42 protein-coding genes and 3 pseudogenes are annotated in these 50,569 nt (G+C 70.4%); 23 read left to right on the top strand and 22 right to left on the bottom strand.

Annotation, left to right across the window (positions count from 1 at the left end):
• Window positions 1-366 (bottom strand): enoyl-CoA hydratase-related protein (locus C3488_RS24320; protein ID WP_181139174.1); only part of this gene is annotated, 366 nt, incomplete at its 3' end.
• Window positions 363-1,604, bottom strand: coding sequence for a CaiB/BaiF CoA-transferase family protein (locus C3488_RS24315; protein ID WP_103842758.1), 1,242 nt, complete (start codon window positions 1,602-1,604; stop codon window positions 363-365). The genes C3488_RS24315 and C3488_RS24320, both read right to left, overlap by 4 nt.
• A 171-nt stretch (window positions 1,605-1,775) precedes the next feature.
• Between C3488_RS24315 and C3488_RS24310 the strand changes: the two genes are divergently transcribed.
• The 6 genes from C3488_RS24310 (at window position 1,776) to C3488_RS24285 (ending at window position 8,452) form a co-directional block, all read left to right on the top strand.
• The gene (locus C3488_RS24310) at window positions 1,776-2,483 is read left to right on the top strand and encodes a FadR/GntR family transcriptional regulator (protein ID WP_103842756.1); all 708 of its coding nucleotides are present in this window, start codon (window positions 1,776-1,778) and stop codon (window positions 2,481-2,483) included.
• A gap of 488 nt (window positions 2,484-2,971) precedes the next feature.
• Window positions 2,972-3,169, top strand: a complete 198-nt coding sequence (locus C3488_RS24305; RefSeq protein ID WP_258053624.1) for a hypothetical protein — start codon at window positions 2,972-2,974, stop codon at window positions 3,167-3,169.
• A 218-nt stretch (window positions 3,170-3,387) separates the two neighbouring features.
• A complete protein-coding gene (locus tag C3488_RS24300; protein WP_258053623.1) occupies window positions 3,388-4,497 on the top strand; it encodes a PP2C family protein-serine/threonine phosphatase in 1,110 nt (369 codons plus the stop codon).
• A gap of 286 nt (window positions 4,498-4,783) precedes the next feature.
• Window positions 4,784-7,075 (top strand): helix-turn-helix domain-containing protein, encoded by a 2,292-nt coding sequence (locus C3488_RS24295; RefSeq protein WP_103842753.1) that lies wholly within the window; start codon window positions 4,784-4,786, stop codon window positions 7,073-7,075.
• Window positions 7,076-7,090: 15 nt separating this feature from the next.
• Window positions 7,091-7,645, top strand: coding sequence for a DNA-binding protein (locus tag C3488_RS24290; protein WP_103842751.1), 555 nt, complete (start codon window positions 7,091-7,093; stop codon window positions 7,643-7,645).
• A gap of 66 nt (window positions 7,646-7,711) precedes the next feature.
• On the top strand, window positions 7,712-8,452 hold the full coding sequence (locus C3488_RS24285; RefSeq protein ID WP_103842749.1) for a VOC family protein: 741 nt from the start codon (window positions 7,712-7,714) through the stop codon (window positions 8,450-8,452).
• Between the two features lie 248 nt (window positions 8,453-8,700).
• Here the strand turns inward: C3488_RS24285 and C3488_RS24280 are convergent, their stop codons facing one another.
• Window positions 8,701-9,489 carry a TetR/AcrR family transcriptional regulator gene (locus tag C3488_RS24280; protein WP_103842747.1) on the bottom strand — a complete coding sequence of 263 codons (789 nt, stop codon included), beginning with the start codon at window positions 9,487-9,489 and terminating at the stop codon, window positions 8,701-8,703.
• Window positions 9,490-9,568: 79 nt separating this feature from the next.
• Here C3488_RS24280 and C3488_RS24275 point away from each other — a divergent pair, with 79 nt between their 5' ends.
• Together C3488_RS24275 and C3488_RS24270 are read left to right on the top strand one after the other, a co-directional pair.
• The gene (locus C3488_RS24275) at window positions 9,569-9,958 is read left to right on the top strand and encodes a VOC family protein (RefSeq protein WP_103842745.1); all 390 of its coding nucleotides are present in this window, start codon (window positions 9,569-9,571) and stop codon (window positions 9,956-9,958) included.
• Window positions 9,959-10,862: 904 nt separating this feature from the next.
• Window positions 10,863-11,411 carry a carbonic anhydrase gene (locus C3488_RS24270; RefSeq protein ID WP_258053622.1) on the top strand — a complete coding sequence of 183 codons (549 nt, stop codon included), beginning with the start codon at window positions 10,863-10,865 and terminating at the stop codon, window positions 11,409-11,411.
• A 155-nt stretch (window positions 11,412-11,566) separates the two neighbouring features.
• On the opposite strand, the pseudogene C3488_RS41770 reads toward C3488_RS24270, so the two are convergent.
• Window positions 11,567-11,803 (bottom strand): annotated as a pseudogene (locus C3488_RS41770) (sigma-70 family RNA polymerase sigma factor); the annotation flags it as partial.
• A 372-nt stretch (window positions 11,804-12,175) separates the two neighbouring features.
• On the opposite strand from C3488_RS41770, the gene C3488_RS24260 reads away from it, so the two are divergent.
• A complete protein-coding gene (locus C3488_RS24260) occupies window positions 12,176-12,982 on the top strand; it encodes an alpha/beta hydrolase (protein ID WP_103842741.1) in 807 nt (268 codons plus the stop codon).
• A gap of 82 nt (window positions 12,983-13,064) precedes the next feature.
• On the opposite strand, the gene C3488_RS24255 is transcribed toward C3488_RS24260, so the two are convergent.
• Together C3488_RS24255 and C3488_RS24250 are read right to left on the bottom strand one after the other, a co-directional pair.
• On the bottom strand, window positions 13,065-15,809 hold the full coding sequence (locus C3488_RS24255; protein ID WP_103842766.1) for a LuxR family transcriptional regulator: 2,745 nt from the start codon (window positions 15,807-15,809) through the stop codon (window positions 13,065-13,067).
• A gap of 437 nt (window positions 15,810-16,246) precedes the next feature.
• Window positions 16,247-16,735 (bottom strand): TetR/AcrR family transcriptional regulator, encoded by a 489-nt coding sequence (locus C3488_RS24250; protein ID WP_103842739.1) that lies wholly within the window; start codon window positions 16,733-16,735, stop codon window positions 16,247-16,249.
• A 238-nt stretch (window positions 16,736-16,973) separates the two neighbouring features.
• Between C3488_RS24250 and C3488_RS24245 the strand changes: the two genes are divergently transcribed.
• Window positions 16,974-18,509, top strand: a complete 1,536-nt coding sequence (locus C3488_RS24245) for an MDR family MFS transporter (RefSeq protein WP_103842737.1) — start codon at window positions 16,974-16,976, stop codon at window positions 18,507-18,509.
• A gap of 285 nt (window positions 18,510-18,794) precedes the next feature.
• On the opposite strand, the gene C3488_RS24240 is transcribed toward C3488_RS24245, so the two are convergent.
• The 3 genes from C3488_RS24240 to C3488_RS24235 form a co-directional block, all read right to left on the bottom strand.
• The gene (locus C3488_RS24240) at window positions 18,795-19,613 is read right to left on the bottom strand and encodes an alpha/beta fold hydrolase (RefSeq protein WP_103842735.1); all 819 of its coding nucleotides are present in this window, start codon (window positions 19,611-19,613) and stop codon (window positions 18,795-18,797) included.
• A 459-nt stretch (window positions 19,614-20,072) separates the two neighbouring features.
• Window positions 20,073-20,225, bottom strand: a complete 153-nt coding sequence (locus C3488_RS40720) for a hypothetical protein (RefSeq protein WP_181139172.1) — start codon at window positions 20,223-20,225, stop codon at window positions 20,073-20,075.
• A gap of 91 nt (window positions 20,226-20,316) precedes the next feature.
• On the bottom strand, window positions 20,317-21,393 hold the full coding sequence (locus tag C3488_RS24235) for an alpha/beta fold hydrolase (protein WP_103842733.1): 1,077 nt from the start codon (window positions 21,391-21,393) through the stop codon (window positions 20,317-20,319).
• Between the two features lie 703 nt (window positions 21,394-22,096).
• Here C3488_RS24235 and C3488_RS24230 point away from each other — a divergent pair.
• The 5 genes from C3488_RS24230 (at window position 22,097) to C3488_RS24205 (ending at window position 27,644) form a co-directional block, all read left to right on the top strand.
• Window positions 22,097-23,539, top strand: a complete 1,443-nt coding sequence (locus C3488_RS24230; protein ID WP_103842731.1) for an aldehyde dehydrogenase — start codon at window positions 22,097-22,099, stop codon at window positions 23,537-23,539.
• Window positions 23,540-23,877: 338 nt separating this feature from the next.
• Window positions 23,878-24,306 (top strand): organic hydroperoxide resistance protein, encoded by a 429-nt coding sequence (locus C3488_RS24225; protein WP_103842729.1) that lies wholly within the window; start codon window positions 23,878-23,880, stop codon window positions 24,304-24,306.
• Window positions 24,307-25,052: 746 nt separating this feature from the next.
• Complete coding sequence (locus C3488_RS24215) at window positions 25,053-25,499, top strand: VOC family protein (protein ID WP_103842725.1); 447 nt, start codon at window positions 25,053-25,055, stop codon at window positions 25,497-25,499.
• A 106-nt stretch (window positions 25,500-25,605) separates the two neighbouring features.
• The gene (locus C3488_RS24210; protein WP_103842724.1) at window positions 25,606-27,045 is read left to right on the top strand and encodes an NAD(P)/FAD-dependent oxidoreductase; all 1,440 of its coding nucleotides are present in this window, start codon (window positions 25,606-25,608) and stop codon (window positions 27,043-27,045) included.
• Window positions 27,042-27,644 carry a GPP34 family phosphoprotein gene (locus tag C3488_RS24205; protein WP_103842722.1) on the top strand — a complete coding sequence of 201 codons (603 nt, stop codon included), beginning with the start codon at window positions 27,042-27,044 and terminating at the stop codon, window positions 27,642-27,644. The genes C3488_RS24210 and C3488_RS24205 overlap by 4 nt, the downstream gene beginning before the upstream one ends.
• 48 nt (window positions 27,645-27,692) lie before the next feature.
• Here the strand turns inward: C3488_RS24205 and C3488_RS24200 are convergent, their stop codons facing one another.
• From C3488_RS24200 to abc-f, 4 genes and pseudogenes are all read right to left on the bottom strand, one after another.
• Window positions 27,693-28,250: a hypothetical protein gene (locus tag C3488_RS24200; RefSeq protein WP_181139171.1), complete on the bottom strand. Its 558-nt coding sequence runs from the start codon at window positions 28,248-28,250 to the stop codon at window positions 27,693-27,695.
• A 565-nt stretch (window positions 28,251-28,815) separates the two neighbouring features.
• Window positions 28,816-29,379, bottom strand: a complete 564-nt coding sequence (locus C3488_RS24195; RefSeq protein WP_103842720.1) for an ABATE domain-containing protein — start codon at window positions 29,377-29,379, stop codon at window positions 28,816-28,818.
• A 127-nt stretch (window positions 29,380-29,506) separates the two neighbouring features.
• Window positions 29,507-29,946, bottom strand: a pseudogene (locus tag C3488_RS24190) (ATP-binding cassette domain-containing protein); the annotation flags it as partial.
• A gap of 77 nt (window positions 29,947-30,023) precedes the next feature.
• Window positions 30,024-31,658 (bottom strand): ribosomal protection-like ABC-F family protein, encoded by a 1,635-nt coding sequence (gene abc-f, locus C3488_RS24185; RefSeq protein WP_103842718.1) that lies wholly within the window; start codon window positions 31,656-31,658, stop codon window positions 30,024-30,026.
• Window positions 31,659-32,150: 492 nt separating this feature from the next.
• Here abc-f and C3488_RS24180 point away from each other — a divergent pair, with 492 nt between their 5' ends.
• From C3488_RS24180 to C3488_RS24170, 3 genes are all read left to right on the top strand, one after another.
• Window positions 32,151-32,870 (top strand): molybdopterin-dependent oxidoreductase, encoded by a 720-nt coding sequence (locus C3488_RS24180; RefSeq protein WP_374955451.1) that lies wholly within the window; start codon window positions 32,151-32,153, stop codon window positions 32,868-32,870.
• A gap of 185 nt (window positions 32,871-33,055) precedes the next feature.
• Window positions 33,056-34,675 carry a tannase/feruloyl esterase family alpha/beta hydrolase gene (locus tag C3488_RS24175; RefSeq protein WP_103842717.1) on the top strand — a complete coding sequence of 540 codons (1,620 nt, stop codon included), beginning with the start codon at window positions 33,056-33,058 and terminating at the stop codon, window positions 34,673-34,675.
• A gap of 46 nt (window positions 34,676-34,721) precedes the next feature.
• On the top strand, window positions 34,722-35,312 hold the full coding sequence (locus tag C3488_RS24170; protein WP_103842715.1) for a DUF308 domain-containing protein: 591 nt from the start codon (window positions 34,722-34,724) through the stop codon (window positions 35,310-35,312).
• 381 nt (window positions 35,313-35,693) lie between these two features.
• Here C3488_RS24170 and C3488_RS24165 read toward each other — a convergent pair whose 3' ends face one another.
• From C3488_RS24165 to C3488_RS24155, 3 genes are all read right to left on the bottom strand, one after another.
• On the bottom strand, window positions 35,694-36,161 hold the full coding sequence (locus tag C3488_RS24165; RefSeq protein WP_103842713.1) for an SsgA family sporulation/cell division regulator: 468 nt from the start codon (window positions 36,159-36,161) through the stop codon (window positions 35,694-35,696).
• A gap of 783 nt (window positions 36,162-36,944) precedes the next feature.
• On the bottom strand, window positions 36,945-37,634 hold the full coding sequence (locus C3488_RS24160) for a hypothetical protein (protein WP_103842712.1): 690 nt from the start codon (window positions 37,632-37,634) through the stop codon (window positions 36,945-36,947).
• A complete protein-coding gene (locus C3488_RS24155; RefSeq protein ID WP_103842710.1) occupies window positions 37,627-38,232 on the bottom strand; it encodes a SigE family RNA polymerase sigma factor in 606 nt (201 codons plus the stop codon). Before C3488_RS24155 ends, C3488_RS24160 begins: the two co-directional genes overlap by 8 nt.
• A gap of 420 nt (window positions 38,233-38,652) precedes the next feature.
• Here C3488_RS24155 and C3488_RS24150 point away from each other — a divergent pair, with 420 nt between their 5' ends.
• Complete coding sequence (locus C3488_RS24150) at window positions 38,653-40,869, top strand: transglycosylase domain-containing protein (protein WP_103842708.1); 2,217 nt, start codon at window positions 38,653-38,655, stop codon at window positions 40,867-40,869.
• Window positions 40,870-41,064: 195 nt separating this feature from the next.
• Here C3488_RS24150 and C3488_RS24145 read toward each other — a convergent pair whose 3' ends face one another.
• Genes C3488_RS24145 through C3488_RS24135 form a run of 3 tightly spaced genes read right to left on the bottom strand, consistent with a single transcriptional unit; the run spans window position 41,065 to window position 43,025 of the window.
• Complete coding sequence (locus C3488_RS24145) at window positions 41,065-41,415, bottom strand: hypothetical protein (protein ID WP_103842706.1); 351 nt, start codon at window positions 41,413-41,415, stop codon at window positions 41,065-41,067.
• A 25-nt stretch (window positions 41,416-41,440) separates the two neighbouring features.
• Window positions 41,441-41,701 carry a hypothetical protein gene (locus tag C3488_RS24140; RefSeq protein WP_146067916.1) on the bottom strand — a complete coding sequence of 87 codons (261 nt, stop codon included), beginning with the start codon at window positions 41,699-41,701 and terminating at the stop codon, window positions 41,441-41,443.
• On the bottom strand, window positions 41,667-43,025 hold the full coding sequence (locus C3488_RS24135; RefSeq protein WP_308460689.1) for an MFS transporter: 1,359 nt from the start codon (window positions 43,023-43,025) through the stop codon (window positions 41,667-41,669). The genes C3488_RS24140 and C3488_RS24135 overlap by 35 nt, the downstream gene beginning before the upstream one ends.
• Window positions 43,026-43,535: 510 nt before the next feature.
• On the opposite strand from C3488_RS24135, the gene C3488_RS24125 reads away from it, so the two are divergent.
• Window positions 43,536-45,362, top strand: coding sequence for an endo alpha-1,4 polygalactosaminidase (locus C3488_RS24125; RefSeq protein ID WP_103842699.1), 1,827 nt, complete (start codon window positions 43,536-43,538; stop codon window positions 45,360-45,362).
• A 146-nt stretch (window positions 45,363-45,508) separates the two neighbouring features.
• Here the strand turns inward: C3488_RS24125 and C3488_RS24120 are convergent, their stop codons facing one another.
• The gene (locus C3488_RS24120; RefSeq protein ID WP_103842697.1) at window positions 45,509-45,958 is read right to left on the bottom strand and encodes an ester cyclase; all 450 of its coding nucleotides are present in this window, start codon (window positions 45,956-45,958) and stop codon (window positions 45,509-45,511) included.
• Window positions 45,959-46,237: 279 nt separating this feature from the next.
• Complete coding sequence (locus tag C3488_RS24115) at window positions 46,238-46,885, bottom strand: class I SAM-dependent methyltransferase (RefSeq protein ID WP_103842695.1); 648 nt, start codon at window positions 46,883-46,885, stop codon at window positions 46,238-46,240.
• Window positions 46,886-47,054: 169 nt separating this feature from the next.
• Here C3488_RS24115 and C3488_RS24110 point away from each other — a divergent pair, with 169 nt between their 5' ends.
• From C3488_RS24110 to C3488_RS24100, 3 genes and pseudogenes are all read left to right on the top strand, one after another.
• Entirely contained in the window at window positions 47,055-48,158 is a 1,104-nt protein-coding gene (locus tag C3488_RS24110) for a helix-turn-helix transcriptional regulator (protein ID WP_181139169.1), read from the top strand.
• A 28-nt stretch (window positions 48,159-48,186) separates the two neighbouring features.
• Window positions 48,187-48,525, top strand: a pseudogene (locus C3488_RS41765) (hypothetical protein); the annotation flags it as partial.
• 86 nt (window positions 48,526-48,611) lie between these two features.
• Window positions 48,612-49,394: a DUF899 domain-containing protein gene (locus C3488_RS24100; protein WP_103842691.1), complete on the top strand. Its 783-nt coding sequence runs from the start codon at window positions 48,612-48,614 to the stop codon at window positions 49,392-49,394.
• 126 nt (window positions 49,395-49,520) lie between these two features.
• Here C3488_RS24100 and C3488_RS24095 read toward each other — a convergent pair.
• Window positions 49,521-50,569 (bottom strand): DEAD/DEAH box helicase (locus C3488_RS24095; protein WP_146067915.1); only part of this gene is annotated, 1,049 nt, incomplete at its 5' end.

Below are 50,569 nucleotides of genomic sequence, written 5' to 3'. Positions count from 1 at the left end.
GGGGAGTCGTTCGACGGCGCTCAGCGCGCTCTCCATGGCCGCGAAGCTCGCGTCGACCTCGGCAGGCTCGGCGGAGAGCCATTCGCGCATGTCGGACCCGGCGCTGAAGGTGGCCGAGCCGCGCCCGGTGACGACGACGGCGCCGAGCGACGGGTCTTGGGCAAGGGCGTCGACGACGTCGGCCAGAGCCCGCCAGTCGCGGGTGGCGAGGGCGTTGGCCCGGCGTCCGGTGCCCACGCGAACGGTGGCGACCGCGCCGTCGCGCCTGACACTGATCGCACCGTCGGGCCGAGGGCCGGCCGTGCCGTGGCGACGGGCGTCGGTACGCCCCTCGCGACGCACACCGACCGCCCCGGTGCCGGTCATCGGACGGCTCCCGCCGCGTGCAGGTCGGCTATCTCCTCCGGCGTGTAACCGGCTTCGGCGAGCACCTCGTCGGTGTGCTGACCGAGCAACGGGGGCGCGCTGCGGATGCGGGCGGGAGTGTGACCGAGTCTCAGCGGGGAGCCGACGGTGCTCAGCCGTCCCACCGTGGGGTGGTCCAGTTCCACGACCATGCCGCGGGCCTTCGCCTGAGGGCTGCTCAGCGCTTCCGCCACGGTCGCGATGGGGGCGCACGGCACCCCGGCGGCGTCCAGAAGCGCAGCCCATTCGGTGCTGCCGTGCCGGGCCAGTGCGGCTTCCAAGAGGGGGATGAGCTCGTCACGGTGGCGCACCCGGTCGGGGTTGCCGGCGAAGCGCGGATCGGCGGCCAGTTCCGGCACCCCGAGGGCCTCGGTGAGGCGCTGGAAGAGCTTGTCGTTGCCGGCGGCGATCATCAGGTGGCCGTCGGCGGTGGGCAGCGCCTGGTAGGGGACGATGGTGGGGTGGGCCGAGCCGTGCGGGCCGGGTGACCTCCCGGTGGCGAACCAGCCGCCGGCGACGTAGGTGAGCCAGGCCAGTTGCCCGTCGAGCAGGGAGACGTCCAGGTGCTGGCCCCGGCCGGTGGACTCGCGGGCGTACAGGGCGGCCAGGATGCCGATCGTCGCCCACATGCCGGCACCGATGTCGGCCGTGGCGACGCCAGGTCGCAGCGGTGGGCCGCCCGCTTCGCCGGTGATGCTCATCATGCCGCTCTGCGCCTGGGCGATCGCGTCGTACCCCGGCCGGGACGCCCATGGTCCGGTCTGCCCGTACCCGGAGATGGACGCGTAGACCAGCCGCGGGTTGCGGGCGGACAGGTGCCGGTAGCCGAGGCCGAGTCGGTCGGCGGTGCCGGGCCGGAAGTTCTCCACCACCACGTCGGCGCGGTCGGCCAGGCGCAGGACGAGAGCGCGTCCCCCGTCGGTCTTGAGGTCGACGCTGATGCCGCGCTTGTTGCGGTTGGCGGCGAGGAAGTAGGCGGATTCGTCTCCCTGGTACGGCGGCGCCCACTGACGGGTGTCGTCGCCGTCCTTGGTGTCCTCGACCTTCACGACATCGGCACCCAGGTCGGCCAGGACCATGGTGGCCACCGGGCCCGACAGGATGCGGGACAGGTCGAGGACGCGGATGCCGGCGAGAGCGCCGGGAGCGTCGGGGGTGGGTGCGGCGGACTCGGGGATGCTGTGCGGCGGGGCGGTCATGCCTGCACGGTGCCTTTCTCTGAGCGAACACCTGAGTGATCAGGCCCTTCCCAAATTGGATGGACCACTGGACCACTGAGCCGGTGGGCTAGAGTGTCAGGCGGGCCCGATCGGCTGTCAAGGGTGGGTGCCGGGAAGTCGGGGAACCGCACGGGAAGGGGATCTGCGCCGGTGAGTGAGTCGCTGCGTCCGCTGACACGGCCCCGCCTGTACGAACAGGTGGTGGAACGGCTGCGGGAGTACGTCACGACGGAGGGCCTGAAGGCCGGTGACCGCCTGCCTCCCGAAAGGGATCTGGCCGACCGGCTGGGGGTGAGCCGGACCTCGGTGCGGCAGGCGATCGTCGCACTGGAGGTGCAGGGACTGGTCGAGGTGCGCCACGGCGGTGGCACCTACCTCCTGCGCGACCGCCTCAACGCGGAGCCGCTGGAGACGATGATCGACCGGCGCAGGCGGCTGCCGGACGTCCTCGACGCCCGCGACGCGCTGGAGACCAAGCTCGCCGCCCTCGCCGCGGTGCGCCGCACCGAGCAGGACCTGGTCGAGATCGACGCCGCACTGGCCGCGATGGCGGACGCGGTCGACCGCGGGGAGCTCGGCGTCGACGAGGATCAGCGCTTCCACGCCGCGGTCACGACGGCCGCGCACAGCGCGCTGCTGGCGGATTTCATGGCGGAGATCTCCCTCTCCATCGCCGAGAGCCGCACCGAGTCCCTGCGCCAGCCGGGCCGCCCCGCCCGCTCCCTCGAACAGCACCGCAGGGTCGCCGAGGCCATCCGCGCGGGCGACTCGGAGGAGGCGGCGCGCGCCATGCACACGCACATCGACACGGTGGGCCGGGTGAAGTTGCTCGACTGGCAGAGCGGCGGCGAGAGCTAGGGCCGGGGGACGCGTATTCCTCGCCGGGTTCGCCGCGTCCCTGCTCCGCGGCGGCTGGTCCCGCAGCGTTCCGGCATCCGGCCCGGCGCTGGAGCGCGCCCCGTGTCACGGCGCCGAAGCGCCGTACCGCCAGTGCTTCGTGGAGGCCGCCTTCGGATGCGGCCTGTCGACGGGGCGTCGATGACCGACCTCCGGGACATCCACGAGCACGTGACGGACTGACAAGGGGCGCTCCGCCCTTCGAAGCGGCACTGCATACATCCGGTCGGGAAAGCCACACGTCCTGGCGACGGAAGGCGGACTTCTGAACCGGAGGACGGCCGTGGTGACGGGAAGCCGGTGGCGGCTCGCCGAGGTACTGGGGCGGGCCAGGGACATGAACTGGCCACAGGCGCTGCCATGGGCGGGCTTGCGCTACGCCCTCGGGGCCGGTGCGGTGCTGGCCGCCGCAACCGCCCTGTGGGGGCCGCGGCCGGGCCGAGAGCCTGTTGCTGCTGGCCGCACTCGGCCGACTGCGGATCGAGGGACCGGCCGACGTCCTGCTCGGCTACCTGCCCGACCTCGACCTCGACGTGCGCACCCCACCGCTCGCCGCCGGCCACGGGCCCGCCGCGATCGCCGCACTTGGCGAAGGGCTGACACCCGACGGGTCGCGGGAGCCCACCCGTCCTGCGCCCCGATCCTGATCCGAGCCGGCGCTGAGCAGGCGCTCGCAAGTCGGCCGGCCGGCGTCGGCAAGCCGGACGACGATCGGCGGACCTGACGGAGACAAGTGTCCTGAGTGGAGCACGGGACTTCGACGAGGCAGGCTGTAGCCATGCGGTCGCTGTTCGGCTCATCTGATCCTCCAGGAGCGGGCGGGCACAGCGGGGTCCTCCTCAGACTCGCGCAGTGTGTGCCGTTCATGATCATCGTGCTTGCCCTCGGTATCGAGCTCTCGCCCGCACACGCCGTGGTCACCGGTCCCATCCTCGCTGCGATGCCGGCCCTGGCGTCGCTCACGATGGGGCCGAAAGGCACCCTCTCGGCAGCGGCGGGAGCCCTTGCCGTCACCGTGATCACGGCGACCCTCCACGACAGCTGGGCCGGCCAGGCCTACAGCAACCTCCTGTCGCTCTTCGTGGTGTCAGTGGCCAGCATCGTCATGAGCAACACCATGCGCTTGCGCAGGCAGAGCGAGCTCGACCAGGTACGCCGTGTCGCCATGGCAGCGCAACGAGTGGTCCTGCCGCCCGTGCCCGCCCGGCTGGGTCCGGTGCAGATGGCCAGCATGTACCGCGCGGCGGAGACGGGGGCCCAGATCGGGGGAGATCTGTACGAGGCCGTGCACACCCGGTACGGGGTCCGGATGATCGTGGGGGACGTCCGTGGCAAGGGACTGCCCGCCGTGCGGTTGGCCGCCGCGGTGCTGGGTGCCTTCCGGGAGGCCGCGCACTATGACGCCGAACTGGTCGAGGTGATGAACCACTGCGCGGCCGCACTGGAGCGGCAGAGCACCGGGAGAAACGTGATCGATCAAGGTCATGAGGCAGAACGGGCCGAGGACTTCGTCACCGCCGTCGTCGCTCAGGTGTGCGACAACTGCACGGTCCAGGTGGTCAATCGCGGCCATCCACCGCCGCTGATGCTGCGCAACGGCAAGGTCGAGGCACTGATGCCCACCTCGCCGCTGCCGCCCCTGGGCCTGGAGGACTTCCTCACCGTTGCGCCGGCCAAGGCGGAGCACTATCCCTTCGAGCCCGGTGACCGTCTGCTGCTGCACACCGACGGCGTGATCGAGGCCCGCAGCCCTGACGGCATCTTCTTCCCCCTGCACGAGGCCATGGAAGCGGTGCGCCCCTGCACTCCCTCGGAGTTCCTCGACCAGCTCCACCAGGGATTGATCCACCACACCGGGGGCCGCCTGGCGGACGACGCGGCGATGCTCCTCGTCGAACGGCTGACGCAAGGAGGTGAACACGGAGGGGAGGCCAAGGGGGAGGCCACCGCCTCCTCCACGGACGGACGCCACTGACCGAAGAGGGCACTTCGTACGTCGCCGCCTGCGATCGACGTGGGGCGCGGCCGGACGGCTGTCCCTTCCAGGCCTGGCCGTTTCCGTGTCCCGCGCTCGGGCGGGTGGCCGCCGAAGCCGGCAGCGAGCAAGTGCCCGCGCCCGCAAGGCGATCGGGGTCCGCCCGACAGCTCTGGCTGCGTCGCGTTCCTGAGGGACCGGAGTGAGCCGTACGTGCGCGAAATGTGCGCTGATCGTACGCGTTCCGTACGGTTACCTGAGCTAGGGTAGGGGCCGGAGGTCATCCATGTCGGAGTTGTTCGAGGCGGTCGAGGCGTTGATCGCGTCCGCGTCGCCGCTGCCGCCGCCGGAGGAACGCAAGCGGCTGCGCCAGGCGCACGGGCTGACGCTGGATCAGGTCGCCGGCGCGTTGAAAGTACGGCGCGCCACGGTGAGCGGCTGGGAGAACGGGAAGACCGAACCGAGGCCGCCCGAGCGCGAGGCCTACGCGCACCTGCTGAAGAAGCTCGCGGAGCTCTACCCCGCTCAATCCGCCCACTCCGCCGACTCCGCCACGGCAGCCGCCACGCCCGCCGGCGAGACGTCCGCGACCGTGCCCGCGCCCTCGGGGGCCGCACCGGCGGAGGAACGGACTCCGTCCCCCGGGCAGGCGCCGGGTGCTGCGGCCGTGACGGCCGCCACCCTCCCGTCGCACCCCACCCTCGCAGCGGAGTCCCGTCCGGCGGCCGCCACAAAGCGGTCGACGACCCGGCCGGAGGCGAAGAGGGCCTCCTCGAAGGAGCCCGCCCCGCAGAAGGCCGCCGCCCCGCGGAGGCCCACTGCGACCGCACCCACATCCACCGAGTTCGATCCGCGGTTCGAGAACGGCCCGCTCGCCGTCGTCGACGCCGACCGGGACGGCCAGGTCCTCGCATACTGCGTCGGCGGCCTCGTCCTGGACGTACCCGCCAAGTCCCTGCCGTCCCTGGTCGAGTGGACCCTGACCGAAGCCAGGCTCGGCGCGCCGCGCCTGAACGGCTCGGGGAAGGACGCGGATCCGCTGCTCGTGCTCACCGCCTCCGCCTGCGAGCGCTACGGGCTGCCGGACCGGCTCACCCAGGACGAGCGCCTCGCCGGGCGGATCCCCGACTCCCACAAGGCCGTCAAGCAACTGCAGCGGGCCGACTGGCAACTGACCAAGCGTGGCTTTGGGCCGTGGGCACGGATCTACCGCCCGGCCGAGGACGGCAGGCGACAGTGCGTGCAGCTGTGCATCCCCTCCTGGGACGCCCTGGACACGCGCCACTGGGAGGGCGCGGCGCAGCTTCCGCCGGCGGAGCTCGCCCGGCTCCTGGGCACCTACGCGCAGCGGGTGATGACTCCGCGCGGCTCCACCGCGGTGACGGGCCTCGAGCTGATGACCGCTCTGCACCCGCCCACGAGGGCGAGCGAACCGGACGCCGCCGGCCGCCGTCACAGCGAGCACAACCCCGGCTCGCTGGGCAGCCATCCGGTGGACTGCGCGCCGTGCGAGGCGCCGGACGGGCACCCGCTCCTCGCCGACCTGCCACGGTTCCACCAGCGGGGCCCGGCCGAGATCCTGCTGGAGGAGGCGTACGACTGGGCCCGGCCGCTCACGGACGACGAGTGCCTGAAGCGCTATGTGGTCGGCATCGACGTCAACCTCGCCTTCGGCGCGGCGGCGAACGGCGCGGTCGTCGGTCTCGCCTGCGAACCGGTCCACGTGAAGCACCCGACCTTCGACCCGAAGCTGCCCGGCTCCTGGCTGGTCGACCTCTCCCATGTCGACCTGTCCCGCGTGCTGGTCGGCAAGGAGCGGAAGCACCTCGACGGGGATCTGCTGCCCAGCCCGTTCACCCCCAGGGGTGACCGGCCCGAGGGGCCGGCCTGGTACGCGACGCCGACCGTGGCCTATGCCGTCGAGCTGGGATACGACGTCGCACCCCTCGAGGCGTACGTCCGAACCACGAGCGGTCGTTACCTGGACAGCTGGTACAAGCGTCTCCGCGACGCGTACGTGGCCACCATGGCCGACCTCGGTGTGCCGGAGGGGCTGACGCCGGAGGAGTTCCTGACGGCCATGGACGGCTACAAGCAGCGCGATGCGGAGATGGCGGTCGTCCTGTCCGCGATCAAGGCGACCGTCAAAGGCGGCATCGGCAAACTGAGGGAGCGCCCGCGCGGCGGCGGATGGCGCCCCGGCAGGCCGTGGCCGGCACTGTCCCGGCCGACCTGGCGGCCCGACATCCGCGCCGCCGTCATCTCCCGGGCCCGTGTCAACATGCACCGGAAGATGCTGGCCCTCGCCGCGGCCACCGGACGGTACCCTGTGGCGATCCTGTCGGACTGCGCCGTCTACGCCGCCGACGGACCGGGCCCGCTGGACGTCCTGCCCTACCAGGGCGGCAAGACGGTGCCCGGCAGCTTCCGGCTCGGCGTCCTGCCGGGAATGGTCAAGCACGAGGGCACCCAGACCACCCTGTGGGCCGAAGAGGTGCGCGAGAAGCACGGCCAGGACCTCAACCTGGCCCGGTACATCAAGGACGGCCACGTCACCGCCACCGACGGCGGAGAGTAGGAAAGGGGCTGACCGATGGACACGGTCGGGGACGGCCTCGAAGAGGTCCTGCAGAAGGCGTTCACCCGCCCTGTTCCCAAGAGCGCCGGTGCCCAGGTGCGGTACCTCGTCAAGCAGCTCAAGGGCACCAGGCCGGTGGCCGAGCTGCTCGGCATCACCCAGCGCACCGTCGAACGCTATGTCAAGGACCAGATCAGAAGGCCCAGACCGGAGCTCGCCGAGCGGCTCGAGCGCGAAGTCCGCCGACGCTGGCAGCCGCAGGTCCGAGCCCGGGCCAAGAAGCAGGCGGCCAGCAGGACCGGCATCGTCATCGACACCCGCGCCCGCTTCGGGTACACCGCCGCCCCGGGCACGACCGACGACCCGCGGCAGCGGCACCTGACGGTGGCGCTGCCCCCCGAGTTCGCGGCGCGTCTCTTCGATGCCCAGGAACAGGGGGCCACCGAGCAGCAGTTGCGTGACATCGCAGCCGAGGGCTTGGGCGAGATCTACTTCCGTGACCGCGGCCGCCGCGCCCAGGGCCTGGAGGTGCAGTTCACCGACGTGGAGCATGTGGAGTTCGACCTATAGGCGCACCGACGAGGTTTCGGCGACGGCGCTGATGTCGTCGCGCAGCGGGTGCATAGGATCGCCGGCATGGCGCTGCGACCCGTGATGGTGAACATAAAGGCTCTCGATGCATCGGCGGTCGGCCGGTTCTGGGCGGAGGCGCTCGGCTGGAGTGCCTACAGTCCCGGCGTGACCACCTATGTCGGACCCGCCGGCGGCCTCGTCTGGCCGGATCCGGTCGTCCTCGGCATCGACGTCGTTCCCGTCCCGGAACCGAGGACAACGACAAAGAACCGTGTGCACCTCGATCTCGCCACCACCTCTGCGGCCCATCAGGCGGAGACGGTCGCGCGCCTTCAGGGCCTCGGTGCGATGCCCGTCGACGTGGGCCAGGGCGAAGTGCCGTGGACCGTCCTCGCCGACCCGGAGGGCAACGAGTTCTGCGTGCTGGAGCCTCGGGAGATCTACCGGGACACCGGGCCGATCGCCGCGGTGGTGGTCGACTGCGCGGATCCGCGGGCCATGGCCCGGTTCTGGGGTGAGGCGCTGGACTGGACCCTGCACGAGGTGAGCGACGATCATGCGGTGTTGCGCTCCGCCAAGGGCGTCGGCCCGTACCTCGAGTTCCTCCGCACGCCGGACGTGAAGACCGTGCCGGACCGCGTGCATCTCGACCTGCTGCCGTACGCCGGCGACGACAGAGCAGCGGAGGTGGCCCGGCTGCGGGCCCTCGGCGCCACCGACCTCGACCTCGGCCAGGGCGACGTCCCGTGGACGTGCCTGGCCGACCCGGAGGGCCACGAGTTCTGCGTGCTCGCTCGGCCCTGACGCGGGGCCTCGACGGCATCCCGACAACACTCGACTCGCCCACCCAAGCGCTGAGTCAAGCGGCCTGAGCGTCCCCACCACATCTGCCCGCCGAGCATCTCGCGGACCATGGTGTGCAGGATGCATGCCGTCGTCGCAGCCGCGGAAGATCCTGCCGGGCCGGCCGTCGAGCTCGTGCGGCCCGCGGCCCGCGGCCCGCGGCCCGCCCCGACATGGCGTGGCTCACTGACCGGCACCCGCTTGACGCTCTACGTCGAGGTGGGTGTGTTCGCGTTGCGGCTCTCGTCGATGAGGGCGGCGAAGGCGTCGAGGGTGCGTCGCAACCCGAAGGCGTAGGCGTGCTCGGGGTCGTAGGCGGTGCCGTGTGCCGTGCCTGCCGCCGTGCCGACACGGACGGCGGTGGGATAGGTGTCGGGGTCGAGGACCCGGGCGAGCAGCGGGGCGTTGACCTGCCACCACTGTTCGTCGTTCATGGCGCTGTCGTGCTGGGCGGCCCGGGCGTCGGCGGCGGCGCGGGCGCATGCCTGGACGAAGGTGAGCAGGTAGGTGAGGCAGTCGTCCATGTGGATGTCGCTCAGGCCGAGGCCTTCGAACGCGGACAGCTCGTGCTCGTACTTCCGCATCAGGCCCGGTCCCAGCGGGGGCCTGGAGGTGGAGACGGCCGCGGCCCAGGGGTGGCGCTCGAACAGTGCCTTGTTCTCGTCGGCGATGGCGGTGACGCGTTGGCGCCAGGGCTGCCCCGTTGTGTCCGTGCGGGGCATGCGGGCGTAGGCGGCGTCGAGCATCAGGTCGAGCAGCTCGGCCTTGCCTGGGACGTAGGTGTAGAGCGTCATCGGTACCACGCCGAGTTCCTGGGCGACGCGGCGCATGGTCACCGCGTCCAGGCCTTCGGCGTCGGCGACGGCGGTGGCCGCCTCGACCACCGCGTCGATGCTCAGCCCGCGCCGTGGCCCTCGGCCGCGGTCGGGGGCGGCCTCACGCCAGAGCAGTTGCAGGGTACGGGCCGGGTCGCCGGCGCTGGTTCGGTCGGTAGGCACGGGGCCAATCTTCTCGCATTCGATCTCTGTACGATGTACATTGTACTTCGTACAGAGAACTCGACATGAAGGAGCCCTTGTGAAGGTCACTTCCAGTGCCGTGTCACTCAACGTCGACGATGTCCAGACCTCCAGCGCGTTCCTCCGTACGCACTTCGGGTTCCGTGAGGAGATGGCCGCCGACGGGTTCGCGTCGCTGACGCGCGACGACGTCGGCATGAACGTCGTCTTCCTGCGGCGGGGCCTGCAGACCCTCCCGGCAGACCAGCGTGACGAACACGCCGCCGGACTCATCCTCGCCTTCGTCGTCGACGACCTCGAGGCCGAACTGGCGCGCCTGCGTGCCGAAGGCGTCACGGTCACCATGCCGCTGACCGAAGAAGAGTGGGGCGAGCGGGCTTTCCAGGTGCGGGACCCCAACGGCGTGATCGTCCAGTTGGTCGACTGGAACGCCACCGCCGGTCAATGAGAAGCTGAGTGACCGACTGTCACCGGATGTTGCGCGTGCCTTGTGGAGACGGCTTGTTCAGGCGTCTCCGCGGGGTCTGCGGTCAGTCGAGTTCCTCGGGTCCGTGGTGGGCGGTCCCCGTTCCTGTCGTCAAAGCCGAGCACCGGTGTCCGTAGGGCCGGTGCCACCACTCCTCGGGCGGTTGACCGGGCCGTCGAAGGCCGCAGGCCGCCCGCTAGTCCTTGGCGGCACGGACCTCTGCTGCTCGAACGCGCGAGCCAGTGTCCGAGGGGTCTTCCGTTTTGGGGAGCGGAGGCGTATGTTCCGGTTACCCCGCGACGGCGCCTTTCGAAGCGTCGGCCCGCCGGTCCCGGGACGGCGGGCCACGCGGGGGCCAAAAGTGCCTGGTGTCCTTCATCGGGCGCCGCCCAGGCGCCCACAAGCAGCCGCCGCGGACGCGGGGCGTCTGCGGGCGTCCGCGGTGCAGGAGACGCGCTCCTGCGGGCGTGGGCCCCGTTCGAAGGACGACCTCCCGGTCGCCGCGTGCTCGCCGACATCGACCGTGACGGGAGCCGGTCATCGCCGGTCTCACCCGTGGGCCGTCGGGGGCAAAGCAGCCCGCGCCCAGGCGTGCCTGCCGCCAGGCCACCTCCACCACGCTGAACAATCGGCCTGGCCTGCAGTCAGGCGCGGGTTCGCGCGGCACAGAGGGGAACGGCCGATGGGCACAGCAGGGCGTCCGAACCGTAGAGCTCTGCTCACCGGCTCACTCGCGAGTGCCACGGTCGCGCTCGCGGGGTGCTCGTCGACGAGCACCGCCACGCGGGGGAGCACCGCCACGCGGGAGAGCACCGCTTCGCCCGGACCGCGGCCGACCACGCCCGCCGCCGCGTTCACGAGGCTGATGGATGGCAACGGACGCTGGGTGAGCGGAAACCTTCAGCATCCCGACCGGGATCCGGACCGGCGTCAGTTCGTGGCTCAGGAACAGGAGCCCTTCGGGGCGGTTCTGTCGTGCATCGACTCCCGAGTGCCGCCTGAGCTTCTCTTCGACACCGGGCTCGGCGACCTCTACGTGATGCGTACGGGCGGGCAGGCGGTCGACCCGGTGGTCACCGGTTCTGTCGAGTACGGACCCATGACGAGTGGCACCTCGCTCATCGTCGTCCTCGGTCATCAACGCTGCGGCGCCGTCAAAGCGGCGTACCAGTCCATGCGTGACGGGAAACCTCTGCCCGGCAACCTCCAGGCGATCGTCAATGCTCTGCGGCCGGCGTACGAACAGGCGGTGAAGCAGGGCGGCGCCGACCCGGTCGAGACGATGGCACGAGCCCAGGTCAAGTTGACCGCCACCGCGCTTGGCTCCAACCAGGACCTCGCCCCACTGGTGCGCAGGGGCTCCCTGGCGGTCGTCGGCGCCTACTACTCACTCGACACCGGCAAAGTGCAGGTCCTGGCCGGCGCGCCTTCCTGAACCGGCCGCGGAGAAGCCGGACGGAGGTCGCCGGGAGCCCTCCGGAGTCGTCCGATCGTCACCGCCGCAGGGCGCGGCGGTGACTTCGACGGCTCGGGGTACACCTTCCCAGCACCTGCTTTGCCCGGAGCTCTAAGAGCCCCGAACAAAACGGGCGCCCGGCTGGCGACGCCCATGCGCAGCCACGGTCCCACGGCCTCGGGATCGCGGATGTCCACGATCCGCCGCAGCGCCACGTCCGGGCCCGGCCTCAGCAGGCTGACCGCCACCGCGCGCATCCCGGGCCGGTGCCGCTCCAGCAGCAGGGCCAGCGCCGACACATCGCCCGCCTGCGCGGCCCTCTTCAGGACCACGTCCTGACGCGGGCCGACGTCCTGTGGCATTCCGCCCATACTTCGTCCCTCGGACCCCGACGCATGTTTCTTGCGAGCCTACGCCCCGACTCCAGGTGTGTCCGGGCGAGCGGGACATGTGCGGGCTTGACCGGCGGCCGCCGATCAGGTCCGAAGGATCTCAGTACCGGTGGTTGGCCTGCCCGAACGACCAGGTCTTGCAGGGTGCCGTAGCTGGTGTTCGTGTAGTTGGGGCCGGCAGTTGGAACACTCTGCCCTGCCGGGGCGGTCGAGCGCACTGGTGAAGGGGAGACGTTGAGCCGGGCCGACATTAAGTCATTCGACTGTCGCCCCGGGCCCGTGCCCGGACGATTCTGGAACAGTCGCCCGCGTGCCGGTGCCGGGTGGTCGTCATGCTCGGAGGAGCCAGCCGTGAACCGTACTCCCGTCGTCTTCATCCATGGCGCGTGGTTCCATGCGCTTTCCTGGGAGTCGTGGGCACAGCGCTTCGCCAGCCAGGGGTTCCTCGTCTTCACACCGGGATGGCCGGGGGAGGCCGCCGCCGCTCGGGAGGTGCGCAAGTCGCCCGAGGCGCTCGGCGGCGTCGGACTGGACGCGTTGACGGACCACTACGCCGACATCGTGCGGTCGTTCGAGGTTTCGCCGGTGCTCGTCGGCCATTCGGTCGGTGGGCTCATCGCGCAGCACCTCATCGGCGCCAACGTGGGCCGGGCAGCGGTGGCGATCGCTCCCGCCCCGGTCAACGGCGTCCCGCTGTCCACCTCCCGGACCGGCTTGTGGACCCCCGACCCGGCGGACACCACCGACCGGCTGGTGCCCCTGTCCCCGAAGCAGTTCCACCACGTCTTCGCCAACACCGTCGAAGCGGAGGAGTCCGACCGGCTCTTCGAGCGCTATGTGGTGCCGGCACCGCGCCGACTGCTCACCGATCTCGGGCGCGCCGACGCGGAGCGCAGCCCGCGCGCGATGGCCGACATCGCCAACGAACGTCGCGGCCCGCTCCTGCTGATCTCCGGGCAGGAGGACCGACTGGTGCCCGACTCCGTGACGCGCGCGGTCTACAAGCAGTACGGCGACTCCACGGCCGTGACCGACCTGAAGCAGTTCGCGGACCGCGCCCACTCGCTGGTCATCGACAACGGATGGCGCTTCGTCGCCGACTACGTGCTCGGCTGGCTCGACGAACGCGGCATCCGCGGCCGTCCCGCGGAGGGCTGAACACACCGCAACCGTGACAGAACCTGTCGTCCCGGGCCGTCGGCACCACTGCCGTCACACGGTACGGGGTCACACGCCACGGTCACACGTTCTGCTCGCCGGGGATCTTGCCCAGTGCGTCACGCAGCGCGGCGCGCGAGGTGATGCCGAGCTTGGGAAAGACGCGGTACAGGTGGGAGCTGACCGTGCGCGGCGACAGGTGCATGCGTTCGCCGATCTCCTTGTTGGTCAGGCCGCCGGCGGCGAGATCCGCGATCCGGCGTTCCTGCCAGGTCAGCGCCGTGAGGTGCGCCGAGGAGGCGAGGGTGGCCGCCCCGGTGGCACGAAGCTCGGCCCGCGCCCGTTCGGTCCACGTGGGTGCGCCGAGCCGTTCGAACGTCTCCGCGGCCAGGGTCAGGGACGGCCGTGCGGCTTTGCGTCCTTGGGTGTGGCGCAGGCGGATGCCGTGAGCGAGGCGGATGCGGGCGAGTTCGAAGGGGAAGACGGCGGCGTCCGGGTGGGTCTCGGCGCGGTCGTACATAACGTCGGCTTCGGTCGGATCGGTGGCGGTCATGGCCAGGGCGCCGTACGTGACCAGGGCGAGCCGCGGGGAGATCTCGGGAAGGCCGGCTTCTTGTGCGGCGAGGGCGTGGGCGCGGGCTTGTTCTGAGCGGCCGGTGTGCAGGGCTGCTTCGACGAGATCGAGGAGGGTGCGGGACGCCTGGTGGGCGTAGGGAGCGAAGGAGCCGGGCGGTGTGATGCCGATGGCATGGAGGTAGGCGGCTTCGTAGTCGCCTTCGCTGAGGGCGGCGGTGGTGCCGATGGCGTCGGCGATCTGGGCGAGGAAGCCGATGCCGCGGGGACGGGCCCAGGCGTCGACGACGGCCTGGAGTTCGCGGGCGCGCTCGGTCTGGCCACGCAGCGCGGCCAGCAGCCCCAGGTACGCACGGCTCTGGTGGGCGAACAGCGCATTGCGATGAGAGGTGGTCAGTTCCAGGCAGCGTTGTCCTGTGCGCTGGGCCTCGTTCCACTCACCGACCGCCATCTGGTCGAGCATGATCAGGTGCAGCATGGTCATGCCGACCGACACGGCCCCCGTCTCGACCTCGCGGTCCACGGTGCGCTGCAGATGCCGCCGGTACTGGCTGAGCGTGTCCACGTGGTAGGCGGCGGCGCACAGGCGGGTGACGTCCCACGGTTCGAGGTCGCGGACTCCTGAGAAGGCACGCTCCACCCGCTCGTGCACGCCCGCACCGCGCCGCACGACGTCGCCCCAGGCGTCCTGGTAGATACGTGACATGGACGGCACCAGGCCGCCGAGGGAGCCGAGAAGCTCATGAGTCCGTATCCAGGATGTCTCGTCGCTCGCGTACTGGTTGATGGCCAGAAGCAGGTTGACCAGTCGTGTGAGCATCTCGTCCGGCTCCCGTACGCCGCCGGCCCGCATGCTCTCGATCGCCGTCAGCACCTGACGCTGCGAGGACCGTACGTCCCCGTCCTCGTACAGCGCGACGTAGGCCGATGCGACCACCGACGCCGGGGACTCCCGCTGCCCGAATGCGGTGTCGGAGCCGACCAACCGCTGGGCCCGGTCCAGCTGGCCGGCGTGCCCGGCGATGAACGCCGCGCTGCCGAGCCTCCGGGACCGGTCCTCGTGGCTCTCGCTCAGCTCCGCGGCCCGGGTCAGCCAGGCCACGGCGGCAACGGCGCCGCCGCGCCGGGTGGCGGAGTCCGCGGCTGCCTCCAGTACGGTCGCGACCTGCTCGTCGGGATCGACCGTCGAGGCCGCCAGGTGCACGGCGCGCCGCTCCAGGTCCTCGCGGTGTACGTGGGCGAGAACGGCGTGGGCCGCACGCCGTTCGTTGGGGGTCGCCATCTGGACCACCGTCGACCGCACCAGGGGGTGCCTGAAGACGAAGTCACCGGTGAGCGGGTCGATGCCCAGCAGGCCGCAGCCCGTCGCCTCGTCGGCGTCCCTCATGCGGTAGCGCGTGCGCCCCGGACGGCCTGCCGCGGTGCCGGCCTCGACGCCGTCCAGGGCGCCGCGCAGCAGCTCCGCGCGCACGGCGTCGCCGAGGGTCGCGATGCGGGCGCCGTACACGTGCTGGAGCCGCTGCGGCAGCGGGACGCCGGTGTACCCGGGCAGTTCCTCGGGGTCGCGTCCCGCCCGGTGGCCGCGCACGTGGGGCGGCAGTTCCAGCAGGGCCAGCGGATTTCCCTGGGCCTCGTCCAGCACGAGACGGCGGATCTGGGGCTCCAGCCCGGGATGGCGCATGTCCAGGAGCTGTTCGGAGGCCTTCTCGGACAGCGTTGTCACGGGCAGTTCGGGCAGCGCGGCGGTGTCGAAACCCGAGGGTACGGCGGCGCGCAGACCGACTATCAGCTTCACCGAGCTGCCGGTGAGGCGGCGTCCCACGAAGCCGCAGACCTCGGTGCTGGAGGCGTCGAGCCACTGACCGTCGTCCAGCACCAGCAGGAGGGGTTTCTGCGACGCTGCGAGCGACAGCAGGTCCAGGACGGCGATGCCGAGGGTCATGACCGACGGGGGAGTCCCCTCGCTCCTGGCGAACACGACGTCGAAGACTCTCCGGTGGACCTCGTCCAGCCGGTCCAGGTAGGACAGCAGCGGATACAGGATCTGGTGCAGCCCCGCGAACGGCAGTTCCGACTCGGCCTCGACCCCGGCCGCCCGGATCACCCTGTGCTGCTCACCCGTTGCGAGATCGGCCACGTGGTCCAGCAGGGTGCTCTTGCCCACACCCGTGTCACCCCGCAGGACGAGAGCCCGGCCCCCGGAGGCCGCCACGAACGCCGACAGCGTCTCCTGTTCGCTTTCGCGGCCGACCATGGTGCCGGTGATCGACTCCACTGCCCCCCACTCCCCTTCCCCGCCGAACACTCCGGTCCGACGCCGGCGTGCCGCTGCGCCCGCCACCTCTTCTGCTCCACGTGGAACGAAGACTAAATGTCCGCGTGGCTTTCGTCACTTGATAGGGCCGAAATGTTTCTTGCCGGACATATGGCCCACCGTACGCCGGGTGTGCCTCCGGCCTACGGGTCATGAGCCGTCGGCTACGGCGCGCGGACCGGCCCTACCGTGGCTGTCGTCGAATGGGAACTCTCGTTATACGTATTTACTGTGCATGTGTGTGCGGATGCCCGCAGGCGCACTGCTGGTGAAGGCCGTGGAACGAGTCGAGCGACGGGGGACGCGGCCGTACCGCCGCCGCACAGGCCGGCCCTCGGGACACGTGGACACATGTGTTCCCGAGGGCCGTCGGTGTGTCAGGGTGCTCCGAGGCCGTGCAGCAGGGTGTCGACCACGACGTCCGCCGCCTGTGCAGGGCTCAGTTCGGGCAGTTGCCGGGACACGAGGTGCATGAGCTGGGGCAGCAGTGCGCTCGCCCATCCCTCCGGGAGACCGGGGCGCAGGAGGCCTTCGTCGGTGGCGCGTTCGAGGAAGGCGTCGACCTCGCGGACGGACCTGTCGCGGCGCGCGTGGACGCTGTCGTCGGCGAGCATGCGGGCGAGGTCGACGGGCCAGGTGCGGTTGACGGCGATGATGTTCTCGACGTAGCGGTGCAGGGCGACGGCGACGGGTGCCTCGCGCAGTCGTGCGTCCTCGATGGCGTGCTCGATCGCCGTGAGGCGGGATTCGTAGATGGCCGCGAGGAGTTCCTCGCGGGAGGCGAAGCGGCGGTAGACCGTGCGTCGGTCCACGCCTGCTTCGGCTGCGATGCTGGCGATGCTGGCGCCGGGGTCGGCGGCGAGCATGCGTGCTCCGGTGGTCAGGACGGCTTCCAGGTTGCGTGCTGCGTCGGCTCTCACCGCACCGAGTCTAGTGGCGGAATGTGAAGCCTGAGACATCTACTGCCTCGCAAGAGGGGAAGTCTGCTCATTAAATGCTACAGTAGCGTGACAGATAAGTCGGGGAGTGCCAGACGGGTGGGTCTCGTCGTCCGGCGGCGGTCGGCACCGTCCACGTGCACCACGTCAAGAAAGGCAAGTTCTGATGTCGAAGGCATGCAACCCCCCGTCACCCAAGGCGGGTGGTGCCGCCGCCGCGATGAGCGCGCTGGTCCTGGCGGTCCTCCTCGCAGCCCTGGACCAGACGATCGTCTCCACCGCGTTGCCCCGGATAGCGGAGGACCTGAACGGGTTCGACGACATCGCGTGGGTCAGCGCCGCGTATCTGCTCGCGTCGACGGCCGTGACACCGTTGTGGGGCAAGCTCGGCGACATGTTCGGCCGCAAGCGGCTGTACCTGGCCTCCACCTCGATCTTCCTGATCGCCTCGGTGGCCTGCGGTCTGGCGCAGAACCTGCCCGAACTGATCGGCGCCCGTGTGCTCCAGGGCGTGGGCGGCGGCGGCATGATCGTGCTGACCTTCGCCCTCGTCGGTGACATCGTCGCGCCGAGCGAACGCGGCCGTTACCAGGGCATGTTCGGTTCGGTCTACGGCGTCGCCAGCATCGTCGGCCCCCTGCTGGGCGGTGTCTTCACCGACCAGCTGTCCTGGCGGTGGGCCTTCCTGGTCAACCTGCCCGTCGGCATGGTCGCCCTGGCCATCGCCGCGCGGGCGCTGCCCGCAGCCACCCGGGGAGCAGGGGCCCGCATCGACTTTCTCGGTTCGACCCTCCTGGCCGCCATCGCCACCGGCCTGATCCTGATCACCTCCTTCGGCGAGCGCTGGGGCTGGGGCTCGCCGGCCATTCTCGGACTGATCGCCGCCACCGCTCTGCTCGCCGTGCTGCTGGTGCCCGTCGAGCGCCGCGCTGCCGCCCCGGTCCTGCCGCCGGCCATGCTGGGCTCCCGGACCGTGGTCTTCTCCTCGCTGATCGGATTCTTCGCCAACGCCGCGATGTTCGCCGCGCTGGTCTACCTGCCGACGTACCTTCAGATCGTCCACGGTGTCTCGGCCACTCTCTCCGGCATCCACATGCTGCCCCTGGTCGCCGGGCTGGTCGTCAGCCAGTCACTGGCCGGACGCTGGGCCGCGCACGTCGAGCGGCTGCGAGTGGTCCTTCTGGTGGGTCTGCTCGCCAACCTTGCCGGGCTGCTCCTGCTGGGGACCATCGGGGCGAGCACCGACACCCTCGTGCTCAGCGTGTACTTCCTGATCACCGGTATCGGCATCGGCATGGTGCCCATGGTGGTGCTGACCACCGTCCAGAACAGTGTGCCCGCCGCCGATCTCGGCGCCGCCAGCGCCGTGGTCACCTTCGCCCGCTCCATCGGCGCGGCCTTCGGTGTCGCCGTCTTCGGCACCCTCCTCAACACCGGTTTCGCCGACGGGACCCGCGGCCTGACGACCGCCGGCGGCTTCGACGCCGCCCGCCCCGACACCATCGGCCATCTGCCCGCCGCCCTGCGCGACACCGCACGGGACGCCTTCGCCCACGCCACGGCCACCGGCTACCTCTGGATCGCCCCCACTCTCGTCGTCGGCATCCTCCTCGCCCTCTTCCTCAAGCCGGCTCGGAAGCCCGGTGAGAGGGCCGGTAGCACGGACCCCGCCAGGGACAAGGACGCCGTCCCGGCCGCCTGAGCCACCGGACAACACGCCCTCGACCGGCCGACGCCTCACCGGGTGCCGGCCGGCGGCGTCTCCGGACGCCCGCAGGGCCGGCCACACGCCGCCGTTCACCGGGGCGCTCTCCGAGAGCCTCCTGAGCTGGGCGAGTCGATCGCGGCGTGCAGGGCGACCTCACTCGCGGCGCAGTCCCGCGACCCCGTGGGACACGCCGAACGGCACACCTGTGGGGTGTGCCGTTGATGTCTGTGGCGTGACCCGGGGACGGCGGGACAGTGAGCCCCGCCGTCCCTCGAGGTGTCAGCGGACGGTGGCGCGGGCGGCCCGCTCGATGACGTCGGCGACGAGGTGGGGATGGGAGACGGCCACGGAGTGGGAGGCGGCCACCTCGGTGGTGTGCGCGTGGGCGCGCTTGGCCATGTAGCGCTGGACGGCCGGAGGGATGTTGAGGTCTTCGGTGGTGACGACGTCCCAGCTGGGCTTGGTCTTCCAGGCGGCGGTGGTGGCCTTCTCCTCCAGGGCGGCCTGGGCGATGGGGCGCTGTTCGGCGGCCATGAGGGCGGCCTGAGCGGCGGGGACGTCGGCGGCGAACTGGTGGTGGAACTTGACCTGTTGGATGTACAGGTCGGTGGCAGCGGTGCCGTCGGCCTGCTTGTAGGTGACCGGGTCGAGGGCGGCGGGGAGGGTGGAGCCCGGGTACTTATTGGTGAGCTCCAGGGCGCTCTCTCCGGGCGCCGGGAGGAAGGCCGCGACGTAGACGAGGGCCTTGACCTGGGGGTCGTTGGTGGCGGCCTCGCTGATGACGTTGCCGCCGTAGGAGTGGCCGACCACGATCTTGGGGCCCTTGATGTGGTCGAGGACGGTGCGCAGGGCCGCGGCGTCGGAGGCGGGGCCGCGCAGGGGGTTGGCGGCGGCGACCACAGGGTAGCCGTCGGCGCGCAGGTCGGCGATGACACCGTTCCAGCTCGAGCCGTCGGCGAATGCGCCGTGCTCGAGGACGATGGTCGGCTTGACGTGTCTGCCGGCTCCGGCGGCTTCGGAAGACTTGGTCGCGCCGTTGGCGGTGCCGCTGAGGGTGAACGCGCCGAGCGCGAGCCCCGCCGTGAGCGCCGAGGACATACCCGTCACCACTCGCTTGCGTCCACCCTTGATGCTCACCACGACAAACCCCTTTCAGGCAGTTACAGGTTTCAGGTTTCAGGCGGTTCGACGATTGCCGGTCGACTGCGGCGGCATTCGTCACCGTCTTGACAGGTGATGAATCTGTCAGGTCAGCCATCACCTGTCAAGGAGGTGACTCGCTGCGTCCCCGCGGCCGCTGCGTTGCTGGGTTCGCGCGGAGACATGTGCGCAGAAGGGGAGGTGTCATGAGCGGCGTCGAGGCCGCGCCTCTATGGGTGCGCCGGGACTCGAACGCGCGGCCGGGAAGGGCACCTGCCCTTCCCGGCCGCGTGGTTGTTCGCGACTCGCCGCGCCGTGCGTCGTCTCACCTCGTCGTAGGCGTCTCGTCGTCCGCTTGTGCCCATGCGTCCCGCATAAATGAAGTCGGCCAGTGCCGCCGCGCAGCCGGCGCCTCCCTCATCTTCGGGCTCGCCATCCGGGCGTCGCCGCCACACCGGACTCGGTGATCCGGTCCAGGGAGACGGCCATGTGGACAGGGTCGGTGGCCCTCATGGACGGCAGCACCACCGCGTCCGTTGCCACGAGGTCACGCAGCTGCGCGGCGGTCACACCGTTCCTGTGGACTTCGCTCGTCCGGGACCGTTCCTCGCAGCGGCCGACGCGGTGTGTCGGTTGCCGCGTCGGTGGTCGTCGCGGGGGTTCAGAGGTGGTCGGCGTCGACGATGGCCTGGGCGAAGGCGGTGGGTGCTTCCTGCGGCAGGTTGTGGCCGATGTTCGCGATGGTGCGGTGCTCGTAGGGCCCGGTGAAGTGGTTGCGGTAGGACGTGCCGTCGCCGGGCGGGGTGAAAGGGTCGAGGGCGGGGTCGAGGGTGACGGTCGGAACGTGGATGGAGGGCTGGGCCGCGAGCTGCTTCTCGTAGCGGTCGTAGCGGCGTTCGCCCTCGATGAGGCCGATGCGCCAGCGGTAGTTGTAAAGGACGATGGCGGCGTAGTCGGGGTTCTTGAAAGCCTGGGCGGTGCGCTGGAAGGTGGCGTCGTCGAAGTCCCAGTTGGGGGAGACGAGGGTCCACACGTAGCGGCACAGGGCGATGCGCTGCTCCTCGTTCTCCATGGCCTGCTTGCCGCGATCGGTGGCGAAGTACCACTGGTACCACCAGTTGTGCTCGACGGCCGGGGCCGCCGGCGTCAGCTGTGCCTTGACGTTGGTGATCACGTAGCCGGTGGTGGAGACCAGGGACTTGACGCGTTCGGGCCACAGCGCGGCGATGATGTCGGCGGTGCGCGAGCCCCAGTCGAAGCCGGCGAGCACGGCCTTCTCTATCTTGAGGGCGTCCATCAGCGCGATGATGTCGAGCGCGATCGCGGACTGCTCGGCGTTGCGCGGGGTGTGCCGGGACAGGAAGCGGGTGCTGCCGTGGCCGCGCAGGTAGGGAACGATGACGCGGTAGCCCAGGTCGGCGAGGAGCGGGGCGACATCGACGTAGCTGTGGATGTCGTACGGCCAGCCGTGCAGGCAGATGACGACCGGGCCGTGGGAGGGTCCGGCCTCGGCGTAACCGATGTCGAGGACACCCGCCTTGACCTGCTTGAGCGTGCGAAAGCCGGTGTGGGTGCCGGGTGTGATGGTGGGCACGGTGGGGGTGGGTGCGCCGCTCGGCTGGGGGGAGGCGGTCGCGCCGGTGGCGGCGGACGCGTCGGTCTGCAGGCCGGACAGTGAGACCGCGGCCGCGCCGGTGCCCAGGCCGACGGCCTTGCTGAAGGTACGCCTGTTGATCATGTGAAAACCTCCGTCGTTTCGGTGACCGGCTCTCGCCCGGGACCTCCCGCTCACACCGGCGGAACGAGATCGTCGCGGCGCCTTGGCGCGATGACCCTCGCACGCGCTTCGTCACCTCTCAAATAGGTGACGGCGATCGTTCTGGTGCGCTGAACGGCAGGTTCGGGACTGTTGCTTCCGCGGGGTCGGCCGACGCCACATGCGGTAGGCCGATGCGCATACTCTCGTCCGTGGTGAAAGCAGGCACATCAGTCATGTGACGGTGCATCGCGGACGAGGGCAACCGGTGGGTGTGAGGCATCGGCCTGCTGTCCGCGTCGCAGGTGGGGGCACCGGGCAACTCCACCGTCGTGGGAGTCTCCCCTTCTTCTCCCGGCTCCGACCTCTGGAAGCTTGGGTCATTCGACTGAGCCGACCGCCTCGGCGCCGTTCGAAAACGTGCCGACCGTCACGTCGGCATCGCCCGGGGATCAGGTGTGTCTGGCCGGTGAGACACCAGGTTCACCTCGGCGATACGGGTGTCCCGGCGCCGGTGGGCGGCGTCGTCGGCGAGCACGCGTGCCGTAAGCATCGTTCGCGAAAAGGATCATTGCTGTCCCGCCACACTTATGTGCAGCTAATCCATGGAACTGCTACAGTGAAGTGACAGTTATTGAGAGCGAGTGGTCCGGACACACCGACCACACCGGAAGAGAGAAAGCACATGATCACGTACGACCGGCTTTTCATCGGCGGTTCCTGGGTGGCGCCGAGCGACCCGGAGCTGCTCGACATCGCCTCGCCGCACGACCGGTCGGTGGTCGGCCGTGCGGCGCAGGCGCAGGCGGCGGACATCGACCGCGCGGTCGCCGCCGCGCGGTCGTCCTTCGAGGCGGGCGCGTGGCGTCTGAGCCCACCGGCGGAGCGGATCGCGGTCCTGCGCCGGTTCAACGCACTGCGCGAGGAGAACGCGGAGAAGATCGCGCACCTGATCTCGCTGGAGAACGGTTCGGCCGGCTGGTTCACCCGCGCCGGACAGCCCGGTCTGACCCGGCAGGCGAACGCCTACCTGAAGGCGGCGGAGGAGTTCGGCTGGGAGGAGACGCTTCAGCCCTCCGGCCCTGCGTCGCCGGTGCGCAGCGTGGTGCGTCGTGAGGCGATCGGCGTGGTGGCCGCGGTGATCCCGTGGAACTCGCCGTTCTCCTCGGCCACCTCGAAGATCATCCCGGCCCTGGTCGCCGGCAATTCCGTGGTTCTCAAGGTGTCGCCGGAGAATTCGCTGAGCATGGGTTTCCTGGCCGAGCTGCTGGAGCGGGTGGGCCTGCCCGAGGGCGTGATCAGCGTCCTGCCCGCGGACCGGGAGACCAGTGAGTACCTGGTGTCGCACAAGGAGGTCGACAAGATCGCCTTCACCGGCTCGACGCGGGCCGGCCGCCGCATCGCCTCGATCGCGGGCGAGCAGCTCAAGCGGGTCAGTCTGGAGCTGGGCGGCAAGTCCGCCGCCATCATCCTGCCCGACGCGGACATCGAGAAGGCGGTCGCGGGTGTGAAGTTCGGCTCCCTGCTCAACAACGGCGAGTCGTGCATCGCCCAGACCCGGATCCTCGCGCCGCGCGGCCGTTACGAGGAGGTCGTGGCCGCACTGAAGGACCTGGTGGAGTCACTCAAGGTCGGCGACCCGAACGACCCCGACACCTTCATCGGCCCGATGATCCGCCCCGACCAGCAGGAGCGGGTGCGCGACTACATCCAGCTCGGCATCGAGGAGGGCGCCCGCCTGGTCACCGGCGGCCCGCAGATCCCCGAGGGCCTGGAGGCGGGCAACTACGTCACGCCCACAGTCTTCGCCGACGTCGACAACTCCATGCGCATCGCGCAGGAGGAGATCTTCGGCCCGGTCCTGGTCGTCATCGCCTACGACGACGAGGACGAGGCCGTCCGCATCGCCAACGACTCCGAGTACGGCCTCTCCGGCGGCGTCTGGTCCTCCGACGAGGAGCACGCCCTGGCTGTCGCCCGCCGCGTGCGCACCGGCACCATCAGCATCAACGGCGCCTCCATCGCCTTCGACGGCCCGTTCGGCGGCTACAAGGCCAGCGGCATCGGCCGCGAGTACGGCGCGGTCGGCCTCGGCACATACACCGAGTACAAGACCATCACCGTCTGATCCGGTCGTGCGACACGGACCGCGGACAGATCGCTGTCGGCGGCAGGTGGACCCGACCACCTGCCGCCGACGCGACGTTTCCCGTCTCGCTCTCGGCCGGACCGTCGCCGAGAGGATCTCGCAGGGCGGGCGCGCCGCCGGCGGGCACACGGCCCACCCCTTGGCGCGGTTCGCCGCAACACGTGGGCGGAGACGACCGCGAAAAGACATCAGTCACCGCCTTGACCGGTGACATAAAGAGATGCCATGATTTCGTCACCTCCTCAACCAGTGACGGAATCGGTGTCCTGGTCGGGAAGGCACCCAAGACCTCTTGACCCGGATCGGGAGCACCAGTCATGGCAGTCAGCTACACCGCCGTTGTCGACGTCGACGGAGAGGGCCGGAACGGGGGACACGTCCGTTCCTCCGACGGCCTGCTGGAGACCAGCCTCGCTCTCCCCAAGGAACTCGGCGGCGCCGGCACCGCGACCAACCCCGAGCAACTGCTGGCCGCCGGCTGGGCCGCCTGCTTCCTCGGCGCCCTGCGTCGCGCCGCCACCCAGCGCAGGATCCGGCTGACCAGCACCACCATCACGGCCGAGATCACCCTCACCCACGGCGACGACGGGGAGTTCTCCCTCTCCGCGGTCCTCAACCCCGTCCTCGGCGGCGTGGACCAGGCCACCGCCGAGGAACTCGCGCACGCCGCCCACCAGATCTGCCCCTACTCCAAGGCCACGCGCGACAACATCCCCGTCGTCATCAACGCCGGCACCGCCGCCTGACCCGTCCCCCGAGGGCCGCGGGTCCCGTGCCACTTCCCCCGGCACGGGACCCGCTCCCCTCTCGGCCGGCCCACACACCTATCGAAGAGCGAAGGCAGGACATGACCGCCACGGCGCACACACACGCAGGGCACGTCAGGCTCCGGCGTCCCGCCCACGTCAGCGTCTCCGCCGCCGTCCCCGCCGAGCGGCCGTGCCCGAACCCGGCAGACTCCGAGGGGCGTGCCCGGCCCACCGGCGCGCAGGTGTGGACCTGGGCGGAGAGCGTGGTGCTCTCTGGATACGGTCCGCCCGCATCCAGCCTCCTCTGACGGGCGGCGCTGAAGGCCCACGATCCCCACCGGGCAGCCGCACCCAGGGTTGCCGCCGCTGGACTGCCGTGCAGGCGCATGTGAGTGGAGCGCCCAACCCTCACACGTATGCGAAGACTCCCGGCTGCCGGTTGCCTCGGTAACGCATCGGTCACCACCCTCGGAGCGGGCCGGTGGGACACCTCAGGAGGCCACACGGCTTAAGGGGCCCGCGACGGAGGACCGGCAGGACCACACCGTCAGGTGACTGATGCGGCACGCATCGCTCGCGGCCGACAGTGAGGGCCGGCGCTCACGGCGTGAACGTGAGCGCGGGTAGCGGTGCGGTCACGGTGCTCACAGCGGGGCTCACGCTCGGCATGTTCGTCTCCGGTGGCACCGCCCACCGATCCCAGCCATCCGATTGTCCGAACCACCGAAAGCAGGATCACAGCCGTGGACATGAAGCTCGAAGTCGTCGTTCTCCCGGTGTCCGACGTGGACCGTGCCAAGCGCTTCTACGCGGAGCGGCTCGGCTGGCGCCTCGACGCCGACTTCCCCATCGACGACGGCTACCGGATCGTGCAGGTGACCCCGCCCGGCTCCGAGTGCTCGATCATCTTCGGCGAGGGTCTCACCCGGCAGGAGGAGGGCACGCTCCACGGCCTGCAGCTGACCGTCACCGACATCGTCGAGGCCCAGAAGGAGCTGGAGTCCCGCGGTGTGGAGGTCCACGGCCCGTTCCGCGACGAGACCGGCGCCTTCCATCACGCCGGTGACTCCCACCGGGTTCCCGGCCTGCACCCCGAGCGGGCCAGCTACGGCACCTTCGCCGCCTTCAAGGACCTGGACGGCAACGAGTGGTACCTCCAGGAGGTCACCGAACGCGCCCCCGGCCGCTGAGACCCGGTCCCGGCGCGGCCGGCCTCCACCGCCGCGCCGGAACCGCCGTCACGACACCCGTCCGCCGACCCCGTCCACCGGCCGACGTCCATCCATCGGAGCACACATGACGACCGAGAACACCCGCACCTACGACGTCATCGTGATCGGCGCGGGGCCCGTCGGCGAGAACGTCGCGGACCGCACCAGCGCCGCGGGCCTGAGCACCGTCATCGTGGAGAGCGAACTCGCCGGCGGCGAATGCTCGTACTGGGCCTGCGAACCCAGCAAGGCATTGCTGCGCCCGGCCCTGCTCCGCGCCGACGCCGTACACGTTCCCGGGCTCGGCCACGCCGTCAGGGGCCCGCTGGACACCGAGGCCGTCCTGGCGCACCGCGACCGCATGTCCGCCGACTGGAAGGACGACGGCCAGGTCGAGTGGATCAAGTCAGCAGGCATCGACCTGCTGCGCGGTCACGGACGCCTGGCCGGGGAGCGCGAGGTTTCGGTGCAGACCCCGGCCGGCCATACCCTCCGGCTACGTGCCCGGCACGCCGTCGCCCTGTGCACGGGCAGCCGCGCGGCCCTGCCCCCGCTGCCCGGGATCGAGAACCTGAGGCCCTGGACCAGCCGGGAGGCGACCAGTGCCCGGAAGCCGCCCCGCCGCCTGGCGGTCGCCGGCGCCGGTGTGGTGGGCGTCGAGATGGCCACCGCCTGGCAGGCGCTGGGAAGCCGGGTGACCCTGCTCGCCCGGGGGGAGCGGCTGCTGCCGCGCATGGAGCCCTTCGCGGGGGAACTGGTCACCGAGCGGCTGCGGGAAGCCGGCGCGGACGTGCGGTTCAACGTCTCCGTCGTCGCAGCGGAGCGGGCACGCGACGGAGAGGTCCGGACCACCCTCTCGGACGGCGGCGAACTGACCGCCGACGAGATCCTCTTCGCCACCGGCCGCGCCCCGCGCTCGGAGGACGTCGGGCTCGACACTGTGGGACTGGCCCCGGGTGACTGGATCGCCACCGACGACAGCCTGACGGTCACCGCCGTGCCCGGGAACTGGCTGTACGCCGTCGGAGACGTCAATCGCCGGGCGCTCTTCACCCACCAGGGAAAGTACCAGGCCCGCATCGCCGGTGCCGTGATCGGTGCCCGGGCCCGCGGCGAGGAACTGGACACCGGCCGCTGGGCGCCGCACAGCAGCACGGCTGACACCGAGGCCGTCCCGGGCGTCGTCTTCACCGATCCCGAGGTCGCCTCCGTGGGTCTGACCGTCCGCGAGGCCGAGCGCGCCGGTCGCGCCGTCGAGGTCGTCGACTACGAGATCGGCCACCTCGCGGGCGCCCTCCAGTACCGCCCCGACTACCGGGGCAAGGCGCGCGTTCTCATCGACCGGGACCGTCAGGTCGTCGTCGGTGCCACCTTCGCCGGGCCGGGCGTCGGCGAACTGCTCTACTCGGCCACCGTCGCCATCACCGCGGAGGTGCCCGTCGAGCGCCTCTGGCACGCCGTGCCCGCTTTCCCCACGATCAGCGAGGTGTGGCTGCGTCTGCTGGAGATCAGGAGGGACTCATGAACACCGCACGCGACCTCGCGCTGGTCGCCCTGGGACTGCCGCCCGACCGGCCGGTGGAACAGGGCGACCTCTCCCTCGCACTGGCGGGGGCGGAGGCGGTCGATCTGCTGGAGAGCGGGGCGCTGACGCTTGACGGCGACCGCATGGTGCCCGGTCCGAGGGTGGCGACGGGCGACCGTCTGCTGGATCAGGCTTTCGCCTCGCTCCTACGGCGGGAGCCGTACGAGACGGTCGAGGACTGGCTGTGGCGCCGCGGCAGCGCACTCGCCGCGGCCTACGCCGACGACCTGGAGCGGGCCGGGCTCAGCGGCCACCCGCGGGGTGACGGGCTTCGGAGGCGGTTCACGCGGACCGTGTCGGCCGATTCCCCGGAGCGCCGTCGGGCGGAGGAGCGCCGGGCCTCGGGCGATCCGCTCCTCGCCGCTCTGACGGCCGTCCTGAGGATCGGGGGCACCCCGTCGGACGCCCGCGAGAGTCCGGACGGGGACGCGGTGAACACGGTGCTGGCCGCCGTCGGGGACGCGGTGACGGAGTTGGAGGCCGTACGGTTGCGCCGGGGTGTCGAGGGCGGCGCGTTCGACAACATATGGCGGGGGTAGCAATCCTGCGGCGTCCAGCCGCACGGGCCACCGGGACGAGCGGAGGTGTCAGCGGGCCACGCGCGACGTGACGAGGGTGTACATGACGGAACGCTGCTGCTTGTGACGCTGGATGCGTCCCTTTGCGACCAGGGATTCGAGGGTGTTCCGCACCACCTGCGGCGTCGGGTTGCGGTCCGGGTACTTCTCCAGAAGTTCGTCCCGCAGTTCCTTCGCCAGGCGCGGCCCCTCGTGCTTGCCGAGCAGCTCCAACAGGAGGTCACCGAGCAGAGGCCGACGCGACTTCCCCTTCGCGCCGGCCTTCGCCGCGTCACCCGCCGGAGCGGTCCTGGCCGAGGTCGAGCGTCGCGCGGCGGCTCCGGTAGGGGCTCGCTTCGCCTTTACGGCGACGGGCTCGTCCTGCAACTGCTCGGGCAGGCGTGACAGGTCCGCGACGCCCTTGTACCGCTGAGCGAGGCTCAGGATGTCCGACAGGAGGGCCTCCTCCTGCTTCAGCACCGTGAGCCTTTCCGTCAGCTCCTGCTGTTGACGGCGGTTCTCCTCCAGGTCCGACGCGGCTTGTTCCACCAACCGCGATCGGAGCGGGACGGCTGATCGGCTGGTCACAACCGTTTCACTCCCTCGATATGGATGATGTCGCGCATGGTACTCATGCCGAGGGTCCCGTGCGGACACCTGTCGACGCCAGATGCTTCGCCGGGCATGTGCACTGTTCACGATAAGCGCCGATGTGCCTGCGCATGTAGCTGGTGCCGCCTGTTCCTCAGCCGCTCAAGGCACGCAGCCGCCCCGCGCACGAGGCTCCGTCGCACAGACTGCCCGGCAAACGTGTGACAGAACCTTCGAGCCGCCGAGCCATGTATTTCTGCCGGGAGTCCTCGAAGCGGTTGCCGGACGGGCGCGGTGCGCCGGACCTTTCGGCCTGCTGTCACGTTGCCCCGGCTTGAGGCTCCGCCGTTTCGGACACGCGGACGACGGGACCGGTACGGGGCCTCCGGAGTCGGCCACGTTCCCCTGGCCGGAGCCCGTCCCCGCGTCAGCGGTCCGAGTCCCCCCTCAGGGCCGGCGACGTGCGGGGCGCGTCGATGCACAGGTTCCGCGAGACCATCGCAGTGCTTGCGGGCGCTTGTACCGGTAAGCGCCGAGACCGCACGATGCACGCGGCCAAGGGTCAGCGCGCGGTCACGACGGACGCGCTCTTCTTGCGTGCGCGGTAGGCGGCGGCCTTGTACTTGTTGCCGCAGGACTCCATGCCGCACCACTGCCGCCGCATGCCTCGTGACCGGTCGATGTACACGCGCGTGCACTCGGGGTTGCCGCACTCCTTCAGCAGGGGGACGTCCGGGCCGCTGAGCAGTTCGACGGCCTGCCGGGCGACGGTGGCCAGAGCCTGCTCGGGGGTCGCCTCGGTATGCCGGCCCGTGAGGGTGAGCTGCGGTGTCGCGGGGGTCTTGCGCGCGGCGCCGTTGACCACGGCGAGTGCCTGACGGTCGAACTCCTCACCGAGCCGGCGGTTGGTGACGAGCCGGTAGAGCGCTTCCCGCACGGCGATCGCCTCCCGGACGTCGTCCTCCTCGCCGGGCGTGATCGTGTCCACGAGTCCGGACTCCAGGTACCAGGCGTTGAGCCGCTCCGGGGTCACGAACATCTCGAAACGGGTCGAGCGCCGGGCGCGAAGGGTGGCTGCGAAGTCGAGCGCCGGGTGCCCGCATACGAAGACATGGTTAAGATTCACATCACCATTTTGACGGGTGACGCCCATGGAGTGCAAGAACCGTCACCAGAACCCTCACCCCTCCCCACGTTCTTCTCCGGTACCCGGGCCGAGCACGGCCTCCGAGTTCGACGCACAGGGGGGTGGGCAGGTGCCCGGTCGGCTCGTCGACGAGCAGCGCCGACGGCCGCCCGCATGAGCAGCGCGGCCAGCGCCGGCCGACCGCGCTGCCCGCCGGAGAGGAGCCGAGCGTGCGGTCGTGCCCGGCCGTGCCGAGGACGCGGCCGGGGGCGTCCTCCGGGACGCGGGACAGCTCCTCGCCCAGCCCGTCCAGCTCCGCGAGGTCCTCGCGGGCCTCCCGCAGCGCGTCGTCGAGCACCACGGTGAGGGTCGAGTCGGCGACGCTTCCCGCGTCGGGTTCGTCCTCGCCGGCGAGCACCGCCTGCACGGTGGACTTTCCTGCGCCGTTCTCCCCGATCAGGCCGATGCGGTGGCCGCGGGAGGCGGTCAGGGAGACGCCGTCGAGGACACGTCGGCCGCCCGGGGAGCGACCAGGTCATGGGCGAGCGCCTTCGGGCCGCGGCACAGGAATCCGTTCCATGTGATCGGTGGTCGGCCCGCCGGGCGCACGGCCTCGGACGCGGGCCGCCGCACGCTCCGGCAGCTCACACCGCGGGGGTCCCTGTCTCCTTGAGCACGCCGTCGGCCAGTCGCAGCCAGCGGCTGACCCCGATCTCGGCAAGGAAGCGTTCGTCGTGGCTGACCACCATGAAGGCACCCTGATAGGAGTTGAGCGCGCCCTCCAACTGCCCCACGCTGACGAGGTCGAGGTTGTTGGTCGGCTCGTCGAGCAGCAGCAGATGGGGGGCCGGCTCCGAGCACAGTACGCAGGCCAGGGTGGCGCGCAGCCGTTCACCGCCGGAGAGCACCCCGACCGGCAGGTGCGCCCGGGCACCCCGGAAGAGGAAGCGGGCGAGCAGGTTCATCCGCTCCGCCTCGGGCCGCTCGGGGGCGAACGCGGCGAAGTTGTCCGCCACGGTGCGGTCCAGGTCAAGCAGGTCCAGGCGCTGCGACAGGTAGGCGATCCGGCCGTCGTTGCGCTTGATCTCCCCGCCGTCCGGGGCGAGTTCCCCGGTGATCAGGCGCATGAGCGTGGTCTTGCCCGCGCCGTTGGGGCCGGTCAGCGCGATGCGCTCCGGGCCCCGGATGGTCAGGTCGACACCGCCCTCTGCGAACACGGCCTTGTCTCCAAGACACACCTGCATCTCTACGCCGAGGAACACGTTGCGACCGGAGGGCACCTTGGTGTCGGGCAGTTCCAGGGTGAGGCGCTGCTCCTCGCGTAGCGCGCGTCCGGCTTCGTCGAGGCGGGCCTTGGCCTCGCTGACCCGGGCCGCGTGCATCTGCCCGGCCCGGCCCGCGGACTCCTGCGCGCCCCGCTTCATGTTGCCGGCGAAGATGCGGGGCAGACCGGCGTTCTTGAGATTGCGCGCGGCGTTGCTCGCTCGGCGCTCGGCGCGTTCACGGGCCTGCTGCATCTCCCGTTTCTCCCGCCTCAGCTCCTGCTCCGCGTTGCGGACTTTCTTCTCGGCGACCTCCTGCTCGGCGCGGACGGCCTCCTCGTACTCGGTGAAGTTGCCGCCGTACAGGCGCAGTTCGTCGCTGCCGAGTTCGGCGACGCGTTCCATGCGGTCGAGCAGCGCGCGGTCGTGGCTGACCAGGAGCAGGCATCCGTTGAAGTCCGACAGCACGTCGTACAGCTTGTGCCGGGCCTCCAGGTCGAGGTTGTTGGTGGGCTCGTCGAGCAGGAGCACGTCGGGGCGCTTGAGCAGCTGGGCGGCGAGGCCGAGCGAGACGACCTGGCCGCCGCTGAGCGTGCTCAGGCCGCGGTCCAGGGTGAGGTCGGCCAGCCCGAGACGCTCGAGTTGGGCGCGGGTGCGCTCCTCGATGTCCCAGTCGTCGCCGATGGTGGTGAAGTGCTCCTCGCTGACGTCGCCGGACTCCACGGCGTCCAGGGCACGGATGACCTCGGCGATGCCGAGCACCTCGGCGACCGTCAGGTTCCCGATCAGGGGCAGGCTCTGCGGGAGGTAGCCGAGCGTGCCGCCCACGGACACCGAGCCGGTGGCGGGCTTGAGTTCGCCGGCGATCAGCTTGAGGAGGGTGCTCTTGCCGGAGCCGTTGGGGGCGACCAGGCCCGTGCGGCCAGGGGCCACGGTGAAGGACAGGTCATGGAAGACCGGGGTGTCGTCGGGCCAGGAGAAGGAGAGGTTCGAGCAGACGATGGCGGCGTCGGACATGGAAGAGACCTCGGAGGCACTGAGGGCAGAGCTCGGAGTTCTGCCCTGGGCAGACGTGGGAAATGGGGTACGACGAAACGGGCCACCCAGGCAGCGCTCTCTTCAGCGCCGGCCGGTGGCCGTCAGATCCAGGTCTCACCCGGAGATGTCGTCTTCACCCAGCACGTCTGCGACTCCTCGATGCACGGTCTACGTCGCTCAGAGCGTAGCACCTGTCGCCCCGGGCCGGGTCCAGGCCGGCTGGAGCCATGTATGTCTGCCCTAGCGCACATGTCGAGCGGGGCGCATGCCGCACCGTTCCGTGTGTCGTGTTGTTGACAGCCCGAGTCGGCCATACAGGCCATCGTCACCAGTTGAACAGGTGATGACGGGACGATGTGTGACGACGTGGCCCGACAGGGGGTTCACACTGTGGGCCCGCCCGACCGGCGTCGTCTCCCATGCGGCTGGACATCGCCGGGATCGTCATCACTCCGAAGGAGCGCACTGGCCATGGCAGGAAAGCCGAGGCCGAGGGCCGAGGGCGCACCCGTGGGACGGCGGGCGATGCTGGGCATGCTCGGTGCGGGTGCCGCGGGGCTCGCCGCCGCGCCCCGTCTCCAGCGTGGCTGGGAGGGGTTCCTGGGCGCCGCCTCCCAGGTCGACCCCACCGGGCTGACCGGCCTGCTGCCCAATCCGGGCGGCTTCCGGTACTACAGCGTCGTCGGCTCGGTGCCGCACAAGGACGAGATGAACTACCAACTCACGGTCGGCGGACTGGTGGAGAAGCCGCGGACCTACACGCTCGCCGACCTGCGCGCGATGCCGCAGACCCGGGTCGTCCATGACGTGCTGTGCACGGACGGATGGCGTGTGGACAAGACGCCTTTCGAAGGGGTGAAGCCGGCGGGCGTCCTGGACGCCGCCGGGGTGCGCTCCCCGGGCGCGGCGGTCCGCTTCACCTGCTTCGACGGTGCCTACACCGAGAGCCTCACCCTGGGGCGGGCGCGCCGCTCGGACGTCCTGGTGGCACTGGACATGCAGGACCGGCCCCTCGCCCACGACCACGGCGGACCCGGGTCACCGTCCTTCGCCGGGATCCGTGGACGCGGACCGTCAACTGACTGTCGTCGGTTGCTCGGCGTGCCTGCATCGTGGGAACCGGCCGGAGTGTCCGACCGCTGGTTCACCCGAAGTGTGAACCCACCCTTTCGTCACCGCCTTAACCGGTGATAAGGTCCCGATCAGTCCTCGGTGAAACCCGAGGTGTCTCGGGTGGCGCCCAGGTCAGGGAGGCATGGGCGCGGACGTCGTCCGCGATGAGACCGCCGCCCGCCCCAGCCGCTGCTCTGCTCATCCGCCATACACATGTGTCGCCGCGTTAACCAGGCACACACCTACATCTTGGATGGATTCCCATGAGACGACGACTTCTGACTGCCCTCACGGCCGGTGTGCCGCTGGCTGTGGCGGTGTACCTCCCGACCGCATCGGCGGAATCCCGGAACTCCGCCTCCACACACGTCAGTTGCGACACGCTGTCGGTGAGGGCTCCGGCCGGCACCAAGGTGGAGTCCGTGACGGCGGTGCGCCAGGAGGGCGGCACCGTCCAGGGCACCGGGGTCCTGCAGGGCACGGTCACCGGCGTCCCGGCCTTCTGCGAGGTCACGGTCACCCTCACCCACCCGGGCGACGGCGACCACGCCAAGGTGCAGACCTGGCTGCCCGTCAGCGGCTGGAACGGCCGCTTCCAGGGACTCGGCGGCGCCGCCTACCTCGCCGGGGACAACAATGTCGGTCTGGCCACCGCTGTCAAGAACGGCTACGCGGCTACCACCACGGACGCCGGTGTCGGCGACGCCCTCGACACCAGCTGGGCGCTGAACAGCAACAGGCAGGTCAACACCGCCCTGCTGAAGAACTTCGCCTCCCGCTCCCAGCATGAGGCGGCGGTCGTCGGCAAGGAAGTCGTCGACGCGGTCTACGGCAGGCGCGCCGCCTACTCGTACTTCACCGGCTGCTCCACCGGCGGACGCCAGGGCTACATGGAGGCCCAGCGCTACCCGACCGACTACGACGGCATCCTCGCCGACGCGCCCGCGATCAACTGGGACGAGTTCGAGGTGGCCACGCTGTGGCCGCAGGTGGTCATGAACAACGAGAAGACCTACCCGACCCCCTGCGAGTTCAAGGCATTCACCGACGCCGCCGTCAAGGCCTGCGACTCGCTCGACGGCGTCAAGGACGGCCTCGTCGGCGATGCGGCCCGCTGCGACTTCGACCCGCGCCGGCTGATCGGCACCAAGGTCGTGTGCAACGGCGAGGAGCTGACCATCACGGCGGCCGAGGCGGCCGTGGTGCGCATGATCTGGGACGGTCCGCGCACGCCGTCGGGCGGGAAGCTGTGGTCCGGCGTCCCGATCGGGGCGAACCTGGCGGCTCTGGCGGGTGTTTTCGATCCCGGCGCCAACGGGAACGTCGAGGGAGCGCCGTTCCAGGTGCCCGCCGACTGGGTCAGGCTGTGGGTGGCGAAGGATCCGTCCCTCGACCTCTCGAAGATCACTTACAGCCGGTTCGCGCAGCTGTTCAAGCAATCCGAGACCGAGTACGACAAGGTCATCGGCACGGACGACCCCGACCTGTCCGCCTTCCGCAACTCCGGCGGCAAGCTGCTGACCTGGCACGGCCAGGCCGACGAGTACATCCCCACCCAGGGCACCGTGCAGTACCGCAGGCAGGTCGAGCGGGAGATGGGCGACTCAAAGAGGGTCGACGACTTCTACCGTCTCTTCCTCGCCCCGAACACCGCCCACTGCGGCCTCAACGGCCTTGACGGCTCGGCCGACGGCCTCGCCGCGCTGACCACCTGGGTCGAGCACGGCAAGGCGCCCAGGACGCTGCCCGCCACCCTGATCAACGCCGACGGTCGGACGGTCACGCGTGAGCTGTGCAGCTACCCGTCGGCGTCCCGGTACAAGGGCCACGGCGACCCGGCCGACGCCTCCAGCTTCCGCTGCGTCTCCCCCTCCCGGCCCTGACCGCCCGACCGCCGACGATTCACCGACCTGAGAAAGGCGAACCATCATGAGCACTCAGACAGCGACGCCTTCGAGCCCGGCGATGACGGGCGAGCGCTCCTCCCTGCTGAGGCTGTACCTGGGCCGCGGCGTCCTTGCCGTGGCGTGGGCCCTGGCGTTCGCCGGAGCCCATGAACACGTCGACGCCGTGGCGATCACGCTTCTCGTCGTCTATCCGCTGATCGACGCGGTGTCCTCGCTGATCGACTACCGAGCCGTTCCCGACGGTAGCGAGCGCCGGGTCACCGTGCTCAACGGGGCCCTGAGCGCGCTGGCCGCCATCGCGGTCGGCCTCGCCGGCGCGGGCGGCGAGGCCCCGGTGCTCCGTGTGTTCGGTGCCTGGGCCGTCATCTCCGGTGCCGCCCAGGTGATCGTCGGACTGCGACGGCGTGGCCCCGCGCTGGGCAAGCAGTGGCCGACCCTGATCTCGGGCGGGCTGTCGGTCGTCGTCGGCATCTCCTACAACATCCAGGCCGCGGGCGACAATCCCTCACTCGACGTGCTGTCGGTGTACGCCACCGGCGGCGGGGTGTGGTTCATCCTCCAGGCCCTGCTGCTGGGCTGGAAATCCCGGCAGTTGCGCAGCCGGACCATCTGACCGCAGCACCACCTTCCGGTGCCGTCCCGGCCCGCGCCCCGAGGCGCGGGCCGGGACTTTCGTGTCGTACGGGCGGAACGTGGACCGGCACGCGACGCGGTAGCGCACCCGAGGGGACCCGCATCGCGCATGATGCCGGAGTTGATCCCGTCCAACGAGTGCATCGGTACGGCGAGTTCAACTCGCGGGGACGTGGTGTGACGTCGATCAGGTCGTCCGCCGCACTCGCGGCTTGCCGCACAGCGTGGTCGTCGGGCGCCCGTGGCGGCATACGTGTGCCCGTGGAACATCCGTCGGGCCACGACAGCAACCCTGTGCGTCACCACTTTGGCGGGTGACGCAATGCGGGGCAAGGGCCGCCCCGCCCGGCCGGACTGGCGGTCATTCGGACGGCGCTGCCGGTTCGTCGAGCAGTTCCCTGAGGAACCCGTCCCAGTTCAGGCCGTCCATCTCCGCCTCGGCCGAGACGATCCGGTAGGTGGCGTCGAGCCACTCGGTCAGTGGCGCGGTGGGCAGCTCGAACAGGGCCTCGACCTCCTCGGACTCCAGAAGCAGCCACGACGAGGGCCGCTCTCCGGGGAGGGTCGGCCACATCCGCACAGCGCCGCACCCGCTCATCGACGTCACCCCGCGGTGCAGGAGTTCACGGCCGATGTGCCAGATGAGACTGGGCCCGCGTTCCGCCAGGAACTGGACCGTGATCACCGCGGGCATGCCGGGGTCGAAGCGGAACTTCGCCCGCATCGGCAGCCGGGTGAATTCGTCGAGCATCTGGTCGAGGTCCAGCAACAGTGACGGCACGAGCTCGGGCGCCGAACGCGGCCGCAGTGGTGACTGATCACGGTGCATGACAGGAGTTCCCCTCCGTGGGACGAGGTCTGCGTCCACCACTCTTCGCAAGGGGGCGGGACCCGCACATCGGTCAGTTGACGGTCGAAGGGCAGGCTCCGAACGCGGCAGTCTACGGAACTCCCGCGCCAGTGCCTGGCATCCGTGCGGCTCGCGGCCGCACAGAGGGACGCCGGGACATGTCCTACGGACTGCGAGGGACGTGACGTAAGTCAATTGTCTGCCGGTGCCGGTGCCGGTGCCGGTGCCAGTGCCGAAGGTGTCGGGCGGCCGGAGAGGTGCAGGGGGCACACCTCACGGCCGGTATGGGGACAGCCCCGCAGTTCCCGCGGTGCCGGCCGTTCCGGTTTCGGGGAGCGGACGGCTCTCTCGTGACGGGCGTGGACGCGACTGCTGCACGTCTCGGCACCGAGGGGGAGCTCTGCGTGGGGGTGGAGGGGTGAGTGGACGAGCAGGCTCCCGTGAGCGCTATGAGAGCACTCGATCCCAGGAGTCGGAAAAGTATGTGCGGCGTCGAACATGTCAAGATGCCCGTGCATTTTCCCGAAACTATGGTTCACCCCTGGACACGTCTGCCCCCAGGTGTCTTGCGTCGGCCTCCGGCCGGATGTGGCCGCGCCCGGTCGCCGGCCACCCGCGCGGCGGTGATGCCACGCGGATGCCACCAGGAGCAGGTCATGGCGACGATGACCGGTGCCCGTTCAGCCGGTCGTCAACCGTCGTGATATCGGATATCGGACTTGGGGATGCCCACGAGCCCCACGACGCGGTCGTCGACCTGTTTCAGGGCCGGGACAGGCAGTCGCCCCACAATGCGGCAAGCGCTGCCGGGATCTCCGAAACGGCCGCGCAGCCTCGCGGACTGCGCGGGAACCCGTCGCTGGACGCATAGGTCCAATCGCCGTCTGGGGCTTTGGTGAAGTACTTCTCGGCGGCCCCGTCATCCTGCAACTGCACCATCTCGTTCTCCGCGGCACCGGCCGTCGGCGTGAAGGACGCTCCCGCGTAGAAGACGTTGCCGCACGCACCGTAGTAGAACCTGCCCTTGACAGGGGCGATGTGCACCAGTCCGGGCTGCGACCGTCGGTACGCCGCCGTCACCGCGTCCTTGACCTGGTCCGGTACCACCAGGGAACGGCATGACGAAGACGGCGGCCGCACGGGCGCGGTCGCCGGGTCCGGTGTCGCGCTGGGAGTCTTCGGGGCCGTTGCGGGTGGGGACGTGGGCGCGTTCTGCGTGGCCGGGCTTACGACCGCCTCGGGCGGGGAGGCCTGGCGGGAGGTGCCGGCGACGGCGAAGGCACCGCCCCCGACGGCGGCGACCAGGGCAACGGTCAGTGCGGCGGTGGTGGCCCGGTGGCGCCGCCGCAGTGCGTCGCCGCGGGCCCGGACGGCTGCGGCGGGCCGGGGACTGGTCCCCCGGGCAAGCTCCTCCGAGCCGTCTTTGAGGATGGCCTCGAAGTCTTCAGTCATGGTGGTGCACCTCCTGGTCGGTGGAGCCGGGCACGTCGGCCTCGACTGCGGAAGCGATGCCGGGCCCGGCGACTGCCAGCCGCAAGCCCGCCGGACGCGCGGCTGCGGACGTGCGGTCGCCCACGCCGTCGGACAGATGCGGCGCCATCGCCTGGCGTCCACGCGCGAGCCGGGCCTTGACCGTGCCCGGCGCCGCGCCGGTTTCACGGGCTGTCTCCTCGACGGACAAGCCGACCAGGTGATGCAGCACGATCGCCCGCCGCTGCTCATAGGGGATGCGCCGCAACGCCGCGACGATCGCCACGTAGTCGGGGCTGACATCGGGAACCTCGGCGTGTAGGCCGTGGCGGTGGTGGGCCGTGAGCCGGTTGACCGTCTTCCGCCAGACGCTCACCCGGATCCGGCAGGCCACCGAACGCACCCAGGCCTCAGGGTCCGCGTAGGCGGACAGCTTCTCCCAGTTCTGCCAGGCCCGGGCGAAGGCTTCCTGCACCAGGTCCTCTGCCTCGGCGAGGCTGCCTGTCATCGCGTACATCTGGCTGGTCAGCCGACGCACGGCAGAGGCGTAGAAATCGTCAAAGACGCGTGGGTCGCGCATTGCCCCCTCCACTCACGGTATCGAGGGGCGGTGCCCTCACGTCTTGCCACGCCCGAACAGAGCAGTAGGTTGCACGACAACCGCGAGGAACCGAGCTGATCGCCAGGCGCCCCGGTGACCTGAGTCGGGATACCTCGCGCCATGACGTCCGCACCGGGACGGTCAGCGCCGGAGCGCTCAGTGTCAGACTCGACGTCTCGTCGCCCGGCCGCCAGGTGGGGGCGTCGCTCTGGGCACGGCGACTCCTTCACGATGCTTCTCCACGAGTGCCGGGGGATCGTACGGGCGAGCAACCTGGCCTTCCCAGCGGTAGCCGCGTTCGACGAGGGTGGCAATCGCGGGCCGCCGCCCCGCTGAGCCCTCGCCGCACAGGGCAGGCAGCGGGAGTGCGCCACAGAATCGCGTCGTACCCTGCCCCGCATGGGTTACATGCGTTCGGGTGGGGCCCGGTCCACGCGGCGGCGGCCGTCAGCCACGTCGTCGGGAGCGACGGCCGTACAGGCGTTGAAGTTTCTCGGCATCAGCGCGCTGTCCGGAGTCGTGCTGGCCGGTGTCGCACTGCCGGCCACCGGCGCGATCGGCCTGTCCGCGAAGGGCGCCGCGACCGGTTTCGCCGACCTGCCGGGCGACCTCAAGCGTCCGCCGCTGAGCCAGGCTTCACACATCCTGGACGCCGACGGCGACCTCATCGCTACGGTCTACTCCCGCGACCGCACCGTGGTCCCGCTCAGCCAGGTCAGCCCGGTCATGCAGAAGGCCATCGTCGCCATCGAGGACGCCCGCTTCTGGCAGCACGGCCCCATCGACCCCAAAGGCGTGATCCGCGCGGTCGTCAGGGACACGCAGGCCGGCAGCGCCGAGCAGGGCGCCTCCACGCTGACCCAGCAGTACGTGAAGAACGTCCTCGTCGAAGAGGCGGGTGACGACCCGAACGCCGTGGCCCAGGCCACCTCGCCCACCCTCGGCCGCAAGATCCAGGAACTCAAGTACGCGATCCGGGTCGAGAAGGAACTCGGTAAGAAAAAGATCCTGCAGAACTACCTCAACATCGTGCCCTTCGGTGAGCAGTCATTCGGTATCGAGGCCGCCTCCGAGCGCTACTTCAGCACACACGCCAAGGACCTCACGCTGCCGCAGGCCGCTCTCCTGGCCGGCGTCGTGAACGGGACCACGCTGTACGACCCCATCCAGCACCCCCGGGCCGCCCGCGCCCGTCGCGACACGGTCCTGCAGCGCATGGCCGACGTGCACGACATCACCCAGGTGCAGGCCGACAGCGCCGAGCGGCAGCCCCTCGGACTGAAGCCCACCGCCCCCAGGAACGGCTGCATCACCGCCGTGCGCGGCGCCGCCTTCTTCTGCGACTACGTCCGCGAGGTCTTCCTGAACAGCCCCGTCTTCGGCAAGACCGCACAAGACAGAGCCCGGCGCTGGAACACCGGCGGACTGACCATCAAGACCACCCTGGACCCGAAGGACCAGGACGCCGTCCAGGCCTCCATCACCCAGCACGTCTACAAGACCGACCCCGTCGCCACCGCCGTCACCCTCGTCCAGCCCGGCACCGGCAAGATCCTCGCGATGGGCCAGTCGCGTCCGTACGGCTTCGGAACGGACGAGACGCAGATCAACCTCAGCGTCGACCACGACATGGGCGGCGGAACCGGCTTCCAGTCGGGTTCGACGTTCAAACCGATCACCGCTGCGGCGGCGATCGACGGCGGTACCGACCCCGACACCGTACTGCCGGCCCCGTATTCGATGGACTATCCGAGTCCGGTCAGCACCTGCGGCAAACCGTGGGTGCGCAATCCCACCGACCCACCGCTGTCGAACGAGGACAGGTCGGAAGTCGGCCCGATGAACATGAGCAAGGCGATGGCGCTGTCGGTCAACACCTACTTCGTCCAGCTCATCGGCGACATCGGTATCTGCCCAGTGGTCCAGATGGAGCAGAAGCTCGGTGTGCACCAGGCGAACGGCGCCCCGCTTCAGCAGCTGCCCTCCATCACGCTGGGCACCCAACTGGTGAGCCCGCTGACCATGGCCTCCGCCTACGCCGCCTTCGCCGACAACGGCGTCTACTGCACGCCGACGGCCATCGAATCGATCACCGACGCGAGCGGCAAGTCGCTGCCGGTACCCCAGACCTCATGCGGCCAAGCGATGTCCCCGAAGACCGCCGCGACCATCAACACGCTCCTCAAAGGCGTGGTCGAGGACGGTACCGGGCAGCAGGCAGGCCTGAAGGACCGCGACAGCGCGGGCAAGACCGGTACGACCGACAGCCGTTATGCCGCGTGGTTCGTCGGCTACACCTCGAACCTGGCCGGCGCGGTCTGGGTCGGCGGCCCGTCCCACAACGTCCCGATGACGAACATCACCATCGGCGGCGTGTTCCACAAGGAGGTCTTCGGCGCCGACACCCCCGGCCCGATCTGGCGCGACGCCATGACCGGCGCTCTCGCCGGCACGGTCTCGCCCCCGCTGCCCACCGTCCGACTCGCTGCGGACAAGCCGCGGACTCCCAAGCCCGGCGCCTCCACCACCCCCGGCGGCAGCGGCAACACCCCCGAACCCCGTACGAGCCTGCGCCCTCCCCGGCTTCACGGCCCGAACGGCGGAAAGCGGAGGTAGCGGAGGCAGCCGCCGGCGCTCACCGAACGGCGACCCGCGGTCTCGGAGCCCCCGAGGGGGCGGGGGTCGTGGGAGGACACGGGTGCGGCCGGGGCCCGGACGCGGCCCCGGCTCGACTGGGCGAAGCATCGGTGGGCGGTGGGCCTCGCCGGCACCGGCACCGGCCCCGGGACCCACGTCCGCATCGCGACCGTCCTACTGTCCTGCCTCGGTCTCGAAGTGCAGGGAGATCGACTGCAGAACGTCCGCAGCAGAGACGTCGGTGCGCCCGCCGTCGTGGATCTCGGCGAGCTGGACGAAGGCGAGCGCGAACGCCGATGCGATCTGCACGATGGCCGGCCCCAGCTGCTCGCTCACGGCGGTCGCCACCTCGTGGGCGCTCGCATCGGCGCGCAGCTCGATGCGCGGCAGCATCTCCTCGAGCAACGCGGAGACCGTTTCACTCTGTGTGACGTCACCGTCGCGGTTCTCGCGGGCTTGCCGTCGCATCTCCAGCGCCTCGGTCAGGATGCCGACGACCCGCTGCATGATTTCTCGCTGCTCCATGCGGGCACGGTACGCCGCAAACTCGTCAGAAGGTGCTCACCCAGGCCCTGGATGTTCGTCCTGAGCGCTTCCGGGCGGCCGAGGCGACGTGGATCACGGCCTCGTGGGCTCGCCGGCCCCAGCCGTCGGCCCGGTGGGCGGTGAGGCGGCGCAGTTCCGCCGTGTCGGTACCGGCCTCCCGGCCGTTGACCGGCCGGGGCTCCGCATATGGCGTGCCCTTCAGCCGGACGCGGAGCTCAGCCGGCGCGGCCTCACTGACCGCGATCACGGGCGCGCCGCTCGGCACGGGGCTCTCCTTGCTGTGGATCCGCGGCCGTCGACGGCGTGTCGTGCGAGGCCGGAAGCTCCCGCCCCAGGCGTGCGAGGGGGGACAAGGCCATGACCGCCGGGGACGACAGCATGCCCGCAGCCGTCAGCAGGAGGCTGGTGCGCAGCCCCCACTTCTCCGCGAGAAACCCGCCGGCCAGGGAACCGAGCGGGGTCAGTCCCATGCCGACGAACGTGATGGTCGCGGCCGCGCGGCCTTGCATCCCGTCCGGAGTGACGGCCTGCCGGACGGCCATGACCGTGACGTTCACCAACTGGCCGCCGAACCCGAACACAAGGCCGACCGCAAGGAGCGCGGGAACCGTCACCGCAGGGGAGCCGCGCAGGGCGGGCACACACAGGAACACGCCGTCGCCGAGTGCCGCCGCGCAGACGAGCACCGCGCCGTAGCCGAACCGGCTCGGCAGGCGGGCGGCCAGCAGCGAACCCAGGAGCGCGCCCGGTCCCGCCGCCGTGAGCGTCAGCCCGACGACGGCGCCCGTCAGGTGCAGTTCCCGCGGCAGGAAGAGCAGATAGACGGTCATCATGGCCGCGAAGGAGAACTGGAATGCGGCCGAGGCCAGGCACACGGTCCGAAGCGCGGTGTCGCCGGCGACGAAACGGACGCCCTCATGAATCCGCTGCCAGACTCGAGTGGGGTGTTCCGGGCGCTCCGGGATCGATTCCGCCCGGCGGATCCGCCGGATCGTCAGGAATGACAGTGCGAAGAACAGCGCGCTTGAGGCGGCAGCCATCGGCGCCGACAACAGCGACACCAACGCACCGCCGAGAGCGGGACCGCCGATCTGCGCCGCGGACCGGCTGCCCTCGAGCGCGCTGTTGCCTCGCACCAGTTGGTCGCGTTCCACCAGCCGTACGAGAGACGCCTGGTACGCCACGTCGAAGAACACGGACAGGGACCCGACGGCGAAGGCGAGCAGGAGCAGGTCGGGCAGGCCGAGTCGGCCGAAGAATGCGGCCATGGCGGCGGCGCCCAGGGCCAGGGCCCGGCCGACGTCCGCGAGAACCATCGTCGTGCGGGTCCGCCATCTGTCCACCCACGCGCCGACGGGGAGCGAGAGCAACAGGATCGGCGCCTGCCCCACCGCGCGAAGGACGCCCAACTGGGCGGAACCGGCGTGGAGCGTCAGGACGGCGAAGAGCGGCAGAACCACCAGACTCGCGTGCTCACCGAGTTGGGAGGCCGTCTGACCCATCCAGAGTCTGCGGAAGTCGACGTCCCGCCACAGGCTTGACGGAACCGGGCGACCGGAATCGGATTCAGCGGAGGAAGCGGACGGCACGTGATTCCCTTGCGTTGCCGACAACGAGGCCCGCCACCGAGCACATGAAGGGTGCACCGACGGTTCAGGCAGAGGAAGGCTCGCTGTGCCGCGACATCAAGGGCAGCACGCGATGACAGGCCGGTCACGGCCTACAACGTCAACGCGCGCTCGGGAAACCGACCATGTCTCAGCTCCTCGTGGGTGACCCGCTACGCCCAAACCCTAGCCGCCGGCGGCCCGGCGTGAAAGGTGCCCACTGGTCGTTCAAGGGGAGATCAGCGCGACTCACGAAGATTCTCTCACCGCAAAACCTCAGTACTAGTCTGTGCCCTTGAACGGCTTGAACGGCTTGAACGGCTTGAACGGCTTGAACGGCTTGAACGGCTTGAACGGCTTGAACGGCTTGAACGGCTTGAACGGCTTGAACGGCTTGAACGGCTTGAACGGCTTGAACGGCTTGAACGGCTTGAACGGCTTGAACGGCTTGAACGGCTTTTCGCGGCGCGGGCAATGGAAGGGTTACCGGTGATGTCGCTGAACCCCGGGGGATCGGAGCCCATTGGGTCGATAGGCGGCTATGCGCTGGTCGACCGGCTCGGTAGTGGTGGCATGGGCGTTGTCTATCTGGGCCGCTCGGCCTCGGGACGGCAGGTCGCGGTCAAGGTCGTGCACGCGCAGTACGCGCAGGACGAGGAGTTCCGCACCCGGTTCCGGCAGGAGGTCGCGGCGGTCCGCCGGGTGAGCGGGGCGTTCACGGCGCCGGTGGTGGACGCCGATCCGGACGCCGAACAGCCGTGGATGGCGACGCTGTTCGTGCCGGGCCGCACGCTGGCCCAAGCGATCGCCGAGGAAGGTCCCTTGGGCGGGCGTGAGGTGCGCACGCTGGCACTGGGTCTTGTCGAGGCGCTGCGGGACATCCACCGGGCGGGTGTGGTGCACCGGGACCTGAAGCCGAGCAATGTCCTGATGGCCGAGGACGGACCCCGTGTCATCGACTTCGGCATCTCGCACGCTGCGGACAACCAGGCCCTCACGGTGACCGGGAGGCTGATCGGGACCCCGCCCTTCATGTCTCCCGAGCAGTTCAGCGCGCCGCGGGACGTCACGGCGGCCTCGGACGTGTTCTCGCTGGGGTCGCTGCTGGTGTACGCGGCCACCGGCAACCGTCCCTTCGACGGCGGCAGCCCCTATCTGACGGGCTACCAGGTGATGTACGAGGCCCCGGTCCTGGACGGCGTCGCGGAACCGCTCCGCAGCATCGCCGAACGCTGCCTGGACAAGGATCCGGCGGCTCGGCCCGAAGTCGACGAACTGCACCGCATGCTCCGGACGCTGCCGGATTCCGCCACACCGGCGCGCACCGCACCGAGCGCGCCGAAGACGGCCGGCTCATTGGCATCCTCCAGTCAGGTTCCCATGACGCATCCGCTTCCACGAGTCGCGGCCACCGCCGGGGAGAAGGGGGCAACCGATAGCGCTCGAGCCGGTCACGGGCGTCGGCGGCGGCGTATCCTCATCGGCCTCGTTGCGGCCGTGGCCGTCACCGGGCTGAGCATCACGGCGGTGAGAATCGGCGCGCACCGGAACAACACTTCCCAGTCGTCCAACGTGTCCGCGTCCGCACCGGCGTCCGCGCCTGCCGGCACGGTGGCGCTGCCGCCGAAGCACGTGCGATGGGACTACCAGATCGGCGGCGCCTACACCCTGCCGACCGGTGTGCAGGTGGTCAGTCGCAGCCACGAGGACACGCCCGCGGCCGGTGCGTACAACATCTGCAACGTCAACGCCTTCCAGGTACAGAACGGTGCGGAGGGTGACTGGGACTCCGACCTGCTGCTGCGCGACGCCAAAGGGTCTGTCGTCCACGACAAGAGCTGGGACGAGGCGGTCCTGGACATCCGCACGGAGGTCAAGCGGCAGCGCATCGCTGCCAAGGTGAACGCCTGGATCGACGAGTGCGCGGCCAAGGGGTACAAGGCCGTCGAGCCCGACAACTACGACACCTTCACCCGCTTCCCGGACTACCTCACGGCCGACCAGGCCGAGGCACTGATGAAGTTGCTGTCAGTGCACGCTCACCAGAGGGGTCTGGCCATCGCCCAGAAGAACACCGTGGAGCTCGTCTCCGACCGTGCGTCCGTGGGCCTGGACTTCGCCGTCGTGGAGGAGTGCGGCCAGTGGAACGAGTGCGACCGGTTCGCCGAGGCATTCGACAACAACGTGCTCGTGGTCGAGTACACGGCGAAGGGCCTGTCAAAAGCGTGCTCCGGCTGGAGCAGCACCCTGAGCATCGTCCGCCGCGATCGGGATGTCGTGCCCAAGGGCGCAAGAGGCTACCTCCGCCAGACCTGCTGACGCCACGCCCGGCGAGCGGGCGGGTGTCGACCGCCCTCGCGGCTCAAGGAGGGAGACATCCGGCGGTTGCCGGGCCGCGTGGTGGGCGGGGCGTTGGGTCCCCACGCGGCAGAGCACTCATGGCACCCGTGCCGCCGGCCCGGTGTTCAACCGATCAGGCCGAGTTGCCGGAGGTGCGCGACGTCGTCGCGGACGCCCCAGTGCTCGATCACCTTGCCCTCGGCGTCGAAGCGCATCCAGTGGATCTGCCGAAACCGGAAGGAGCGCCCCGACGCCTCGTGGCCCATGAACGGCCCGTGATGGGTTCCCCGGTACCAGTTGCGCATGACGACGACGTCGCCGGTGGCGACCATGTCCTCGATCTCGACGCGGGCGTCGGGGAAGGCGGTACGCAGCATGCGGATCAGCCCGCGCACGGGCTCGATGCCCGTGCGATGCTCTTCCGGCGCGGTGTGGTTGACGATGTCCGGGGCGAAGATCTCGTCGAGGACATCGAGTCTGCCCTGATCGAAGCCTTCTTCGTAGATCCGCCGCATGTTCTTCATGTTCCGCTCGGTGGCCTCGGTGACCTGCGCGGATTCGCTCGCTGTGTTCATGACTTCGAAACTAGTGAGAGGCGTGGGCGGCGCCTATCCCACAAATGTGGGGGGCGTCCGCAGGTGCGCGCTTGCCGGGCCGATCAGCCGGAACCGCGGCACGTGTCCATCGCTCGGTGTCGAGGCTGGGCCGGCTGATCGTCCACGGCCGGATCGGAGGGTCGGGTGAGAAGCGGACCTTCGGCTCGGCGCGACTTCGCGTCGGCGGAGACGGGCAGCGATGACCGAGGGTTCCTCGTTCGTGGCTACGGTGGACCGTGTACGAGAAGAAGCCCCTGCCTAGGCTTTGCGGGCGAGTAGTTGAACCTCCTGGAACTGCCGTCGGTCGGTGGGCTGAGGCTCGCGAGTCATCCGGGCCACCTCGACCAACCCGGCCTTGCGCAGCAGCGCGGAGAGGTGATCAGGCCACCACCGATAGGCCGGCGCGACCGTGTGATCGAAGACCTGTGTCGGGTGAGAGGGATCTTCGCTTGCCGAGAAGCCGATCAGAAGGTGGCCGCCGGGTGCCAGAACACGGTGGAACTCCGCCAAGATGACGGGAACTTGTTGCGGCGGAGTATGAATGACGGACCAACGCGAGAGTACGCCGCCCAGCACGCCGTCGGCGATGTCCAACGCGGCCATCGAGCCCACGTCGAACCGCAGGCCCGGGTAGTCCTGCCGAGCCAACTTGATCATCGCGGGAGAGGCATCGACGCCGAACGCCGCCAGCCCCAACTCGTCCAGGTATGCGGTGACATGGCCCGGCCCGCACCCCAGGTCCGCGACGTGACCGTTTCCACTCGCACCTACGACCTCGGCGAAGGCGTTCAAGATCGCGCGGTCCAGGGGCCTGTCACGCAGAGTGTCGCGGAAGAGCTGGGCATACGTGGGGGCAGCAGCGTCGTAGGCCTCGCGGGTGGCGCTCAGGGCATCAAGTTCGACCATGCTCGCGACAGTAGTTCCTGGCGCTGGGGCGAGCCGGGAGAACCACGATCTCCCCTCCCGCCTGTTCGCCCGGCGCTGTCGCTGGGGGCATGTCATGCGGCCCACGGCGGCGCCATCCCCAGATGAAGGGGGTACCGCCCGCCACGGCCGTTAGGGCATGCTCGGCCGCATGGACCTCTCCGCGCGCATCCGCGAGCTCGCCGGCTCCGAACTGGATCTCACCCAGGTAAGGAACGGGCTCGACCGGCTGCTGCGCAGGACGATCGGCTACGACCTCGCCGCCATTTCCACCGTCGACCCGTCGACTCTGCTGTGGACGAGTTGTTTTGTAAGTGGCGTAGACACCGAGGGCTCCACCGAGAGGGAGAGCGTGATCTTCGAGGGAGAGTTCCGCGGGACCGACGTCAACAGTTACGCGCGCCTGGCCAACGCGCCCGTTCCCGTCGCGGGCCTCCATGCCGCGACCGGCGGCGACATCACCGTGGCCGAGCGCTACGAGCCCTTGCTGAGCCGCTTCGGCATCTGCGACGAAGTGCGTGTCATGCTGCGCTCCAGGACAGGCTGCTGGGGCTCGCTCACCCTGTACCGGACCCGGCCGTCGCCGCCCTTCTCAGCAGCCGACCTGGACCTCCTCGCCGGCATCGTCACCCCCGTCGCGGACCTCCTCCGCCTCACCTTGCTCCGTGCCGCGCTCGCCGCCCCGGGTGGCCTGTCCGCGCCCCCCGGTCTCCTGCTGGTGCAGCCGACCGGGGAGACCGTCACCGTGACCGACGACGCCCGTCTGTGGCTGAACACCCTGGATGACAGGGATCGGCTGCCCAGTGCGGTCCGAGCCGTGGCCGCCGCCGTCCGCACCGGCGACGGCCTGGCCCGAGCCGCCCTGCCCGGTCGTGACGGCCGGTGGGTGATGCTGCACGGCTCGGCCGCGGGCGAGCAGATCGCCGTCATCGTCGAGGGTGCTCGCCCCGCCGTGATCAGCGAAGTGATCACCCAGGCGTACGGGCTGACGCCCCGCGAGCGCGAGATCACCGAACTCGTCGCCCAGGGCCGAAGCACTCGCCAAATGGCCACGCGGTTGTCCATCTCACCCTTCACCGTCCAGGACCACCTCAAAGCCGTTTACATGAAGACAGGGGTCAACAGCCGGGGTGAGCTCGTTGCGACGCTGTACAACCGGCATTACGCGCCCCGGTCCGCCGTCGGCGCACGGCCGAGTCCCTACGGGTGGTACCTCGACGACACCGCCGACCCCCGGCAGAGCAGAAGTGAATAGGCCGGTGCCCCGGTTCGGGCGGAACAGGGGAGGACTGGGCGAGACGGCCCTCCACGAGCGGCCGGCCGAAGCGCCCTCCTTCGTCGCCTTCGAGGGCTACGGCACGGTCGCCGTCCTCGCCGATGTGCTGCGTTCGCACGGCACGGACCAGGCGCGCACCGCCGAATCCCGGCCGCGCGTCGCAGCCGAAGGCACCCGCGGGCAGATCCGGTTCTCCCGCACACCAGGTATCAGCGTTCGGCGATGGGCTCGGACGCCGGTCCAAGTCGTCGATCGAGATCCGGCGCGACCCGGTCGCTTTCGGATCCTTCACATCAGCCGAGAGGTCCGTACCGGCCCGGCCGAGGGCGAGTCCCCGCTGCGATGAGTTCCGGCCGGGTCGCGAGTCTGTTCTGGTGACCGTCGTAGAACGTCGTGCGACGCTGCCCGGCACGAGACACCACGGAGGACACCATGACGACCACGCCGGACGACCCGACCACCGCCCTGCCCGGCCGCCCGCCCGTCGTCGACCTGGCCACCTGGCAGACCGCCCGTGACGAGCTCCTGGTCCGCGAGAAGGCCCACACCCGCGAAGGCGACTCCATCGCCGCGGCCCGCCGTCGGCTGCCCATGGTGGAGCTCGACGGGACGGTGGAGGTCGTCGGACCCGACGGCCCGGTCCCGTTCCTGGACCTGTTCCAAGGCCGCGACGAGCTCGTGGTCTACAAGCACATGTGGTACGACGGCGCGCCGCACCAAGGACAGTGCGAGGGCTGCACGACCACGGCCTGGCACCTGAAGGACGCCGTCTACCTGGACGCCCGCGGCGTCTCGTTCGCCATCCTGACCACGGGCCCCTGGGACGAGGTGGCCCCCTACGTCGAGTTCATGGGCTACACCCAGCCCTGGTACTCGGTGCGCGACGTGGACGCGCCGGTCGGCGGCGACATGGGTCACCTCACCTGCTTCCTGCGCGACGGCGACCGTGTGTTCCTCACCTACTCCACGACGGGCCGTGGCAACGAGCGGGTCAACAGCTCCCTCGGCCTGCTCGACATGACTCCCTACGGCCGCGGCGAGGCGTGGGAGGACAACCCCGAGGGCCGCCCCGAGGGACGCGGCCCGTGCTGGTCTTGGCGCTCGGACGCGGACGGGAACGCCACCTGGGGCCCGACCAGCCGCCCCGTACCGCAGTGGACCCGCCCCGGTGCGACCCCCGTTCAGACCCTCGGGCGGCACGGCCACCACCACTGAGGTGCCTTCGTGGACGGCGTGGGCAAGAGGTGCCGGGTGCCGGGCAGATGCTCCGGACGGCGCGGACGGCCCCCAGTGCCGACCGTGGCCCGCGTCGCACAGGCCCGCCACGGGCCGCCGCCTTGCTCACCGAGGACGCAGCCGGCCTCTGCGTGAAGCGGACTGGCGCTCGGAGTTGCGGCCGCCCGTTCCGGCGGTACCGCCCGTGGCCGCGCCGGGTTGCGCCCGGCGGCCAGAACCGCGCCCGCCGGTTGCCGGGGTGGCACCGGACGCTCTCCTGTCGGCCGCGGCCCGGCGGTCGGAGTCCCGGCTCCCCGTCCTGGTGGCAGCACCCGTCGCGGCCTGGGCCCCGCCGCCGTTCCGGGGCTGGCGGCGGCCGGACGGCCTGCCGGGCTTGGTGCCGGTCTTCCGGTCCGGGCGGGACGCCGTCGGTGTCGCCGGCTGGGGGACCTCGATGGTGACGGGCACGCCCGAAGGCTCGCGGGCACCGGTGATGGTGGTCAGTTCCGCGTCGCTCGACGTGACGCGGGCCGTCCGGGGCCGGATGCCCGCGTCCGACATGAGCCGGGTGACGTCCCGTTTCTGGTCGGGCAGGACCAGCGTGACGACGCTGCCGGAGCCGCCGGCGCGGGCCGTGCGGCCGCCCCGGTGGAGGTAGTCCTTGTGGTCGGTGGGGGGATCGACGTTCACGACGAGGTCGAGGTCGTCGATGTGTATGCCCCGGGCCGCGACGTTCGTCGCCACCAGCGCGGTGACCTGGCCGCTCTTGAACTGTTCCAGGGTGCGGTTGCGCTGCGGCTGGGAGCGGCCCCCGTGCAGTGCCGCCGCGCGCACACCGACGGCCAGGAGCCGCTTGGCGAGCCGGTCGGCGGACCTCTTGGTGTCGAGGAAGAGGATGACCCGGCCGTCACGGGCCGCGATGCGCGTGGTGACGGCCTTCTTGTCGGTCTCGTCCTGGACGTGGAGGACGTGGTGCTCCATCGTGGTGACCGCTCCCGCGGACGGGTCCACGGAATGCACCACGGGGTCGGTCAGGAACCGCTGTACCAGGCGGTCGATGTTGCGGTCCAGGGTGGCCGAGAAGAGCATGCGCTGTCCGTCCGGCCGTACTTGCCGGATCAGCTTCGTGATCTGCGGCAGGAAGCCCATGTCGGTCATCTGGTCGGCTTCGTCCA

It is taken from the genome of Streptomyces sp. Ru72, from assembly GCF_002920635.1.
Classification (GTDB): domain Bacteria; phylum Actinomycetota; class Actinomycetes; order Streptomycetales; family Streptomycetaceae; genus Streptomyces.
The sequence above is the reverse complement of the archived record's forward strand: the minus strand, read 5'-3'. Positions and strand labels throughout refer to the sequence as shown.

What these genes read in the sequence shown, in the direction of transcription:
- C3488_RS24315 (WP_103842758.1), bottom strand. Translation starts at nt 1,604, where the DNA reads ATGACCGCCCCGCCGCACAGCATCCCCGAGTCCGCCGCACCCACCCCC.
- C3488_RS24300 (WP_258053623.1), top strand. Translation starts at nt 3,388, where the DNA reads ATGATCATCGTGCTTGCCCTCGGTATCGAGCTCTCGCCCGCACACGCC.
- C3488_RS24295 (WP_103842753.1), top strand. Translation starts at nt 4,784, where the DNA reads ATGTCGGAGTTGTTCGAGGCGGTCGAGGCGTTGATCGCGTCCGCGTCG.
- C3488_RS24290 (WP_103842751.1), top strand. Translation starts at nt 7,091, where the DNA reads ATGGACACGGTCGGGGACGGCCTCGAAGAGGTCCTGCAGAAGGCGTTC.
- C3488_RS24285 (WP_103842749.1), top strand. Translation starts at nt 7,712, where the DNA reads ATGGCGCTGCGACCCGTGATGGTGAACATAAAGGCTCTCGATGCATCG.
- C3488_RS24255 (WP_103842766.1), bottom strand. Translation starts at nt 15,809, where the DNA reads ATGGTCGGCCGCGAAAGCGAACAGGAGACGCTGTCGGCGTTCGTGGCG.
- C3488_RS24250 (WP_103842739.1), bottom strand. Translation starts at nt 16,735, where the DNA reads ATGCTCGCCGCCGACCCCGGCGCCAGCATCGCCAGCATCGCAGCCGAA.
- C3488_RS24245 (WP_103842737.1), top strand. Translation starts at nt 16,974, where the DNA reads ATGTCGAAGGCATGCAACCCCCCGTCACCCAAGGCGGGTGGTGCCGCC.
- C3488_RS24240 (WP_103842735.1), bottom strand. Translation starts at nt 19,613, where the DNA reads ATGTCCTCGGCGCTCACGGCGGGGCTCGCGCTCGGCGCGTTCACCCTC.
- C3488_RS24235 (WP_103842733.1), bottom strand. Translation starts at nt 21,393, where the DNA reads ATGATCAACAGGCGTACCTTCAGCAAGGCCGTCGGCCTGGGCACCGGC.
- C3488_RS24230 (WP_103842731.1), top strand. Translation starts at nt 22,097, where the DNA reads ATGATCACGTACGACCGGCTTTTCATCGGCGGTTCCTGGGTGGCGCCG.
- C3488_RS24225 (WP_103842729.1), top strand. Translation starts at nt 23,878, where the DNA reads ATGGCAGTCAGCTACACCGCCGTTGTCGACGTCGACGGAGAGGGCCGG.
- C3488_RS24210 (WP_103842724.1), top strand. Translation starts at nt 25,606, where the DNA reads ATGACGACCGAGAACACCCGCACCTACGACGTCATCGTGATCGGCGCG.
- C3488_RS24205 (WP_103842722.1), top strand. Translation starts at nt 27,042, where the DNA reads ATGAACACCGCACGCGACCTCGCGCTGGTCGCCCTGGGACTGCCGCCC.
- abc-f (WP_103842718.1), bottom strand. Translation starts at nt 31,658, where the DNA reads ATGTCCGACGCCGCCATCGTCTGCTCGAACCTCTCCTTCTCCTGGCCC.
- C3488_RS24180 (WP_374955451.1), top strand. Translation starts at nt 32,151, where the DNA reads ATGGCAGGAAAGCCGAGGCCGAGGGCCGAGGGCGCACCCGTGGGACGG.
- C3488_RS24175 (WP_103842717.1), top strand. Translation starts at nt 33,056, where the DNA reads ATGAGACGACGACTTCTGACTGCCCTCACGGCCGGTGTGCCGCTGGCT.
- C3488_RS24170 (WP_103842715.1), top strand. Translation starts at nt 34,722, where the DNA reads ATGAGCACTCAGACAGCGACGCCTTCGAGCCCGGCGATGACGGGCGAG.
- C3488_RS24165 (WP_103842713.1), bottom strand. Translation starts at nt 36,161, where the DNA reads ATGCACCGTGATCAGTCACCACTGCGGCCGCGTTCGGCGCCCGAGCTC.
- C3488_RS24160 (WP_103842712.1), bottom strand. Translation starts at nt 37,634, where the DNA reads ATGACTGAAGACTTCGAGGCCATCCTCAAAGACGGCTCGGAGGAGCTT.
- C3488_RS24155 (WP_103842710.1), bottom strand. Translation starts at nt 38,232, where the DNA reads ATGCGCGACCCACGCGTCTTTGACGATTTCTACGCCTCTGCCGTGCGT.
- C3488_RS24150 (WP_103842708.1), top strand. Translation starts at nt 38,653, where the DNA reads ATGGGTTACATGCGTTCGGGTGGGGCCCGGTCCACGCGGCGGCGGCCG.
- C3488_RS24145 (WP_103842706.1), bottom strand. Translation starts at nt 41,415, where the DNA reads ATGGAGCAGCGAGAAATCATGCAGCGGGTCGTCGGCATCCTGACCGAG.
- C3488_RS24125 (WP_103842699.1), top strand. Translation starts at nt 43,536, where the DNA reads ATGTCGCTGAACCCCGGGGGATCGGAGCCCATTGGGTCGATAGGCGGC.
- C3488_RS24120 (WP_103842697.1), bottom strand. Translation starts at nt 45,958, where the DNA reads ATGAACACAGCGAGCGAATCCGCGCAGGTCACCGAGGCCACCGAGCGG.
- C3488_RS24115 (WP_103842695.1), bottom strand. Translation starts at nt 46,885, where the DNA reads ATGGTCGAACTTGATGCCCTGAGCGCCACCCGCGAGGCCTACGACGCT.
- C3488_RS24110 (WP_181139169.1), top strand. Translation starts at nt 47,055, where the DNA reads ATGGACCTCTCCGCGCGCATCCGCGAGCTCGCCGGCTCCGAACTGGAT.
- C3488_RS24100 (WP_103842691.1), top strand. Translation starts at nt 48,612, where the DNA reads ATGACGACCACGCCGGACGACCCGACCACCGCCCTGCCCGGCCGCCCG.